This window comes from Nocardioides psychrotolerans (genome assembly GCF_900113685.1).
In the GTDB taxonomy this organism is placed as follows: Bacteria; Actinomycetota; Actinomycetes; order Propionibacteriales; family Nocardioidaceae; genus Nocardioides; species Nocardioides psychrotolerans.
In genome coordinates this window covers 167282-224457 of sequence record NZ_FOQG01000003.1, presented here as the reverse complement: position 1 = coordinate 224457, position 57176 = coordinate 167282, and the positions used below count along the sequence as shown (strand labels likewise).

The following is a 57176-nucleotide window of genomic DNA, read 5'->3' as shown; positions in this document are numbered from 1 at the left end:
CGGCCGTCGCCGGCGACCACGAGCAGGCCCTCGCGGCCCTCGACGGGCACCGCCTGCTCTGTGCCCACCGGGAGGGACCCTTCGGCGTACGACACTGGAACAGTCAGGTCGAGCGTTGGGTCGCAGAGGAGACGGGCGTGCCGATCTACACGACCTGGTACGTCGGGCGTCCGGTCCTGGTGACGACCAACGACTACGCGCTGGGGGTCTACAACGGCGAGTCGGGGGTCGCGGTGCTGCAGCCGGACGGGCGGCTGCGGGTGTGGATCGCGGGCTCGGAGACGTTGCGCGACCTCGCGCCCGGGCGGCTCGAGGCGATCGAGACGATGCACGCGATGACCATCCACAAGAGCCAGGGCAGCCAGGCCGAGCGCGTCACGGTCCTGCTGCCCGAGGCGGGGTCACGGCTGCTGACCCGCGAGCTGTTCTACACCGCGGTCACCCGGGCCCAGTCGCACGTGCGGGTGGTCGGCTCCGAGGAGGCGGTGCGCGCTGCCGTCGCGACCCAGGCCCAGCGGGCCACCGGACTGCGGCTGCGGCTGCACGGGTCCAGCGGATGAGTGGCCGAAACGGCGTGGCAACCTGCGGAGGCTAGGGTCCTCGCGTGCCTTACCTGCTGCGTGTCGAGCTGCCCGACGTCCCCGGGTCCCTGGGGCGTCTGGCCTCCGCCGTCGGTGAGGCGGGCGGCGACATCGAGGCCATCGAGATCGTCGAGAAACGCCACGACGGCACCGCGGTCGACGATGTGCTGCTGGAGATGATCGACGGGATCATGCCCGACTCGATCGTCTCGGCGTGCAACGCGCTCGACGGGGTCAACGTGGTGTGGATCAGCCGCTACGCAGCCGGTGGCAACCTCTTCCTGGACCTCGAGGCCGTCGAGGACCTCACCGCTCACCCGACCGAGGCGATCAACCGCCTCGTGGACCTGCTGCCGATGACGTTCCGCTCCGACTGGGCGCTCCGGCTGCACCGGGCGACCGGGGTCGTCCACGGCACCGGGGCAGCGCCTGACGAGTTCGACTTCGTGGAGCTCGACCGGGCAACCCGCCTGGAGTCCGACGGTGACGACACCCTCTATGTCGCCGCCCGGCTCGACGGCAACGAGATCGTCGTCATCGGCCGCCGCGGCGGCCCGGAGTTCCTCGACTCGGAGGTCGCACGCCTGGGCCACCTCACCGGCCTGGCGCTCTCGATCGCGCGGGTCGGCTGAGCGCGTCGGCTGAGCGCGTCGGGCTAGCAGCCGACCCCCGTCACGTCGCCCGTACGACGAGCCGCGGCCTTGCCGCGAGCGTCCAGGCTGTAGGCCGAGCAGTAGTAAAAGCTCAGCAGCGCGTCGCGGCGCAGCGTGACCGGGCTCCAACGACCGTCACCGACGGGCTCGAGGTAGCGGAACCGGCCTCCGAGCAGGGCCGCTGTGTTGTCGCGGTGCTTGAGGTAGCGGTCCAGCCAGAGCTGGGTGTAGACGCTGGTCAGGTCCTGGCCGTAGCGGCTGGCCGGCAGCACCAGCGGGATGTCGGTGTAGTCGAGGTGGGTCGAGGCGCGTGGGACGACCAGCATCGAGTCGACGCCGGCCGCGCGCCAGGCGTCGAAGCCGGTGGCCCGTTCGCGCATCGGGTCGGGACCGTCGGGCGAGGGCTGCGGGGTGATTGAGCTGCCGCCGCTGGTGAACCACGGGGAGACCGTGAAGCCGTACTCCGACTGCACCGCGAGCGCCGGCACCGCGGGGCGGGTCCCGTCGCCGCCGCGCAGCTTGTCGAGCGCGACGACCGCCGCGACGCGACGGTCGGTGGCCTGCACCTGGGACACGGCCTGGGCGCCGAGGGAGTGGCCGATGATTGCGATCCGGGTGGTCCGCCCCGGGGTCGCCGTACGCCGGTCGGGGGAGCGGTCGAAGAGCCGCCAGTAGGGGTTGAACGGGGTGGCCTCACCGCGCGCGGCCGACGGGTTGGCGTAGGGCCGCGACGGCGTGGAGGTGAAGAAGTCGAGCGCGTTGCGGGTGCCGACCACGAAGTTGGAGAGCTGCTGGAACGGCACGCCGGAGCAGCAGGTCGGGAAGACGTCGCCGGGGTCGTGCGGCAGCGTCTCGCTGGTGCCCTGGCCCTGCACGTCGTAGGTCAGCACCACGTAGCCGCGCTCTGCGAGGTCCTGGGCGAGCCACTCGTACATCCCCTCCGAGCCCTGCACCGAGCCCTCGGTGAGCACCACGCCGGGGAACGGGCCGCGCAGGACACGACCGGTGTAGGGGTCGCGGGCCCCGGGCTCGGGGCGCCACACGGTGCCGCGCAGGAGCGCGCCGTGCTGGTTGGTGAAGGCGACCTTGCGGCTCAGCCCGCGGGTGCCGGACCAGCCGTCGCGCAGCGGGTTGCCGACGTTCCACCCCGGGAAGAAGTTGCCGGCCGTCACCGCCGGACGCGTCGGCGAGGCGACCTGGGTGAGCATCTGTTGCACGCTCCGGGCCGTCGCCGCCTGGACCAGCGCCGGCAGGTAGGCGGTGTTGCGCAGCTGGCCACCCGGACCCTGGATCCGGCCGTAGGCGTCGGCGATGTTCTGCACGTCCCGTGCGGTGTACGCCGGGTCCGACGGTTGGGGGTCGGCCTGCGGGGGGTCGGCCTGCGCCGGGGCGGTGGTCAGGGCGCCGACGACGGCACCGGCCAGGGCGGTGGCGACGAGTCGCCGGAGGCGTGCGGACGGTCTCATGCCCACCTCAACGAGCTAGGGGCGCCGAGGTCTCGCGCAGCCACGGCCGTGCCAGGGTGGCGCCATGAGCGACTACCCGTTGTGGGACCTGCAGCGCAGCCTCGTGCAGGACCGCACCTTCACCGACCTGACCCACGCCTTCCATCCCGGGCAGCCGCACTTCCCGGCGTTCCCCGACGAGGAGCGCGGCCAGATCTTCGACGTGGCGGCCGGCGACGGCTTCCGCGTCCACCGCTACACGATCGTCGGGCAGTGGGGCACCCACGTCGACCCGCCGTCGCACTTCGTCGACGGCGCCCGCACGCTCGACCAGGTGCCGGTCGAGCAGATGGTGCTGCCGCTGGTGGTGCTCGACATCTCCGAGCGGGTGCGGGACGACGCCGACGCGGTCGTGACCCTCGCCGATGTGACGGCCTGGGAGAAGCAGCACGGGCCGCTGCCGGGTGGGTCCTTCGTCGCGCTGCGCACCGACTGGAGCCACCGCTGGCCCGACCCCGACGCCATGTCGAACCACGACGCCGACGGGGTGGCGCACTATCCAGGCTGGAGCCGCGAGGTCCTCGAGCACCTCGTGGCGACGGTGGGGATCACCGCGATCGGCCACGAGACCACCGACACCGATCCCGGCAGCTCGACCTCCCGCGGCGACTACGGCCTGGAGCTCTACCTGCTCGGGCAGGACCGTTGGCAGGTGGAGCTGCTGGCCCACCTCGACCGGGTTCCGGCCGCGGGTGCGCTGGTCGTCGCCACGTGGCCCAAGCCGCTGGGTGGCTCGGGCTTCCCGGCGCGCGTCTTCGCGATCTCCTAGGACTCCGGGACAGCCGACGTGCGCTCGAGCACGAAGACCGGGATCTCCCGGTCGGTCTTCTCCTGGTAGTCGGCATACGGCGGGTAGGCGGCGACCGCGCGGGTCCACCAGGACGCGCGCTCCTCGCCCTCGATGACCCGCGCGGCGTAGGTGTGCGGGTCCGGGCCGTCCTGGAGGTCGACCTCGGGATAGGCGCTGAAGTTGTGGAACCACTCGGGGTGCTCGGGGGCGCCGCCCTTGGAGGCGATGGCGGCGTAGGCGCCCTCGTGCTCGACCCGCATCACGGGGTTCTTGCGGAGCTTGCCGGAGCGCGCGCCACGCGAGGTGATCACCACGATCGGCCGGTCGAGGATCGTGTTGCCCTCGCGGCCGCCGGTGGCTTCGTATTTCTCGACCTGCTCGCGGACCCAGTCGCTCGGGCTGGGCTCGTAGTCGCCTTCAAGTGCCATGCCTGCCACAACACCACACGTCGGGTCGTGATTCCAGCCCCTGAACGGCACCGATAGCCTCGCCCGCATGAGCGCGATCGACGGAGTCTCCCAGACCTTCGACCCCACGGCCTGGGACGAGGTGCCGGGCTTCGAGCACCTCACCGACCTGACCTACCACCGGGCCAAGGCCCACGGGACGGTCCGGGTCGCCTTCGACCGCCCCGACATCCTCAACGCCTTCCGCCCCCACACCGTCGACGAGCTGCTGGCGGTGCTCGAGCACGCCCGCACCTCCAGCGACGTCGGCTGCGTCCTGCTCACCGGCAACGGACCGAGCGACAAGAACGGCAAGTGGGCGTTCTGCACCGGCGGCGACCAGCGGATCCGGGGCCGCGACGGCTACCAGTACGCAGACGGTGACACCCTCGAAGCCGAAAGTGCGAGCGCAGCGAGCACTTCCAATGGAACGACGAAGTCGTTTCACGACAAGGCCAAGTTGGGGCGGCTGCACATCCTCGAGGTGCAGCGGCTGATCCGCTTCATGCCCAAGATCGTGATCTGCGTCGTCCCGGGCTGGGCCGCCGGCGGTGGTCACAGCCTGCACGTCGTGTGCGACCTGACGATCGCGAGCCTGGAGGAGGCGCGGTTCAAGCAGACCGACGCCGATGTCGGGTCGTTCGACGGTGGCTTCGGCTCGGCCTACCTCGCCCGTCAGGTGGGCCAGAAGTTCGCCCGCGAGATCTTCTTCCTGGGGGCCGAGTACTCCGCCGAGGACGGCGTGCGGATGGGAGCGGTCAACAAGGCCGTCCCCCACGCCGAGCTCGAGGCGACCGCGCTGGAGTGGGGCCGTCTGGTCAACGGCAAGTCCCCGACGGCGCAGCGGATGCTGAAGTTCTCCTTCAACGCCATCGACGACGGCCTGATCGGCCAGCAGATCTTCGCCGGTGAGACCACCCGCCTGGCCTACATGACCGACGAGGCCGCCGAGGGGCGCGACCAGTTCCTCGAGAAGCGCGACCCCGACTGGTCGCAGTACCCCTGGTACTACTGATCTGGTGCGTTTGCGCAGGTCAGACGGGGTGTAGGGACGAAAAGTCCGCGTCAGGTCCGCAAAAAGTCCGCAAGAGACCGACGAAAACCGTCGATGCCAGGCGGGTCCACCGGGTCTGCGGGTAGCGCGACGAGATCAGGGGTTGGGAGTTTCGCCGTCTGTGATCCATTCGAAGTAGACGAATCTTGTGCCGATGGGTACTTTGGTACCCGAGGCCCACTCCAACTGGCCTTTCAAGGAGCTTCCCCGTTATGGCCACTGCAACCGCACCCATCAAGGTCGACGTCGAGACCGACGAACTCGTCTCGCATGCAGCTCACTTCATGTCCCGCTCGAAGAAGGACATCGTCGACGCTGCCGTGCGCGAGTACATCGACGCGCACCGCGACGAAATCAATGCAGGCGTCAAGGCCGCTCTCGGCAAGCTCAATGGTTCCGATGCCGCTGCCATCGCGATGATGACCGGCCTCAGCGCTGAAGAGGTCGACGAGCTCGGCGGCCTGCCCCAGTAAGTGGCAACTGCAGGACTCGTCGGAGCCGCCCGCTAGGTTCGCCTCATGGCTTCGAACTCGCCCAGCGTGCGCCCGACACTGCGTTGTCTGGTGGATCTGGGTGTGGCGCTCCCCGACATCGGGAAGCGCTTGGACGAGATCGACGAGCCGGTGATCGCGGTTGCGCAGAGCATCCCGGAGCGCCGTGATGCCGGCGGCGCTGAGCGCGTTCTGGCGTTGACCGACCGTGTGTGGTTCAAGGTCAAGACCAGCGACCGGCGTGGAACCGTGACGGAGTTGCGTGGCGACGACCTCCCCGAATGGGTTCTGCCGCTGCGCGGGTCTTGGTGGATCGGGGCTGCCGGTCGCCGCCAGGGTGACAGCGCCCAACGCGACTTCTACGCGGTGCTTGAGAAGGAGTGCACCACTGGCAAGACCGTGTCATCGCTGCACTTGCTGCCCGGGGATAGGGACTGGAAGCGATTCACTCTCGAGCAGGCGTATGCGTGGCGGATCGACATGAAGCGACTGGTGATCCGCTTAGTGGCGGCGTCCCTGAAGTCTGGGCGTGCGATGACCGCGGAGTTCCGGACGCATCGCATTACCGCGCTGGTCCGTGCTGAGAATGGGCATGAGGGCTACCTGGCCATCGTGGCCGAGGGTGTCCCGGACCCAGAGATGTTCGCTCTGCTCCTGGACTGCGTCCCCGGAGTCGCGAGCGACGACTGGCAACCGGAGCCTTCGAAAGTCGCCGGGATGGAGCCCGGCTCTGGTCAGGTCATCTGGTCGACCTTGTTCGCGCCGGAGGTCGCTCGCCAGGTCCTCGAGTTGGCTGAAGACGACTGAGAACCGAGAGCGTTGTATCTAGCCCAGCACCGGCCTCGGAGGCTCGCGCTGAGGCGGCGACGGTGCGCGTTCGGGTGTGTCTCTTCTTGAGGCCTCGTGGGCTTGCTTCATAAGGCCTGCGGCAGCCTCCCGCGTCCGATCCTCCGCTGTCGGCCACAGATGACTGTACGTGTTCAGCGTGGTGGTCGCCGATGAGTGCCCCAGTGCCCGCTGCACAGTGACGACGTCGCAGCCCGCGGCGATCAGACCGGAGGCATAGAAGTGGCGAAGGTCGTGGAGCCGCACGTGAGGCAGCCCGGCCGAGTTCCGGGTCGCGCGCCAACGCCAGTCGATGTCGTTGTCGTACATCGGGCCGTCACTGACGGTGAACAGCCACCGGTCCGGCGTCTCATCCGGCAGGAACGCGTCGATGTGCGCTCGCAGCATCTCCACCAACTCGTCCGGCAGGTGCACAACCCGCTCCGAGCCGTACTTCGGCAACCGGATCGCGAAGGTGTCGCCGTCTCGCTGCAATTGTCGCGAGACCGCCAGTTGCCGCCGCGAGAAGTCAATGTCTCCGATCTGGATGCCTGCCCCCTCTCCCTTCCGCAGCCCGGCGAACGCGCACAGGGCCACGTAGGCACGGAAGCCGTGTCGGGTTGACACGCGTGTGCTGTCGGCATGCGCCAACAACAGCCCGACCTGCGACACGGTCGGGATCCGCATCGCAGCCTCGGCTTTTCGGCGCCGTGGCAGTGCGACCCCAACGGTCGGATCGGCGGCGATCACGCGGTCCGCGACCGCAGCCCGGAACACTGAGCGCACGATCACGAACCGCGTTTTGATCGTCGTCGGTGCCCACCGCGCCGATATCGACTTCACCCACGTCTCGATGTGGGAGCGTCTGATCGCCTTCAGCGGCAGATCCCCGAACGGCACTGACGCCGTGGCCAGGTCAGCGTTCGCCCGCGTCGACGGCAGCCACAGCTGCCGCGGCGCCCAGTCGTCGTAGAACGCCTGAAACGTCACCCGCCCTGCACGCGGGTTGACGTAGGTCCCCGTGTGAAGCGTCGACGTCACCTCGTCGAGCCATGACGCTGCGTCGACCTTGCGGGCGAAGTGACGCGACCGTTCGCGCCCGGTGTCGTCGCGATAGCGAGCGCGCCACCGACCGTCTGGCCGCTTAGCGATGCTTCCAGCCATTTTGATCCTCGTTCCTGGATCCGGCCATCGTGTGCACGACGACCGGCGGACCGCGTCGCTCAGCGGCGATCCTGTGGACGGGTGGTCTGTTCTGAGAGCCAGAGGATGAGATCGGCACGCCAGTAGCGGACGTGGCGGCCGATCTTGAAGCTGCGGGGTCCGCAGCCGAGGTGGCGCCAGTAGCGCAGCGTTCCTTCGGGGACGCGGAGGAAGCTGCAGGCCTCTTGGAGGGTGAGCATTTCGTCGCCGGGGTTTGTGGCGTGGCGGCGGTGCTCGTTGGGGGTGATCGGTGAAGCGGTCATGCGGTGCTCCTTGATGGATTCGACCCGTGTTGGTCGTGGGCCGGTGTTTCCGGCCTCACCCATGAGGTGTGTATGGCTTCCCAATCGATGATCAGCGATCATTGACGGGTGGAGCCGAAGACGGTGATCGAGGTGGCCCGCCGGGCGGCGGGTCTGTCGCAGCGCCGGTTGGCGGAGATCGCCCGGACCCAGCAGTCGTCAGTCTCGGAGTACGAGTCCCGCCGTAAGTCGCCGACGCTGGAGGTTGTCGAGCGGTTGCTGGATGCCGCTGATGCGGAGCTGGCGGTGATGCCGATGGTCTTCTTCGAGCTGCGGGAGAACCCGGAGTTTGGAACGTTCTCCGTCCCCGATCGGCTGTGGTCGGTGCCGCTGCCGAAATGCTTCGCCCGGGTCCAGGTCCTGAAGTACATCTTCCACACCGAGGACGACGAGATCTGGGACCTGTCGGACGAGGCTCAGCGCATTGCCTATTACGAACTCGCCCTCGTTCATGCGCCCGGTCAGATCCTCGAAGACTCGGTCGACGGTGTCCTGCTGATCCAGGCGTGGCCCAAGCTGAATCTGCCTGACATCGTGCGTGGGGCCTGGCAACCTGTGATCGACGCGGCCACCGCCTCGCAGGACAAACCACCGCGTGACCCCGGTGGCATCAGCGGTCGCATCGCTGACGAGATCGGCCTTCCTTGGCCACCAAGTAAGCCACGCAAGCGCCGACGGAGGTGACCCCTCACAGCCCGGGGCCGTGCCCACAGCTCGACGCGATTGTTGGCGCGGGAGCAGGAGGCGGTTCGGGCCGCCTGCGGTGCTGTGCGCCGTAGCGGTCGATCGCGTCGATTGCTTGGCCGCGTGCGTGTGCCGGACCGAGGTCTGCGCGGTCGCGGCTGAACACATCGGTCCATTGCTTCCGGGCGTCCTCGACGGACTCGGCGACGAGGTGGGCGACGTTGATGTTTCGGCCCCGGGTCATCGCGACGTACGCCGCCGCGGCACCGGTGGTCTCGCCGATGGCGACGTGGGCGTGGTCGACGGTCTCGCCCTGGGCGCCGTGGATGGTCGTGGCGTAGGCGAGCTCGACATGCTCGTTGACGTACGCCGCGGGCAGTTCCCGATCTCGCCCCATGCCGGGGGAGTGGACGATCAGGCTGCCGTCGTCGCCCATCCCTAAAACGGTCCAGGTCTGTCGGTTGGTGACCCCGAGTGTCGGGTCGTTGCGTCGGGTGGCGACGCGGTCACCGAGACCGATCAGGTCGCCGCGGTGCGTGGTGATCGCGGCGGAGTCGTTGCCGCTGTGCTTGTTCCGGATGGCGGCGTTGAGGGTGGCGACTTGCTCGCGGGTGTCCGCAACTACCAGGGCTCCGTCGGCACCGACCGAGGCAAGCGCCGAGGTTCGTTCGGCCTCTGAGGCGTGCAGGACGATCTGCCCGCGTTCGACGAGGCGGTCGAAGACGGCTAGGGAGTGACGGCCCTCGCGCATTTGGAGGGTGATCTTCGCGTACTCCGGGTCGGCGAACCGGTGTATCTGGTTCATTGTGACGACCGCGTTCGGGTGCGCCCACGCGATCGCGTGGTCGAGGACGCCGCCGCGTCCGACGGCGGCGAGTTGGTGGCGGTCGCCCATGAACGCGATCCGTGCGCCGGCTTCGTCCGCGATCCTCAGCAGTGCGAGGGCGGTGTCCTGATCAACCATCCCGGCCTCGTCGATCAGCAACAGGTCGCCGCGTTGGAGTCGAGCCTTTGGCATGGGCTCAGCCGCTTGTCGGGTCCAGTGGCCATCGCAGTCCCAGCGCCAGCCGTGCTGATGAATCAGCCACGCGGCTGAGTGCCCTTCGGCGCCGGTCTCGCGGGTAGCGACCTCGGCCGCTTTCAATGTCGGTGTCACGACCAGCAGTCGGCGCCCGCGCATGGCGAGATGGGTTCGCGCTGTGGCGAGCGTCGTGGTCTTCCCGGCACCGGCCGCGCCCTCGATCACGATCAACGCGCCTCTGCCAGTGAGCACTGCCACGACCCGAGCCTGCTCAGGAGACAGCCTCGCCAGAGTCCCGCGATGAAGTCGAGATGGCTCAACCGGTTGCGAGCGCCGCAGCAGCCGCTCGAGGATCTCGGTCTCCACAGTCAGCACCGCAGGCGACGTCAGCGACCGCACATGCTCGGGCACGTCGGGCCGCAGGAGCAGGGGAGTGCAGCCCTCGACCGCCCGTGAGGCCAGGTCCTCGGCGAGCTCGATGCGGACGCCCGCTTCGGCGATCAGGCCCGTTTGCGCGAGGAGAATCTCGACTTGTCCTCGGATGTCAGCCGCGTTCCACGAGGAGAGCTTCGCTCCGAGCCGTGACAAGACGAGGTCGACGGCCACCTCGCGGTCGAGATAGGCAATCCGAGGCGAAGCCAGTGGCACCGGCACTGTTGGATCGACGTACCCAAGGGCGCGCAGTTCCTCGTTCCATCGCGTGACGACCTCGGACCCGTCCTTGGGGATGACCTTGTCGGGCCGTGCTTCGGCCCACGCCCGCCGGTCCCACGCCTCACGCAGCCGCGGTCCGGGTTCCTCGCCGGGATGCTCGGACCGCCACTGGGCTTCGTAGCGATCGATGTTGGCGCGGATCTGCGCCGTCCGTGCGCTGAACGCTCCGACGAACGGCACCAGCTGATTGATTTCACCGGTCTCTGGATCCACGGTGAACCCGACCTCTGCGAGGGCTGCCCGGAACTCTGGGTCGGTGGCGATGGCGGCGTGCCCGATGCCGTTGACCGCCTCGATCATGTCGCGTACCCCGACGGAGTGCAGACCCCGCCAGGCACCGGCTGTGAACACCCGGGCATTGATCTGGAGATGCAGGTGCCGGTGCGGGTCGCCCGCCCTCGACGTGTAGTGCCGGATCACCGCGGCTTCGATCTGCTCAACCGGGACCTGGACTTGTCGGCCGCGTGGTCCGACGCGGGTGGTGGCGTGCTCGGTGAGGTACTTGATGATCTGCTTGGCTGCCCGCTCCTGGGCGGCGTCGAGAGCCACGGAGACCTCCGGGTTGAGGGCGGCCGCGAGCGACCAGGTCTTCGGCCCGTTGACTGTGACCTCGACGAACCGCAGCGCGTCCGGGTCCTTGCGGAGCCGGCCTTTCGGTAGCCCGGTCTCGACGACCTGCCCGGCGACCCAGCCCTCGTAGGTGTCGCCGTCCATATCCGGCTTCTTCTCGACCGTGCCTTCGGGGGTGGCGACGAACCGCATCGCGATGCCTTGGCCCTCGGCGAGGTAGTAGTCGTCGTAGCGGGCGCAGTCGCGCTCGACGTACTGCCGTGCGGCCTTGGCCGCGCCCTTGTAGAACTTCACCCCGCCGTGCATGCCGATCACCTCGGATCCACCCGATCCAACGCGTCCGTCGATAACCAACGGAGGCCCCAGAAATGCCTCGTGGGCCGCCCAATCTCGGGCGACCCATCTACGTCCTTCGTAGCATGCGTGCCGACTCAAATGAAGGGGTGAAGGAGAGAAGTGAGGGGTGATGGGGGAGAGGATTTGAGGAGGTGATGAAGGTCAGCGATTTCCAATGATGAGGGGGATGAAAGGAGAGGCCGGAGTGGATTGAAGGTGGTCCACAAGAGCCGTAGGACGGTGTGTATCCACAGGCGGCTGCCAACGAGTAGCGAACGATGGGCACGCGTGGTCAGCGTTGCGGCATGCCTTCCGAATCTCAGTCGTACGCCACCGGCTACGCAACCGCACGGACGTGTCTGGCGACCCTCGCTCGGATCTCGCCGGAGTGCACGGCGATCACTTTCCGCGAGCTCCTCCTGACGCTCGACGACCTCCATGATGGGGCAACGCCAGCGACCTACCCGCTGATCGCTGGCCGCGCTGACCTTCTCTTGTGGCTCGAGTCCGCCGTACGCCGGATGATCGCGGCGGGCGGTGATGCCGACGCCCTGGAACTCATCCTCAGGATCTCGCGTGCGGTGTGATTGGAGGACGGCCGCCACCTGGGCGCCGTCCCCCACCGGTCAAGCGGCACCGTTGACCTGGGTCGAGTCGCTCGCCGTCGGGCTGCCTGCGAGGGAGACCAGGGCCTGGTCGAGGAGTCTGCGAATGCTGGTCGTGATCGACGTGCACTCGGTCTCGATCTTGGCGGCGCCCTTCTGGATCGACCCAGCGGTCTTCTTGATGGCGTCGATCTTCTCCAACTGGGCCACCGCCTCGTTGATCTTCTCTTCGGCGGTGTCGATTTCAGCTTCGCCTGTGCGGACGGACGCGGCGATGGCCACGGTGCGCAGGAGCAAGGTGACGGTGCGGAGCACCTCTGGGTCGTCCTCGTCCGGGTTGAAGGCGACGACGACCCGCCGCTGCCCGAGCACGCGGATCGAGTGGCCGCTGTTCTGGTCCGGCGTCCGCACGACACCCAGCGAGGCGCTGGCGCCGCGGTTGCGCTCGGCCTCCTCGAGGTAGTCGCCCCAGTTGGCGCGAGCGGAGTCGGTCATCTCGATGACAACCCGGGCGGCCTGGCCATCCACCGAGAGCAGGCCGTCGCCCTTCTTGCTGCGCGGCACGAGACCAGTCTTTGTGGTGGTGTCCTCGTACTCATCGCCGAGGCCAGCGGCGATGTCGTTCATCAGCGCGTGGAGCTGGCCCTCGTAGGAGCCGCCCTTGATTGGCGTCACCTTCGCGAGGGACGTCTTCGCGTCCTGGACCTTCAGTGCGGTGCTGAGGGCATCGACCTTGGCGCTCAGCTCGGTCTGGCCCTTCTCGATCTGTTGCGTGAACCGCTCCTGCTGCTCGGCGAGCGTGGCTGCGTGCTTGGCCATCGGCGAGGTCGGGTCGCTGGGGTCGAGCTGCTTCGTGGCTTTCGCGAGCAGCTCGCTGGTGCTCGTCTGGACCTGCTTCTCCAGCGCAGCCGAGAACTTGTCCAAGACCGGCTGAAGCCGCTCCAGAAGCTCCGGGTTGTCGCCGCCGAAAAGCCGGCGAGTCTCGGCGAGGAGGTCCCTCTTCGTCGACGCCACCGCCTCGGAGAGGTGCTTGCGGGTGACCTCGTCAGCGTCGGTGATCGCCTTCTTGGCGTCGGCAGCCGCGTTCGCTACGGTCTCCGTGGCGGACTTGGTCGCCAATGCGGTCGCCTCGCCTGCCTGCCGAGTCGCCTCAGCCGTCTTGTCCCCGACATCCTTCAACATGCGCTCCAGCGCCCTCGTCTCCGTCGTCTGCGCGGTCAGAGAGAGCGCCTTCGCCCCGAGTACCAGGGCCTCGGTTGCGAACTTCGTCAGATCGGCACCGGCGAGCTCGGCGGGGTTATCGCAGCGCTGGCCACGCTCGCCAGTGATCCAGTATCGGGCCTCGCCGATGACGTCTGTCTCTGCGATCTCCAGCCCGTCGATGACCACCGTGGTGCCGGCCTGGTCGAACCGCGCTTTGATCAGGTTGTCCTTCATCTCGTACCTCCAGGTGTCCGGGCCGCCGCCGTCGATGGCCTATGCCCTCGATGTTGACCGACTGATGACGAAGACACGCGGTCACAGGCTGTTTAGCCGACTAAACAGGTGACCCGACCCAAACTGGATCGGATGTGGCTAACGTCTGTGTTGTCAGTTGATCGCCGAGACGTGGAAGGAGGCAGAGCATGGAATCGCAGGTCACCATGACCGAGATCGCCCGGATTGCTGACGTAACGCGTCAGGCAGTCACCAACTGGCGTCGGCGTCCGGCTTCCGCTCCCTTCCCGTCCGCGACCGAGGTGACACAAGGGGCTGAACGGTTCGACCTTCGTGAGGTCCTTGACTGGCTCGATGTCACTGGACGTGGTCGTAACGCCGACGCGCGGCTCGACGCTCCCTCGGTCGCTGTCCCCGGCGATCTGGATCTGGAAAATGCGGTCGTCATGCTCGCGCTGCGAGGCGGTGTTTCGCAGGATCTGGCCCCTCTGACCCCCGACCAACGGGTCGCGCTCGCTGAGGAGTTGGACCCCGACGATCAGTACCTGTTGAGCGACATCCGCAGCGTTGCCGGCGATGACGGCCTGGCGGTGTACGTCGATGAGCTGCTTGCGGCTGCGTTCGGACCGGCCGATGCCCTGGATCGCCTGTACGCGAGTCGAGCGGCCCAGGGAAGCCGGGGCCTGACTCCGGAGATGGTTGGCTTGTTGCAAGAGCTCGCCGATGCCTGCCGGACTCATCTCGGGCCCGATAACGTGGCGATCGAGTTGCGGCTCGACCCGCGGGACCGGCGGGTTGGCGCGGGATTCCGTGAAGCGGGAGGAGCGGCCGACCGGTCAACTCTTCGGCACCTAGCTCTCGACGGCATCACTTCGGTGACACTGGCGGGGGCCTTGGTACGAGTCGTTTCCGCAGTCGGACTCAGCGACTCCGAAGCTCTCGATCTTGCCGATGACGTTGCCGTGGACCTCGACGTGAATCAGGTGGCCATCGTGCTCGGTCCGGCGTCGGCGCTCTGCGATGCACTTCCTCCGGCCGGCTCCCTCCACACCAGCCGCAGAAAGACACTCGAAGGTTTGGGAGCCGAGCCGCTGACGCCTGCTCTCAGCGCAGCATTCAAGTTGCCCCGAGGGCTGTGGAGGGAGGCCCACCGGAAGAGCCTCGGAATCTGGGTGCTGCAAGGCGGCACCGCCTCAGCTCGTGTGGTGGTTGCAGATCTCTCTGCCCGGGATGTTGATCCTGCTGAGTTGGCCTCGGATGTGCTGGGCGCGCTCCAGCAGACCCCGGCACGCGCTTACCGCTATGGCCTTTCTGTGGAGTCGACCTTCGTATGGACGAACACGTCATACGCGGTCGTCGTACCTGGCGTCGGTGCCTCAGAGCATCAACCGGCCGAGGCGGGGACGTCTCGCGAACGTCTGATCGCTGCATCTCTCGTCACCCGCGAGAACATCGCGGGCTTCGACGTGCCGATTGCCGACGGAACGGGCTTGCCGGCGACCGCGGCGCGGAGGCTTGGCTCTCTAGTCGAGGGCCGGAGCCCGTTGATGAGAATTCAGAGTGGGTGCCGAATCAAGGGTGAGCATCTCGACCCGACCGGGTCTCTCCGCGTCTTGTCAGGGGACGCCAGCCTTGCCGCAACCTTCATTGATCCTTTCGTAGCTGCGGAACACTACTCCCACGCTGCACATACGGAACCGGGTGACGTGGTGTTCGCCGCGTCACCAACCCCTCGGGCGCTGGTCGATGAGGAGGGCGGATCACTGGTGGCCTATCCGAGCCGCATCCTGCGGCTCGAGCCCCTCCGCGCGGGCATCGGGCCGCGGGCTCTCACTGCGGCGATCAACGAGATGGCCACCAGTTCCGAGTGGAAGACGTGGTCCGTGCCCAACGTACCGAGAGCCCAAGTTCAGCAGCTGGAGCAAGCGCTTGGCGGCGTTCTTGACCACCTCGAAGCGCTGCGTTGTCACGAGGAAGCCGCAACCAACATCATCACGAACTTGATCCAGGGTGTCGCCGAAGGCTCGGTCGCGCTCGGTTCACCAACCACCGAGAGAAAGGCGGGCTGACATGCCACCGCGCAAGAAGACCGAACCCACAACCCCATCGACGATGAAGGAGCTCAAAGACACGCTCTGGAAGGCTGCCGACAAGCTCCGTGGATCGCTGTCGGCGAACCAGTACAAGGACGTCATCCTTGGCCTCGTCTTTCTGAAGTACGTGTCGGACGCTTACGACGAGCGTCGTGAGGCGATCCGCTCCGACCTGCTCGCCGAGGGGTATGACGACGATCAGATTGCCGACTTGATCAACGACCCGGAGGAGTACCAGGGCTACGGCGTTTTCGTCGTCCCGCCGGAGGCACAGTGGCGCCACCTGTCTGAGAACGCCAAGGGCAAGCCTGCCGCCGGTGAAGAGCCTGCGAAGACCATCGGCGCGCTCATTGACGCGGCGATGGACGCGGTCATGCGGGCCAACCCGACCCTGGTCGGCACGCTGCCGCGCATCTACAACCGCGACAACATCGACCAGCGTCGCCTTGGTGAGCTGGTCGACCTCTTCAACAATGCGCGCTTCAGCCGACAGGGTGAGCACCGCGCCCGCGACCTCATGGGCGAGGTCTACGAGTACTTCGTCGGTGCCTTCGCCCGCGCCGAGGGCAAGCGCGGCGGCGAGTTCTTCACACCGCCTTCGGTGGTGAAGGTGATCGTCGAGCTGCTGGAGCCGAATCACGGTCGCGTCTACGATCCCTGCTGCGGATCCGGGGGCATGTTCGTCCAGACCGAGAAGTTCATCCACGAGCACGAAGGCGACCCCAAGGACATCGCCGTGTTCGGTCAGGAGTCCATCGAGGAGACTTGGCGCCTCGCGAAGATGAACCTCGCCATCCACGGCATCGAGAACAAGGGCCTCGGTGCCCGCTGGGGCGACACCTTCGCCCGCGATCAGCACGCTGACGTCCAAATGGACTTCGTGATGGCCAACCCGCCCTTCAATATCAAGGACTGGGCGCGCAACGTCGAGGACCCGCGCTGGAAGTACGGCGTCCCGCCAGCCAACAACGCCAACTACGCGTGGATCCAGCACATCCTGTCCAAGCTCGCGCCGGGCGGGAAGGCGGGCGTGGTCATGGCGAATGGTTCGATGTCGTCGAGATCCAACGGCGAGGGCGACATTCGCGCCCAGATCGTTGAGGCCGACTTGGTCTCGTGCATGGTCGCCCTTCCAACGCAGCTCTTCCGCAGCACCGGGATCCCGGTGTGCGTGTGGTTCTTCGCCAAGGACAAGGCCAAGGGCAAGCAGGGAACGATCGACCGCTCCGGACAGGTGCTCTTCATCGACGCCCGCGATCTTGGCTACATGGTCGACCGTGCCGAGCGCGACCTGTCGCGGGAAGACATCAAACGGATCGGTGACACCTACCACGCATGGCGGGGGACGAAGTCTGCGACGAGGAAGTACGCCGACACTCCCGGCTTCTGCAAGTCGGCCACGCTCGCCGAGATCAAGGCTGCGGACTATGCGCTGACACCGGGCCGGTACGTCGGGGCAGCCGAGTCCGAGGCGGACGGCGAGGAAATCGAGGTCAAAATCGAGCGGCTCACCAAGGAGCTCCTCGCCGCCTTCGATGAGTCCGCGCGGTTCGAGGCTGTCGTTCGAAAGCAACTGGAGCGACTGTCATGACCGAGACGATTCGACTCGGCGACGTAGTGACGGTCGAACGTGGCACAACGTACAAGAGCGCGCTGCTGGGTCAGCCAGGCCCCGTGCTTCTGGGCCTAGGAACCATTCAGCGGCACGGTGGCTTCAGGTCCGACTCGCTTCGAACTTACGGGGGGGAATCTCCAGAGAAGCTCTTGGTTCGCCCCGGCCAGTTGTACGCATCCCTGAAGGATGTCACTCAGACGGCGGATCTCCTTGGAGCGGTGGCGATGGTTCCTGCGGGCGGCCCCACAGGCCGGCTGACACAAGACACCGTTCGGCTTGACCTCAAGTCGTCCGCGGTCGATGTCGAGTACCTGTACTGGATCCTCCGAACGCAGCAGTACCGGGAGTACTGCCGATCGCATGCCACGGGAACGACCACCATGGGTCTTCCTCGAGACGACTTCTTCGCGTTTGAGTTCCCGGCCCCGACCACGCCTCGTCGGGTGCTCGTTGACTTGCTGGGAGCGCTCGACGACAAGATCGCCGCGAATGCGAAGGCGGTCCGACTCCTTCTGGACCTCGCCGACGCCCACTTCGCGAGTGCTGTTCGGAAGGCCAACTTTGAACACCTGACATTCAAAGATGTCGCCGACGTAGGCGGCGGAGGAACTCCCCGGACCAACATCGAGGAGTACTGGGGTGGTGACATTGCTTGGGCGACTCCCACGGATGTGACTGCTCTCGCGGCCCCCTATCTGAAGCGGACCTCCCGGATGATCACGGGCGAAGGCTTTAGCGCCTGTGCGTCTGCCCTGTACCCGGCCGGGTCAATCCTTATGACCTCACGGGCGACCATTGGCGCTTTCGCCATCGCCCAGGTGCCAACCGCAGTCAACCAAGGCTTCATCGTTGTGAACGCAAAGGAGGCTCGTCATCAGTGGTGGCTCTTTCATGAGATGAAGAGCCGCGTGCAGGAATTCTTAAGTTTCGCAAATGGCGCAACGTTCCCGGAGCTTCCGCGCGGCCGCTTCAAGGATTTGAAGGTCCGCCTCACGAGTCAGGAACGGATGGACTCGTTCGGCGACCTTGTCGGGACAACGCATGCGGCAGCCGCAACGATCACGGCGGAGTCCGAGAGGCTCGCGGCAACCCGGGACGAGGTCCTGCCGTTGCTGATGTCGTCGAACGTCCGCGTCAGAGATGCTGTGAACTCTCTTGAAGGAGCGCTCTAGTGGTCAGCGAAGCCGAGTGGGAAGAGCAGATGCTCGACGCACTCTCATTTCACGGATGGATTCCGACGCCCGGCAAGGACGTTGCCCCCGGTGTTGAGGGCGGCCGTGAGTCGTGGAACGACATCGTCTTGCCGAGTCGAACCCTGATCGCCCTGCGCAAGCTCAACCCGACCGTGCCAGGTGAGTACCTCGTCCAGGCCCTGGCCGAGATACGGGCACCCAAGTCTCAAGATCCCCTGGCCGAGAACTTCCGTCTCCACCAGATCCTCGTCGACGGCTACCGGGGCATCACCTACGTCGACTCCGATGGCGTCGAGCAGAGCCCGACCATCCGGTTCGTCAGCCACAACGTCGATGACAACGAGTTCCTCGCCGTCAACCAGGTCACTATCCGGTCCGCTGAAGTCGAGCGCCGCTTCGACATCGTGCTCTACCTCAACGGCCTCCCGGTCGTGATAGCCGAGCTGAAGCGCGCAGGGTCGGAGTCGGCCGACATCGCCTCTGCGCACGCGCAACTTGCGACATACCTCCGCGAGTTCCCGATGGCCTTCCGCTTCGCCGTGCTTTCGATCATCTCCGACGGGATCACCGCTCGGTACGGCACACCATTCACGCCGCTCAACCACTACTCGCCGTGGAATGTCGACGACGAGGGCAGGCCGTTCCGTGCCGACCCGGATCAGTGGGAACCGGTGCGTCTAGAGATCGAGGACCTCGTCAACGGCGTCTGCAACCAGGAGCGGTTCCTCCAGATCCAGCGGGACTTCGTAGCCTTCGATCAGGGCGCCGACGGCTACGCCAAGCGGGTTGCCAAGCCACACCAGTACTTCGCGGTGACTAAGGCCGTCGGCCACACGGTTGACGCCGTTGAGTCCAACGGCAAAGCGGGCGTCGTGTGGCACACCCAGGGTTCCGGCAAGTCGATGGCAATGGAGCTGTACGCCCACGCCGTCGCCCAGCAGTCGAAGTTGAAGAACCCGACCCTCGTCGTGGTCACGGACCGTAGCGAACTCGACAGCCAGCTCTTCGAAGCGTTCAACCGCTCGCAGTTGCTGGCGGAGGGTCCGATAAATGTCACCACGCGCAGGCAGCTGCGCGAGGAGTTGTCCAACCGAGTGACGGGCGGCATCTACTTCACGACGTTGCAGAAGTTCGGCTTGACCGAGCGGGAGCGCGAGGGCGGCCTCGATCATCCCTTGCTGACAGTTCGCCGCAACATGATTGTGATCGTCGACGAGGCGCACCGAAGCCACTACGACGATCTCGACGGCTTCGCTCGCCACATCCGTGACGCACTGCCGAACGCCGCGTTCATCGCGTTCACCGGCACGCCGATTTCTACGGCGGAGCGTGACACGCAGGAAGTCTTCGGTGCCGTCATCGACACATACGACCTCACGCGCGCTGTGGCGGACGGCGCCACGGTGCCGGTGTACTTCGAGCCTCGGCTCATCGCTGTGAAGTTCGCAGGTGATGTCACCGAGGACGACCTCGATGCTGCCGCCGACGAAGCGGTCACCGGCCTCGACGAAGTCGAGCGCGAGCGCGTCGAGAAGTCTGTCGCGGTTATCAACGCGATGTACGGGGCGCCCGCGCGGTTGGAAGCGCTGGCCAAGGACATCCTCGACCACTGGGACAAGCGGTCGGTCGCGATGACACCGTTCATTGAGTCGCCTGGCAAGGCGTTCATCGTCGGTGCCACTCGGGAAATTTGCGCCAACCTCTACGAGGAGATCATCAAACTGCGTCCGGCCTGGCACGACGACGCCGTCGACAAGGGTGTCATCAAGGTCGTCTACTCCGGGTCGGCGTCCGATGCGGGTGTCGTGGCGAAGCACGTCCGCAGGGAGGCGCTCAACAAGGTCATCCAGAAGCGGCTCAAGGACGCCGAGGACCCGCTCCAGATCGTCATCGTCAAGGACATGATGCTCACCGGCTTCGATGCGCCACCTCTGCACACTCTGTATCTCGATCGCCCGCTCAAGGGCGCCCTGCTCATGCAGACGCTCGCCCGGGTGAACCGGACCTTCCGCGGCAAGGCCGATGGTTTGCTCGTCGCGTACGCGCCGCTCGTCGAGAATCTGAGCAAGGCCCTTGCCGAGTACACAGAGACCGACCAGGCCAAGAAGCCGGTGGGGCGCAACATCGACGAGGCCGCCGTTCTCACTCGCCAGCTCATCACTTCACTGGATGAGCTGTGCGCCGGATTCCCCTGGCGCCAGCAGCTTCTCGGAGACGCGCGGAGTTGGATCAAGGCTGCTGTCGGTCTCACCAACTACCTACGCTCGCCTGCAACGCCCGGCAACCAGCCGGCGGAGGGTGAGACCGCACTCGTCGACCGGTTCCGCAAACTCGCCAACCAGTTGGCGCGCGCATGGGCCCTGGCGGCGGGGTCGCAGACACTCGACGACCTTCGCCCCGCCGCGAAGTTCTACGAAGAGGTCCGGGTCTGGATGGGCAAGTTCGATGCCCAGGAGCGCCAGGCCCAAGGTCGACCGGTTCCCGAGGAGATCCAGCGGCTACTTTCGGGCCTCGTCGCGAGCTCCACCGAGACGGGGGAGGTGGTCGACATCTACGAGGCGGCTGGCATGCCCAAGCCGTCACTCTCCGACTTGGGGCCAGAGTTCGCCACCAAGACGTTGCAGGCCGAGAACCCGCACCTCGCGATCGAGGCGTTGCGTGCCCTCCTGACCGAGGAGACGGCCAAGGCGGCGCGACACAATCTGGTGCGGAACCGAGCCTTCTCGGAGAAACTGCGCGAGCTGATGAACAAATACATCAACCAGCAGATCACCTCCGCCGAGGTCATCGCCGAGCTGATCGAGTTCGCCAGGGAGGTCGCGGCCGAGGGAAACCGCGGTGCGCACTTCACGCCGCCACTCAATTCCGACGAGCTCGCGTTCTATGACGCCGTCGCTTCCAACGCGTCCGCCGTGGAAATTCAAGGTGAGGACGTACTTGCCCAGATCGCCCGCGAGCTTCTCGGCGTGATGCGCCGCGACATCAAGACAGACTGGACCGTCCGTGATGACGTTCGCGCAAAGCTGCGCTCGTCGATCAAGCGGCTCTTGGTGAAGTACAAGTACCCGCCGGACAAGCAGCCGGAGGCGATCCGAATCGTCATCGAGCAGATGGAGAGCATGGCGCCAACCTTCCTGGCGCCAACCCCCGTCGAGCAGAACGGAGCTCACTAATGGCTGTCGGATATCGATCGATTCTCCGCCTCGACGAGCGCGAGGACGCCGTCCGAATCGCCAAGGAACAGTTCCGCAGTTGGCTCGTCGAGATGGTCCGCGACCCACGCAAGACCATCGAGTTGTCCGACTGGAACGGCCCAGGAACGGTCCGGCTTGGGCCGAACTCGGTCCTGACCGTCGTTGAGCAGGTGGGCGAAGATCAGCTGACTCGACTCCTATTGGACTACGTCGAGACCAACGACGACGGCACGTGGACGACCCGCCTCTACGCCACCTCTGCTCCGGGGTCGCGTCGGCTGAAACAGGTCTTGTGGTTCGAGGGGGAGGGTGAGCGCAGAGACGGATCACCCGTGCAGCCGGGGACCCCGCGGGTAGTTCGCAACACGCTCCAAGCGGTCGATGCCTACGACGGATCGGTGCCCGTCCTGAGCGAGCCCCGCACGGTCGGAGTTGATGATGTTGATGATCTCGTCGGTTTCATCGAGGACACGCATCGCGATCTGTCGATTGTCGTGGCTGCGCCGGTACCCGGGGTTCCGGTTGCCACGTGGGCGAAGGCGGTCGCCACGCTGACCCGGGACGCCATCGGGTGCGCCTCTTTCTTCATCCTGGAACCGGATGCGGCTGACGCGCTCAATGCCCAACTCGGTGCCACGCACTCGATCCCGATGGGGGCGGTTCGTACCTTCGTGCCACGAGTCGTGCTTGGCGACTGGGCGGATGCTCGTCGCCACCGAATCCTTACCGCTAGGACGATGAGCCAAGGCCTTGACACGGACTTCCGTGGCGAGCCCCGGTTCTCCGAGCGACTGATCCGAACTATTGCAATAACCCCGCGTCTCCACCTCCTCGAAGCGGAGATGGCGGCAGAGTTGACTCGTACAGTGCGCGTGCTTCAGCGGGAGCAGATCAAGCCTGAGGCGACGCCGGTCCCTGAACCTGTTGTCGCCAGTCAGGACGACGTCGCCGTCGACGTTGCGGTCGCCGAGTTCGGGCCCTCATGGCTGGGCAAGCTCAAGGGGCTGGTGTACCGGATCGCCGGGCGAGAGGCAGTGGATGAAGCGGCACTTCAGGCCATCGCAGACAGGTTCGAGCAGCAGGAGGCGATTGTCCTGGTTGCCGCCAACAACGCTGAGAAGCTCCAGGTCGAGCGTGAACGGCTTGAAGACCAGGTCGCCGACTTGCGCCGTCAGTTGGAAGCCGAGCAACTCGAGAGGGCGCTCGCGGAGGTGGAACGCCGCGACGCCGAGAAGAAGGCGAGGTCGCTGGAGCGTTGGCGTGCCGAACGCGCCGACAAGTACACCTACGTCGAGGAGCAAATCTCGGCATCGGAGTCGGACCCGGTGAGCGTCTCGGAGATCGTCGAGCGCCTCACCGACCCAGAGAACTTCGGCGACATCCTCAAGTACGTCGAACTGACCGATGTCGACAAGGCCATCGACGGGGCGGATGAGATTGACGCTGCCGACCCGAACGGAACCTACGCCTCGTCCTTCTGGGAGTACGTTTTGGTCCTGCGGGACTACGTGGCGGAATGCGTCGAGCACGGCTTCAGTGGCAACCTCCATATGTACCTCAACTCTGCCGATGTCCACGGGCGGAAGTGCCCGGCCCACCGGCACAAGGCCAACGAGAGCGACACCGTGCAGAACAACGCTCGGATGCGGCGCGAGCGCACCTTCCCTGTCCCGACCGAGGTCAATCCCGCGGGGGCGGTCTTCATGGCGACGCACTTCGCGCCGACTCACCGCGACCAGAACGCACCCCGGATGTACTACGCCGCCGACGTTGCCAAGACCAAGAAGGCGTACATCGGCTACATCGGTGTGCACCTGTCGAACACCAGGACCAACTGATGGGCGGGTTCAGTCCGCAAAAAGTCCGCAAGACGGCCCATTCTGCCCGATCGCAACCAACGCAGCCCGTCGGCGCTAGGCACAGTGCTGGCGCAGGTCAGCGCCACTCTTCGACGATCTTCAATGACGGTCGTGGACAGCCGAAACCCGGCCGAATGCTACCCCTGGTACTACTAACGCGGCGCGGTGATGCAGGTCAGAGAGGTGTAGGCCTCGTCAGTCCGCACAGAGTCCGCAACAATTTCAACGAGTCTGGCTCCTGGACCAGTGGGCGAACCCTGAGAGCGGTGAACAGATGAAACACTTCAACTGATCATCGAGTTCGTCGGATTGCCTAGTTCGTTGGCGCCGAAACGCCTGGTTCCTAGGCGTCGAAACGCTTAGTTCACCAGCGTCGATCTGCTATTCGGGTCGTGGAGTATCGACGACGTGTCATCGACGAGTTGCTCGACGACCTCTTCCCCCATCTCGCAGCAATCGCGTTGGAGGGTGCAAAGGGCGTCGGCAAAACGGCGACGGCCAAGCAGCGCGCACGCACGGTCGTTTCGCTGGACCTTCGCGCGCAGCGGGAAATTGTTGCGGCCGACGTCGACTACGTCACTCGTCTGCCGCCGCCGGTACTGATCGATGAGTGGCAGCTTCAGCCTTCCGTCTGGGACCGCGTCCGCAACGCGGTCGACGACGACTCGAGGGGCAGCCAGTTCTTGCTCGCCGGCTCCGCGGGCGTCGACCCGGGCGTACGTATTCACTCCGGCGCCGGCCGTATCGTGAGCCTGCCGATGCGCCCCCTCTCGATGGCCGAGCGCGGAGTGCAGGATCCGACGGTGTCTATCAGCGAGCTGCTCAGCGGGAGTCGGCCGGTCATCACAGGTAGGTCAGGCGTAGGTCTGTCCTTGTATGTCGACGAGATCCTGAGGTCAGGTTTCCCTGGGATCAGGGATCTGCCCGAACGGGCGCGGACAGTCCAGCTCGACAGCTATGTGTCGCGCATCGTTGAGAAGGAGCTGCCCGAGAATGGCCTGAACGTGCGGCGCCCCGAAGCGGTGCGCGCTTGGTTGATCGCGTATGCGGCAGCAACCGCGACGGACGCGGCGTACACCAAGATCTTGGACGCCGCCACGGCTGGGATTGTCGACAAGCCATCGCGCGCCACCGTCGACAACTACCGCGAGCACCTGAGCCGGATCTTCGTCCTCGACCCAGTTCCGGCGTGGGTTCCGATGTTCAACCCACTCAAACGGCTGACGCTCTCACCGAAACATCACCTCGTGGACCCTGCGCTGGCAGCGCGCCTGGTGGGTGTCGGAAGGGCCGGATTGCTGCAGGGTGCTGGTGACAGAGTGTCCGCGGCAACGGGAACCTGGCTGGGTGCCCTGTATGAGTCGCTCGTGGTTCAGAGCGTCCGGGTCTACGCCGCATCCGCATCGGCACAAGTGGGGCACCTGCGCACCAAAAGACCGAGCGTGAGGTCGACCTGATCGTAGAAGGCGCCGACCGGCAGGTTGTCGCGATCGAGATCAAGCTGAGCGAGACGGTCAGCGACAAGGACGTGCGTCACCTCAATTGGCTCCAGGCTAGATCGGCGATCGGTTGGCCGACCGCGTCGTGATCACCACCGGCGAACATGCCTACCGTTGTCGAGACGGTGTCGCCGTCGTCCCGCTCGCCTTGCTGGGGCCGTGAAATAGTGTCGTTGTGCGTGGCGAATGCGTGGTATGACGACCGCCGGCGACAGACTGCGGCCAACGACCACCAGCGCGTTTGTGCTGGTCAGCAGCACATTCCGCAGACAACGCGATCTCCGACTTCGACGCGTCGTGCCGCTACGAAGGATCCATGCCCTGTTGGTGGTCGTCGGCGGGGCGTAGGCGGACGCGGAAACACGAGCCTGTGGGGGAATTGGGTTCATAGCTGGTCTGCCCGCCGTTCGCCTCGGCCAGTCCATACGCGATCGACAGACCGAGACCCGTGCCGGTCTGTGCGTTCGTCGCCGGGGTGTCGGCGCGGGCGAACTTGTCGAACAGCCTTGGCACGAACTCTGGTGGGACCCCCGGCCCATGATCGATGACATGGACCTCGACGGCGCCGCGCCCCCGCGTCGCCTCGATCCGCACCGGCGGCTCGCCATACTTGACGGCGTTGGTCAGGTAGTTCTCCAGGATGCGGGCCAGGTGAAGGGGGTCGACCAGGACGACCAGATCCGGTGGACAGGACACCGACACGTTCGCGCCGTCCTGGCCGACGGCTTCCAGGCACCGCCCGATGGCCTCCCGCAATCCGATCGGTTCGGGCCGCGTGTCCAGCTCACCACTCTCGATTCTGGACACCTCGAGCAGGTCAGACGTGAGCGCGACCAGGTGTCGGGATTGGCGGTCGATGACGGCGAGGAATTCCCGCTTGTCCTGCTCGCGCAGTGTCGCCCATTCCTTGGTCAGGAGCTCGGCATAGCCCGCGATCACCGCGATCGGGGTCCGCAGGTCGTGGGAGGCGACGGCGATGAAATCACGCATGGTCTCGTTCGCCGCGAGGAGGCCGTCGTTGGCTGCGGTCTTCTCGGCGAGGAGGCGGCTCCGCTCGGTGAGGTCGGTGGCCACCAGGCAGATTTCGTCTCCCTCGGGAGCCAGTGGGGCTGCCGAGACGGACACGGGCACGAGGTGTCCGTCGGCGCGGAGCAGCTCGAGGGTGTGACGCGTCGGGCCGTGCTCCGCCTCCGCGAGCAGCGCCCGTGCCCCCTCCTGCGCGGGCTTGGCCGTCAGCTCCGTCAAGGTGCGCCCCAGCACCTCGGTGGACGTCAGGCCCACGAGCTCGGCGAAACGCGGGTTGGCGTAGAGCACGGTGCCGGTGGGGTCCAGGCTCGCGGTGGCCTCCTGCATCTGGGTCACGAGTGTCCGGAAGAACCTGTCGACGTCGTGCACCCCGATCATCTCCGTGCCTGCGGCGCGTTCGGAGGCCAGCGCGTCCACCGCACCGGCCGCCACGGCATCGAGCGCCCCCTCGGCGACGGCCAGCCGTGCGGCCAGATCCGCGTAGCTGCCCCCCCGAGGGGAGGTCGTCGGGGTGGTGAGGCCGAGCGCCGCGAGTACCTCGTGACGGTTGGACAGGTCACCGATCAGGCGGACCTCGGGCGGCGGGTGCTTCTTGATGAGGGTGGGAGCGGCGAGGAGGTGGAGTTCGCGGGCGAGCTCCGGGTGCTCGCGCAGGTCGATCACCTCGAGGGTGTAGCGCTCCGGGAGCAGCTCGTCGCAGATCGCGCGCACGTTGGCCACCGCGCGCCGCGACGCCTGGCTGCCGGGGACGAGGTAGAGGGCCAGGAGGTATTTTTCCGGCGGCTGCTCAGCCCCAGGCGCGGCACCGGGATCGATCTCCGGGGTGAAGTTCACGGCGGTCCGGCGCTTGGGCCGCCGCTCGAGGAGCGCACCTCCAGCCGGGCGCGTTCCTCCGCGGCGAGTACCGCCCCGCGGTCCAGTCGGTCTTCCATCTCGGCGTCGGTCGCCGCTCGGTCCGTCTCCAGCTGCGCCTCCAGCGCGGCTATCTGCGCGAGCACGACGGCTTGCGCCGCCCCGCTCCGGCGCGCGGCGGCCTCGAGCATCCGATCGCGTTCCAAACGGTCCGCCAGATCGCGTTGCTGCGCCTCGACCCGCGCGCTTCCCATCAACAACCCCCCCGCGCCGGCGTAGGCGTCCACGATCTCGATGCCCGAGTTGCCCAGCAGGAACTCGCGGCGCTGGTGGGAATGCGTCGACCCGCGCGACTTCTGCACGAGGATCCCGCGGTTGCGCTCGCCCAGGAACTCGTGGTGGGACAGCAACAGCCAGGTGTCCACCAGGCTCGAGATCCCGATCGGATCGCGGTCATCCTCCTTGATCAGCGTCGTGAGGAGCACCGTGATGCCGCGCATTTTGAGGAAGTCGATCAGGCGCGCGAGCATCGACTTGACCCCGCGATGCTGGCCGGCGAACGCACTCAGCGGATCGATGATGACCGTCGTGGGTCCGTAGGTGGACACCGCCTTGTGGATCACCGCCAGGTGGGTCTCGAGCCCGGACTCCGACGGCTTGCGTGGAACGATCTCGAGCGTGCCGTCGCGCAGGAACGGGTCGAACTCGACCCCGATCGAGGTCAGGTTGCGGGTCAGCTGGCTGGCCGACTCCTCCAGTGCCAGGTAGAGGCAGCGCTCCCCGCGTCGGCACGCCGCGGACACGAACACCCCCGCCAGGCTCGTCTTGCCGGATCCCGGCCCACCACTGACCAGCACGGTGGAGCCACTGAAGTAGCCGCCGCCGAGCATCTCGTCCAGGCGCGGCACCCCGGTGTTCACGCGGGTGGTCGGCGCCTCGCTCTTGAGTTCCACGGAGGTCAGCGGGAAGACGCTGAAGCCGTCGGCGTCGATGGTGAAGGGGTACTCGTTGGACCCGTGGGAGGAGCCGCGGTACTTCACGATCCGCAACCGCCGTGTGGAGACCTCTGCCTCGACGCGGTGGTCGAGCAGGATCACGCAGTCCGAGAGGTACTCCTCGAGCCCATGACGAGTCAGCGTGTTCGCGCCGCGCTCGGCGGTCACCACCGCCGTCACCCCGCGGTCCTTCAGCCAGGCGAACAGGCGTTGCAACTCCCCGCGCAGCAGGGACTCGTCGCCCAACCCCCCGAACAACTTCTCGACCGAGTCCAACGCCACGCGCTTGGCGCCGACCGCAGCGATCGCGTGGTCCAGGCGGATGAACAAGGCCTCCAGGTCGTACTCGCCGACCCTGTTCAGCTCGCCCGGGTCGACGCGCACGTGCTCGATCTCCAACAGGCCCCGCTCGACCAGGCTCGCCAGCCCCCAATTCAGCGAGGCGGCGTTCGCGACCAGCTCAGATGCGGTCTCCTCGAAGCTGACGAACACCCCCGGCTCCCCCGACTCGGAGGCCCCGGACACGAGGAACTGCATGGCCAGCAGGCTCTTGCCGTCACCGGGTCCCCCGCACACCAGCGCGACCCGCCCCTGCGGGAGCCCTCCGAGCGTGATTTCGTCGAGGCCGGCTATTCCGGTCGACGCCTTCGCCGGCGTCGCCGACGAGAACATGTCATCGTTCATGGATCCTTGCCCCCACCCCGCAACAAGCTCCTGGACCCTCCATGAGCATCCAGTCGCGAGCGTAGCGCGTTCAACCGGTGTCGCTCCATGCTTGAAGGATCTGCAACGGGGAGCTGGTGAGCCTGTCCCGGCCGCAGGCAGCGGTGGAGCACCTGGTCCGGCGACCCAAGGTCAGCCAGCCATGCGTCTGTCGTCGAGCGGCTCCGAACGTGCCGACTTCCCCTGGTCCCACTGATCCGACCCGGTCAGGTCAGCCGTGCCCGCACCACCGGCTCGAAGGCGGTGGCGATCGCGGCGTATCCGGCATCGTTGGGGTGGAAGAAGTCGCTCGCGAGCCGCCCCTTCCACGACGCGGGACCGGTGACTCGGAGGTCGACCATGACGATCCGGCCTGACGCCGCGGCCCGCTCGACGTGCACGTTGGCCCGCGTGGCCGCGCCGCTCGGCTGCGGGAGCGTGGCGACCGCCGTGCCGGGGGGCACCCGGTCGACCATCGCGGCGAAGCCGTCCGGGAGCCGGTCGCGCTTGGCGCGGCGGCCGAAGAGATCGTTGGACCCGACCAGCACGGTCACCAGGTCGTTCTCGCACACGCCGATCCGATCCAGGGCCGGGAGCTGCTGGTCGAGCACGTCGGGCACTCCGGCGCCGGTCGCGGACAGGTTGATCACACGGAGGTCGTCGCCGCTCGTCGCCAGCCGCTGCGCGAGCTGGCCCACCCAGCCGGCGTCGTACGACGTCGCGCCGATGCCCTGGGACATCGAGTCGCCCAGGACGATCCAGCGCCGGCCGGGCAGGTCGAGCGTCTGGAGGTTGTGGGCTCGCCAGGCCTCCGCGTAGGGCTCGACCTGGTTCCACACCCGAGCGACCCCCGGCAGCACCGCGCTCATCGTCCGCACTGCGCGTCCCGGGCCCCGGCCGGTGCGGTTGTCGTAGGTGAAGCTCGCGTGACTCACGTCAGCAACCTTGCCTGATCGGGGAAGGACGGCACCGCGGAGGCAAGTCCCGGCGCCGACTCGTCACGTCCCGTCGGGTCGTCCACCGAGGCTGGAGCAGGCCTTGGTCAGGAGGTCGCCGAGGTCGGTGTCCTCGGCGTCGAGCCAGCGCCCGATGGCGGCCTGCCAGACCCCGGTCGCGGCTGCGGCGACGCTGAGCGCGGCGAGGTCGTCGTGAGGGACGCCTCGTCGGTCTGCGAGTGCCGCTGTCAGCGTGTGCTGCCACGACAGCAACACGTCGTAGGTGCGCCCCCGCAGCAGGGCGGAGGTCACGACGGCCTGTCGCTGGAGCAGGAGCATCTCCCGGTCGGCGGCCAGGTCGTCGGCGACGGCGGCCAGTGCGACGAAGGCCGTGGCGAGGTCGTCGAGCCCGGCCGGGGCTGCGGCGACTGCCTCGCGCAGGAGTGCTTGGCGCGCGCGACGATCGGGGTTGAGCACCTCGTCCTTGGCGGCGAAGTAGCGGAAGAACGTGCGCGGGGAGACGTCGGCCTCGGCCGCGATGGCCTCGACCGTGGTGGCGTCGAACCCGTCGCGTGCGAAGAGGCGGAGCGCGGCGTCCTCCAGGGAGCGTCGGGTGGTGTTCCGGCGCCGCTCACGCAGTCCGAGGCGCGGCTCGGGAGTCGGCTCGGAGGAAGGTTCCGCTCGTGCGCTCATGCAGCCGCTCTCTAGTCCGAGGCCAGGGCGCTGCGCAGGAGCGTGCCGTCGTCCGGCCGCGCTCCCGGGCGGCCACTGCGCAGGTCGACGCGTTGCAGGTCGCCGGTGAAGACGAACGGTGGGCTGTAGTCGGCGCACACCGCCAGCCCGCGGTCGCGTCCGATCAGCAGACCGGTCCCGGAGGTCGAGAGGTTGGGCAGGAACATCAGTCCGGCGAAGGGCGCCCGTGCGCACTCGCTGTCGTCGACGTGCAGGGACACCGAAGCGTCGCGACCTGGCGTGTAGCGCAGGCTCACCACGTGCCGCCCCGGCGCCAGCGCGTCCTGACCGAAGAGTCGCGTGGTGGTGTCGAGCATGGCGAACGTCGCCACCGGGTGTCCGTCGAGCAGGTAGCAGGCCCAGCCGCCGTGACGGTCGCCGATCGCGACGAGGATCCCCTCGTCTCCGGCCGCGACGACGACCTCGGCGCTGAGCTCGAAGCCGCCCACGAGCGAGGGCATCTGGGTGGTCGGGACGGGCCCGCCGCCCGGTGTGTACGTCGTGTGGTGCGGTTGCGCGAACTCGCCCGGATGCATGTGGGCCATCGACTCGGGGAACTCGAAGAGCGGCAGGACCTGGTTGCGACCGGCCTCGGCCCACCACAGCTGCTCGAGCCGCTTGACGACCTCGGGGTGCGCTCCGGCAAGATCCTGGGACTCGGAGAAGTCGTCGGTCAGCCGGAACAGCGACCAGCGGTCGGTGTCGAAGTCGAAGCTGCCGGGGATCACGTCGCGTTCCCCGAACTGCTGGGCGACGTGGTCGGTCACGGCTTTCCAGCCGTCGAGGTACATCGCCCGCGAGCCCATCATCTCGAAGTACTGCAGCGGCCGGTGCTCGGCTGCCGCGGCGTTGTCGAAGGAGGGCAGCAGCGAGGCACCGTCGACCGGCTGCTGGGTGACGCCGTCGACGGCCACCGGCACGGGGACCCCTGCTGCGTCCAGGACGGTGCTGAAGATGTCGACCGCGTGGCAGAACTGCTCGCGCACCCCGCCCGGGTCGGTGATCCGCGCTCCCCACCGGACGACGAGCGGGGTGCGAACTCCGCCCAGCCAGGCGTGCCGCTTCCAGAGCCGCAGCGGGGTGTTGCCGGCCCACGCCCAGCCGAAGGGGTAGTGGTTGTAGGCATCGTGGCCACCGATCTCGTCGGTGCGCGCGATGGCGTCCTCGACGGGCTCGGTCTGGCCGAGCCAGCCCGCGGCCTCGTTCATGGTCCCGGTGACGCCGCCCTCGGCGCTGGCGCCGTTGTCGGAGAGGACCGTCACGATGGTGTCCTCGGCGATGCCGCGTTCCTCGAGGTAGGTGAAGAGGAGGCCGAGGTGGTGGTCGGTGTGGGTCATGAAGCCGGCGAACACCTCCATGTAGCGGGCGAAGAGCCGACGCTGGTCCTCCGGGAGTCCCTCCCACTCGGGCACCCACGAGGGGCGTGGGGTCAGGACGGTCCCGTCGGGGACGACACCGGCGGCCAGCTGGCGGGCGAAGACCCGCTCGCGCCAGGCCTCCCATCCGTCGTCGAACTCGCCAGCATAGGGCGTCACCCACTCCTCGCTCACCTGGTGAGGTGCGTGGGCGGCGCCGGTCGCGAGGTGCAGGAAGAAGGGCTTGCGCGCCTCGGCCTGCTGCTGGTCCTGGACCATCCGGATCGCCTCGTCGACGAGGTCCTCGGTCAGGTGGTAGCCCTCCTCGGGGGTCCGTGGCGGCTCGACCGGGGTGTTGTCACGGACCAGCTCGGGCGCCCACTGGCTGGTCTCCGCGCCGAGGAACCCGTAGAAGCGCTCGAAGCCCATCCCGAGGGGCCACCGGTGGAACGGCCCAGCGGCGGAGTACTCCGGCTGCGGGGTCAGGTGCCACTTGCCGACCGACATCGTGTTGTAGCCGGCGTCGCGCAGCACGCGCGCCAGCATCGCGGCCGACGGGGGGATGCGCCCGGTGTAGCCCGGGAAGCCGAGCGAGGCCTCCTCGGTGAGTCCCATGCCGACCGCGTGGTGATTGCGCCCGGTGTGCAGCGCGGCGCGGGTCGAGGAGCACACCGAGGTGACGTGGAAGCGGTTGTAGCGCAGACCCTGGCTCGCCAGCCGATCGATGTTCGGGGTGCGGATCGTGGCCCCGAAGCAGCCGAGCTGGGCGAACCCGACGTCGTCGAGGACCACCATCACGACGTTCGGCGCCCCGGCGGGTGCCTGGGGGTAGCCGACGAACCGCGGCTGGGAGCTGTCGACACGGGAGGTGACGATCTGGGCGGTTCGAGGGTCGGTCACGCCGGGACTCTAGCGCTGGAAGGCCTCATCTGTCAGTCTTGTGTCACATGACACTCCACTGCCAGTTGGTGCAGCTGGTCGACATCGACCAGTTGAGCCTCGAGCTGCCCCAGAGCTTCCAGCTCGCCGTGAAGATCGTGGTCGGGCTCTTCCTGTTCGGGGTCGCCCTCGACACCCGGGCAGAGGATCTTCGTGACGTGGTCCGCCGTCCCTGGGTGATGGCCATCGGCCTCGCGGCGCAGTACGCCGTCGCGCCCGGGTTGGCCCTGCTTCTCACCCTCGCCCTCGGCGTCCGCGGCTCGATCGCGATCGGCATGCTGCTCGTGGCCTGCTGCCCGGCCGGCAACCTGTCCAACCTGCTCACCCACCGCGCCCGCGGCGACGTGGCCCTCTCCATCTCGCTGACCGGGCTGTCCAACCTCCTCGCCGTCGTGCTGACGCCCCTGTCCTTCGCCTTCTGGTCCGGTCTCAACCCCGCCGCCGCCGATCTCCTGCGCGACGTCTCGATCGACCCCTGGACGCTGATGGTCGAGGTCGCGCTGCTCATCGGGCTGCCCTTCGCGCTCGGCATGTTCGCGGCCTGGCGGTGGCCGGCGATGGCGGCCCGCGCTCGGAAGGTCGTCGAGCCCGGCACCCTGGTGCTGCTGCTCTTCGTCGTGGTCGGCGGCGCCGCCGCCCAGATGGACGTGCTCGTCAACTACCTCGGTCTGGTCGCCGTGCCGATCGTCGCCCACAACGCCCTGGCCCTCGGCGTCGGCTACGTGACCGGCCGCGCGTGTCGTCTCCCGTCCGCGGGCGTCAGGGCGATGACCTTCGAGCTGGGCGTGCGCAACACCGCCCTCGGTGTGGTGCTCGCCCTCGCCTTCTTCTCCGACCTCGGCGGGGTCGTGTTCGTCGCCGCCCTGTGGGGCCTGTGGGACGTCGCCACCGGGCTGGCCCTTGCGAGCTGGTGGCGGCGGCGGACGGTGCGCCCGGCCGAGCCGGCCGCCGTCGGCTGAGCCGCAACGACGGGGTCCTGCTCCCCGCGCGGGCGCAGGGTGTCATCGTGTGACCGTGAGCGCATTCTCGTGGCGTGCCGCCGCCCGCCGCCCCGTGTCGACGGCTGCGGCCACCGCACTGCTGGCGACCCTCTCGGCGTGTGGAGAGCCGCCGGAGGACGCCGCAGCCCCGAGCATCAGCCAGAGCGAGCTGGAGTCACAGGTCGCCGGCATGTATCCCGCGAAGGACGACACGACGACCGTGCGGGTGACGTGCGAGGGCGAGCTCCCCGCGACGAGAGGTGCCGCCGAGGAGTGTCGTGTCCAGGTCGACCGGCAGCGGGCCACGGTCCGCGTGAGCGTCACCGAGGTCGTCGCCGAGGAGGTCCGCATCGACAGCGTGCTCGTGGTCTCCGCCGACCGGGTCGCCCAGGAGCTGCTCGAGGCGCTGACCGGGGAGGAGTTCGTCGTCGACGAGGTGGTCTGCCCCGACGAGCTCCTCGGCAGGGTCGGCGAGCAGCTGACCTGCACGGTCACGCCCAACACCGGCTCGGGCAAGGTCATCGCGACGGTGACGAAGATCCGTGGCCTGCGCGTCGACTTCGACTACGCGGTGGCCCCATGAGTCTCTGGGAACGCATCGCGACCGAGACCAACGGCGAGGCCTACGCCACGGCGTACGCCGAGCGGTTCCGCGCCCTCGCGGCCGACGGCTCCGACATCCACGGCGAGGCGGGGCTGGTGACCGCTCTGGCGGGACCGCCCCCGGCGCGGGTGCTGGATGCCGGTTGCGGCACGGGTCGGATCGCGGTGCACCTCGCGAGCCTGGGTTTCGAGGTGGTGGGGGCCGACGTCGACGCGTCCATGCTGCGCGTCGCGGAGCAGGAGGCGCCGACGCTGGACTGGCGTGTGGTCGACCTGGCCACGATGGACCTCGGGCAGCTCTTCGACCTGTTGCTGGTCGCCGGCAACGTGATCCCACTGCTCGAGCCCGGGACCCTCGATGCGGTCGCTGCCCGCCTCGCTGCGCACACGGACGGCGGCGGACTGGTCGTCTGCGGCTTCGGGCTCGACGAGGACCACCTCCCGGGCGACTGCCCGGTGACGCCGCTCGCCGACGTCGACGCGGCGTTCTCGCGCGCCGGCCTGCAGCCGGTCGAGCGCTGGGCGACGTGGGATCGTGGTCCATGGGTCGACGGTGGTGGCTACGTCGTGACGTCGCACCGCCGAGCGCCGCCGGGGGACCAGCCGTGAGGATCGTGGTGCTCACCGGCGCCGGCATCTCCGCCGAGAGCGGGGTGCCGACCTTCCGTGACGCCGACGGTCTCTGGGAGGGCCACCGGGTCGAGGACGTCGCGACCCCGGAGGCCTACGACCTCAAGCCGACGACCGTGCATCGCTTCTACGACGCCCGCCGCGCCGCGCTGCTCCTGGTCGAGCCCAACCAGGCCCACCACGCGCTGGCCCGCCTCGAGGAGTCCTTCGGCGAGCAGCTGCTCGTCGTCACGCAGAACATCGACGACCTCCACGAGCGCGCCGGGTCGAGCCGGGTCCTGCACATGCACGGCGAGCTGAACTCGGCGCTGTGTCGTGGGTGTCGCCAGCGCAGCCCGTGGACCAGCGACCTCGTCGACCACCCGCCCTGCCCGCGCTGCGGCGTGAGCGAGCTGCGCCCCGACGTCGTGTGGTTCGGCGAGATCCCCTACGAGATGGAACGCATCCACCACGCGCTGCTCCGTGCCGACCTGTTCGTGTCGATCGGGACCTCGGGTGCCGTCTACCCGGCGGCCGGCTTCGTGCAGGCCGCGGCGTCCTACGGCGCACGCACCCTGGAGCTCAACCTGCAGCCCAGCGAGGGCACCGACTTCTTCGCCGAGGCGCGCCACGGGCCCGCCGGCGAGCTGGTGCCGGCATGGGTGGAGAGCCTGCTCAGTCGATGAGAGGCCCGAGCCGTGCGGTCCCGGGCGCGTCCCTGCTCATGCTCCCGCTGGTCTTGTCACTGGGCCTGTCACTGGTCGGTTGCGCCGGCTTCGAGGAGGAGACGCCGCTGTCGGTGCTCGCCGCCGCGGAGTCCGACATGGCCGACTTGTCGTCGATGCGGCTGCGCACGACCGAGTACGCCGGCGGCGTGAAGGAGACGAGGGACCTGGTCGTCACCCGGGCCGGTGACTGCGCGGGCACCGTCACGACGGCGGGCGCCAGCGTCCAGGTGCTCCGTGTGTCCGGCGAGGTGTGGATCCGTCCCGACGAGGGCTACTGGCCACTGGTCTTCGAGGGCCCGCTGGTCGCCAACCTCGGCGACACCTGGATCCGCCTCACCTCCTCAGCCGAGCTCGACCGGTTCTGCGACATCGACGCCCCCTACCGAGCCTTCGTCGGCAGTCCTCGGGACCTGACGTGGCTCAACACCGGACCCGGCGAGCTCGCCGGCGTCGCCGTCGTACGGCTCGAGGGGGCGCGTGACGACGGCACCCGCGTGGGCGTGGCGGTGACCGTCGACGAGCCGCATCGGATCGTCGCGATGGAGCTGGGTGGCGCCGGTCGCGGCAGCGCCGAGCTCTACGGCTTCGACGACGGCACCCTGGTCGAGCCTCCGGACCCCGGGGACGTCGTGCAGGTGGACGACCTGCGCTGAAACCCTAGGACCCGCCCTGGGCCCTCGCGATCGCCAGCAGTTCCGCGCTGGCGCCGCTGGGGCGGCGGCTCGGCAGCCACACGGCACGCAGCGCGCGGGTCAGGTCCAGGTCTCGCACCGCTACGACGACCAGCTGGCCGGTCATCACCTCCGCGACCACGGACAGCTCACTGAGGACGGCCGGGGTCTCGCCCTCGCTCGCCGCAGCCTTCAGGGCCGCTGTGCTGGCCAGCTCGAGCTGGGCCGCACCGAGCGCCAGCCCGGCCTTGGCCAGGGCGCGCTCGAGCGTCTCGCGCGTGCCGGAGCCGGCCTCGCGCAGCGCCAGGTCGGCGGCGACGAGGTCGGCGGGGCGCAGGGGGGTGCGCCGACGGGCCCAGGGGTGGGACGGGGCGACGACCACCACGAGGGTGTCGCGGGCCACGACGGTCGAGGTGACCGTGCGCGGCACGGACGGCGACTCGACGAACCCCAGCGAGGCGCGGCCGGCGAGGACCTGGTCGAGCACCCGCCCGGAGTTCCCGACGTCGAGGCTGACGTGCTGGTCCGGGTGGGCGCGACGGAAGGCCGCGAGCCAGCGGGGCGCGAGGTACTCCGCCACCGTCAGGCTCGCCGACACCGTCAGCTGGGCTGCCTGCTCGGCGACCAGCGACCGGGCACCGAGGGCGACGCGATCGAGGGCCGTCAGCGCGTCCCGGGCCCAGGCCGCGACGACCTGGCCTTCGGTGGTGAGCCGGGAGCCGCTGGTGCTGCGCACGAGGAGCCGGAGGTCGAGACGGCGCTCGAGGCGTGTGAGGGATCTGCTGGCGTTGGGCTGCGCCATCGACATCGCCCGTGCGGCGGCGCCGAGCGATCCGGTCTCCGCGACGCGCACGAGCAGCTCGAGCGCCGTCACGTCCGGCCGCGTGGTCATGCCTGGACGATATGCCCTGACCCAGGCTCATATCAATAGGGCATGAGCATGGTCCCGGTTGAGGGCTACTGCAGCCGGAGCGGCACGACGAGACTCGACGCCATGGCCACCCTTCCCCGCTCGCTGCCCGGCCTGGGCCTCGCGGCAGCGGGCGCCGCCGTTTCTCTCGGGGTGCACGCGGTCGTGCCGGTGCTGAGCCCCACCCTCGTGGCGATCGTGCTGGGCCTGGTCGCGGCGACGGCCGGGGCGACCGCGGCGCCGGTGCTCGGACCCGGTCTCCAGGTCGCCTCACGGCGGCTGCTGCGGGTCGGGGTCGCACTGCTGGGGCTCCAGCTGGTCCTCTCCGACGTCGTCGGCCTCGGCTGGCCGGTGCTGCTCGTGGTCGTGGGCGTCGTGGGCGTCGGCATCCTGGGCAGCCTGGCGTTCGCGCGGGTGCTGGGGGTGCCGGCCGAGACAGCCCTGCTGGTCGCCGCCGGGTTCTCGATCTGTGGAGCAGCCGCGGTCGGGGCGCTCCAGGGTGTGCGTCGCTCCCGTGACGAGACGGTCGCCGTGGTCGTCTCCCTGGTCGTGGTCTTCGGCAGCCTGGCAATGTTCCTGGTGCCCCTGCTCGGCTCCTGGCTGGGCATCGGCGCCGAGGCGACCGGAGCCTGGGCCGGCGCGTCGGTCCACGAGGTGGGCCAGGTCGTCGTCGCCGGTGGCCTGGTCGGCGGAGGTGCGCTCCAGGTCGCCGTGGTCGTCAAGCTCGGACGGGTGCTCCTGCTGGCCCCCGTGCTGGCCGTGGTCTCGTGGCACGAGCGCCGCTCGGCCTCCTCCGTGGCCGGCATGCGGCCGCCGCTGGTGCCGCTCTTCGTGCTGGCCTTCGTGGGTCTGGTGGTGCTGCGCTCCACCCTCCCCGTGCCTGAGCTCGTCCTCGCGTCGGCCGGGGCCGTGCAGTCGGCCGCGCTCGCGGCGGCGATGTTCGCCCTCGGGTGCTCGCTGCGGCCGGCGACCCTTCGTCGTACGGCGGCTCCGGTGGTGGTGCTCGCCGCCGGCGCGACCGTCCTGGTCCTCGCGCTGGGCCTTCCTGCGGCTTACGTTACCCATCGGTAGGATGGGGTCATGAAGCGCGAGATCTACGACGAGGACCACGAGTCATTCCGAGCGTCCGTCAAGGAGTTCCTGGACCGGTCGGTGGTGCCCCACGTCGAGCAGCACGCCATCGACAAGGCGCTGCCGCGCGAGTTCTGGCTCGAGGCCGGCAAGCAGGGCTTCCTCGGCCTGGAGATCCCTGAGCAGTACGGCGGCGCGGAGGCGGGCGACTACCGGTTCAACGCGGTCATGGCCGAGGAGCTCTCCAAGGTCAACGCCGCGCTCGGCTCGTGCTGGGGCATCCACGCCGACATCACCGCGCCCTACATCGTCGGGCTCTGCAACGACGAGCAGAAGCAGCGTTGGCTGCCCGGCGTCGCCGCGGGCGAGATGCTGCTCGCCATCGGCATGACCGAGCCGTCCGGGGGCTCCGACCTGGCCGCTCTCAAGTCCACCGCCGTCCGCGACGGTGACGACTGGGTGGTCAACGGCTCCAAGACCTTCATCACCAACGGCTACTCCGCCGACCTGGTCGTCACCGCGGTCCGCACGAGCCCGGAGAAGAAGGCCAAGGGCATCACGCTCTTCGCGCTGCCCACCGCGGCCGAGGGCTTCGGTCGGGGCCGCAAGCTCGACAAGGTCGGTCAGGACGAGTCCGACACCGCCGAGCTCAACTTCTCGAACCTCCGCGTCACCGACGACGACATCGTCGGCGAGCTCGACAACGGCTTCATCCACATGATGCAGAACCTCCCGCAGGAGCGGCTCGGCTGCGCGATCTCCAACCTCGCCCACGTCAAGCAGATCCTCGGCGAGACCATCGCCTACTCGATCGATCGCAAGGCCTTCGGGGCCAGCATCGGCTCGTTCCAGCACAACAAGTTCCTCATCGCCGAGCTGGTCACCCAGATCGAGGTCACCCAGGCCTACGTCGACCAGTGCGTGCTCGCGCACACCAAGAAGGAGCTCACGCCGGTCGACGCGGCCAAGGCCAAGTGGTGGACCTCCCAGGTGCAGAACGACGTCCTCGACCACTGCGTCCAGCTGCACGGCGGCTACGGCTTCATGAACGAGTATCGCGTCGCGCGCGCCTGGCGCGACGCCCGCGTCTCCAAGATCTGGGCCGGCTCCAACGAGATCATGAAGGAGCTCATCGGGCGGGACCTGGGGCTCTGAGTCCAGCGCCAGCCCGCCGTCGTACGCCGCCGTGCGTCCCGCCGTCGTACGTCGCGTGCGGAACGTCGGCAGTTCGGCGCGCTTGCGCTCGAGGTCACGCACAGACCGGCCGGGCCGGTCGCGAACTGCCCGGGGAAGTTGGCGGACAGGTGTGAGGAGTCCCCGGATGTCCGGGTACTCATGCATCCCGCCGACACCCCCAGCCCAGCCTCGCCTTCCTTGCGAGCCCCCGAGCGACCTAGGAAGATCGACCCATGAGTGCTGAGACAGTCGACGTCGAGGTCGGGCCCCACGACGACGAGCCGCACGGCGAGGGGATGCGCAGCCGGCTCAACTGGCTGCGCGCGGGAGTCCTCGGCGCCAACGACGGCATCGTGTCGACGGCCGGGCTCGTGGTCGGCGTCGCCGGTGCCACGACCGACCGCACGGCCATCGTCGTGGCCGGCGTCGCGGGACTGGTGGCGGGCGCGATGAGCATGGCGGCTGGTGAATACGTCTCGGTCAGCACCCAGCGCGACTCCGAGAAGGCGCTGCTGGAGAAGGAGCGCCGCGAGCTGCACGAGGAGCCCGACGAGGAGCTGGCCGAGCTGGCCGGGCTCTATCGGGACAAGGGCCTCGACGACACGACGGCGCTCGAGGTGGCCCGGCAGCTCACCGCCCACGACGCGCTCAGGGCCCATGCCGACATCGAGCTCGGCATCGACCCCGACGACCTCACCTCTGCCTGGAACGCCGCGTTCGCCTCGATGATCGCCTTCACGCTCGGGGCGCTGCTGCCGCTGCTGACGATCGCGTTCTTCCCGGAGTCCACCCGCGTCCTCGTCACGGTCGCCTCGGTGGCGCTCGCGCTCGCCCTCACCGGCTTCGCCAGCGCCCGCTTCGGCTACGGACCCGCCGGCCGCGCCGTCGCCCGCAACGTGGGCGGTGGGATCTTCGCCATGGTCATCACCTACGCGATCGGGACGCTGCTCGGCACCAACCTCTGACATGGGCCAGCGGATGTTCGTGGCCCTGGTGCCACCCGAGGACGTGCTGGGGCACCTCGAGGAGTTCCTCGCGGTCCGACGCGAGGCCGCGACCTTCCGGTGGTCGCTCCCGGAGCACCTGCACGTCACGCTGGCCTTCATGGCCTCGGTCCCGGAGCGCCGGCTCGACGACCTCGTCGAGCGGCTCGGCCTCGCGGCCGCCCGTCGTACGCCGTTCGCGACGCGGGTCGCCGGTGGTGGCGCGTTCCCCGACGTCGCCCGCGCCCGGGTGCTCTACGCCGGGCTGTCGCTGACCGAGGGCGTGCGCAAGGAGTTCGAGCGCCTGGCCGCGGGCACCCGCATCGCGGCGTCGACCGCCGGCACGCAGACCGACGGCCAGCGCTTCCACCCCCACGTGACGGTGGCCCGGTTGGGGCGGCCCACCGAGGTGACGCGCTGGGTGCAGCTGCTCGACGGCTACGAGGGACTGCCCTGGCAGGTCGACGAGGTCAGCCTGGTCGCCTCACACCTGGGTGAGGGGCCGCGCAAGCGGCCCCGCTACGAGGTCGTCGGGACCTTCCCCCTGGGTGGCGACGGCAGCTAGATGCTCGGCAACGCTCGCACGATGTCCTCGACCCGCTCCTTGGCATCGCCGAAGAGCATCCGTGAGTTGTCCTTGAAGAACAACGGGTTCTGGACGCCGGCATAGCCGGTGGCCATGGAGCGCTTGAAGACGATGACCTCGCGGGCGTTCCAGACCTCGAGGACGGGCATGCCGGCGATGGGTGAGCCGGGTTCGTCGAGGGCGGCGGGGTTGACGGTGTCGTTGGCGCCGATGACGAGGACCACGTCGGTGGTGGGGAAGTCGGCGTTGATCTCGTCCATCTCGAGGACGATGTCGTAGGGCACGCGGGCCTCGGCGAGCAGGACGTTCATGTGCCCGGGCAGGCGTCCGGCGACCGGGTGGATCCCGAACCGTACGTCGATCCCGCGGGCGCGCAGCTTGGCCGTCAGCTCGGCGACGGGGTACTGCGCCTGGGCGACCGCCATCCCGTAGCCCGGTGTGATGACGACCGACGAAGCACCGGCGAGCAGCTCGGCAGCCTCAGCCGCAAGGATCTCGCGGTGCTCGCCGTAGTCGCGGGCCTCCCCGGAGATGGCGCCGTCGGAGCCGAAGCCACCGGCGATGACGGAGATGAACGAGCGGTTCATCGCCTTGCACATGATGTAGGACAGGATCGCGCCGGAGGAGCCGACGAGGGAGCCGGTGATGATCAACAGGTCGTTGTCGAGCAGGAAGCCGGCGGCAGCGGCGGCCCAGCCGGAGTAGCTGTTGAGCATCGAGACGACGACCGGCATGTCGCCGCCGCCGATGGCGGCGACCAGGTGGAAGCCGAGCAGCAGCGCGAGCGCGGTCATGAGCAGCAGCGGCCAGATCCCAGGGGAGGTGCCGTTGTCGGTGTGGGGAGTGTTCATGAACCACACCAGCAGCGCGACCGAGAGCACGATGATCGCGAGGTTGAGCAGGTGGCGACCGGGCAGCGCGAGCGGCGTCGACTTCATCCGCGCGCTGAGCTTGAGGTTCGCGACGATCGAGCCGGTGAGGGTGACGGCGCCGATGAAGACGCCGATGAAGACCTCGACCTCGTGGATCGCACCCAGCGACCCGGTGGTCGGGGCCTCGGGGTCGAGGAAGGAGTTGATGCCGACCAGCACGGCGGCGAGGCCGACGAAGCTGTGCAGGATCGCGACCAGCTCGGGCATCTGGGTCATCTCGACGGTGCGGGCACGCCAGGCGCCGATCGCGGCGCCGATGGCCATCGCGACGACGATCACCGCGAGCGTCGAGCCCAGGCCGCGCCAGTGGTCGAGCGGGTCGGGCAGCTCGGCCTGGCGCGCCGCGAGGAGCACGGTGGCGACCAGCGCGATGCCCATGCCGGCCATGCCGGCGAGGTTGCCGCGCTTGGCCGTCTCGTGCTTGGACAGCCCGGCGAGGGCGCCGACGAAGAGCACCGCGGCGATGATGTAGCCGCCCTGCACCAGCCCTGGCAGCCGGTCGGAGGTGAGGAGGTCGCTCATGTCAGTCCTTCCGGAACATCTCGAGCATCCGGAGGGTCACGAGGAACCCGCCGAAGATGTTGATGCTGGCGACGAGCACGGCCACGGTGGCGAGGATCGCGATCGCCGGGTTGGTGCTGCCCACCTGGAGGACGCCGCCGACCAGGATGATCCCGGAGATGGCGTTGGTCTCGCTCATGAGTGGGGTGTGCAGGGCGTGCGCCACGTTGGAGATCACGTAGTAGCCGACGAAGACCGCCAGGGCGAAGACCGTGAAGTGGTTCAGGAACACCGCCGGCGCGTAGGCCGCGAGCGCCAGGAACGTGACGGCGCCCAGCGCCGCGGCGTACGTCTTGCGACGGGGGTCGGGCGGTGGTTTCGGCGCGACCGGCTCCGCGGGCGGTGCGGCGGCGACCGGTGCCGCCGAGACCTGCACGGGCGGGGGCGGCCACATCAGGGTGCCGTCGTGGACGACGGTGATGCCGCGCTGGACGACGTCGTCGAAGTCGAGGGTGAGCTGACCGTCCTTGCCCGGGGTCAGCAGCTTGAAGAGGTTGACGACGTTGGTGCCGTAGAGCTGCGAGGTCTGCGCGGCCAGCCGGGAGGCGAGGTCGGTGAAGCCCAGGACGGTGACGAGGTTGTCGGTGACGACGCGCTCGTCGGTCACGGTCAGCTCGCAGTTGCCTCCGTTGGCCGCGGCCATGTCGACGATGACGGAGCCGTTGCGCATCGCAGCGACGGTCTCGGCCCGCACGAGCACCGGCGCGGGTCGTCCGGGGATCAACGCAGTGGTGATGACGATGTCGGCGGCGCGCACCTCCTCGTCGTACATCGCTGCCGTGGCGGCCTCCTGCTCAGCAGTCATCTCCTGGGCATAGCCGTCGGAGCTGACCTCCTGGGTCATGTCGACGGTGACGAACTGGGCGCCCATCGACTCGACCTGCTCGGCGACCTCGGGGCGTACGTCGAACGCGCGGACGATCGCGCCCATCGACCCGGCCGCGCCGATCGCGGCGAGCCCGGCCACCCCGGCGCCGACGACGAAGACCTTCGCGGGCGGGACCTTCCCGGCCGCGGTCACCTGACCGGTGAACTGGCGTCCGAAGGCATGGGCGGCCTCGATGACCGCGCGGTAGCCCGCGACGTTGGCCATGGAGGAGAGCACGTCCAACGACTGCGCGCGCGAGATCCGGGGCACGGCATCCATCGCCAGGGCGGTCACGCCGGCTGCGGTCAGCTGCTCCACGAGCTCGGGGCTGCGCGCGGGTGCCATCAGCGACACGATCGTGGCGGAGGGACGCAGCAGCCCGATCTCGGCCGGCGTCGGGGCGTTGACCTTGACGATGACGTCGCACGACCAGGCGTCGTCGGCGGAGCCCACCGTGATGTCCGCGGCCTCGAAGGCGCTGTCCGGCTGGTCGGCGAGGAATCCCGCGCCGGACTCGACGACGACCTCGTAGCCGAGTGTCGTCAGCTGAGCAGCGGTGATCGCGGTGGCAGCGACGAGGGTCTCGCCGGCCTTGGACTCGCGCGGGATGCCGATGCGCACGGATACCTCCTGGGGGTTGACCGTGGGTCAACCTACACAGGGGGTCAGGTGACCGGGGTCGCGTCCGCTGCCTGGGCGGACCGCGAGGTCACATGTCCGCCGACGCTCAGTGCGCCAGCCCGTAGAGCCGGTCGCCGGCGTCGCCGAGGCCGGGCACGATGTAGCCCTTCTCGTTGAGCCTCTCGTCCATGGCCGCCGTGACGATGGTGACCGGGACGTCGAGGCCGGACAAGTCGTCCTCGAGGCGCTGGCAGCCCTCGGGAGCGGCGAGCAGGCAGATCGCGGTGATGTCGTCGGCGCCACGGTCGGTGAGGAACCTGATGGCGGCCGCGAGCGTGCCACCGGTCGCGAGCATCGGGTCCAGGACATAGCACTGGCGGCCCGAGAGGTCTTCCGGAAGGCGCTCGGCGTACGTCGACGCCTCGAGCGTCTCCTCGTTGCGCATCATCCCCAGGAAGCCGACCTCGGCCGTCGGCAGCAGCCGCATCATCCCGTCGAGCATGCCCAGCCCGGCCCGGAGGATCGGCACGACCAGCGGCTTGGGCGAGGCCAGCTTGACCCCGGTGGTCGGGGAGACGGGCGTCTGGATGTCGTGCGGGTCGACGCGGACGTCGCGGGTGGCCTCGTAGGCCAGCAGCGTGACGAGCTCGTCGGTCAGCGCCCGGAAGGTCGGCGAGTCCGTGTGGATGTCGCGCAGCGTGGTCAGCTTGTGGGCGACGAGCGGGTGGTCGACGACGTGGGTGCGCATGGCGAAACCCTAATGGGCGGGCTGGCCCCGGTGCCTCTGGCGTGCCACTCTGGTCGGGCGACATCCACCGGCAGGACGGAGGGCAGTGATGACCGAGCAGCACGACGGCATCGACTACGCCCTGGCCGCCTACCGTGAGGAAGGCGTCTGGCAGGTCCAGGAGATGGTGACCGACCACCTCGTGGACGTCGACGCCCTCGCCCAGGCCCTGCGTCGCTTCCCCGGGGACGGGGGAGCCGTCGGCATGGTGTCCATCGACGAGGATTTCTTCCTCATCGTCCGGGTGGCCGGTGCGAGCACCCGCGTGCTGCTCTCCGACATCACCGCCGCCGACGAGTGGGAGATGGCCGGATCGGCCGTCGACTTCCTCCACCTGCCGATGCCCGAGGACGACGACGAGCCCGCCCCGGCCGGTGACCTCGACCTGCTCGGCGACCTCGGCCTGCAGGCGATGGACCTGGCGATCCTGCTCGACGACCTCGACCTCTTCCCCGACGACGCGCTCTCCGACATCGCCCGCGCCCTCGGGTTCGGTGAGCAGTTCGACGACGCAGTCGGCCTCACCAGCGCGTGAGCCCGACCGCCCCGTGGCGCGAGCCGATGCTCGCGGCCCTCGACGAGGCGCGCGCCGCGCTGGCCACGGGCGACGTGCCCATCGGTGCGGTCGTCCTCGATGCCTCAGGGGCCGAGGTCGCGACCGGGCGCAACGTCCGCGAGGCCGAGGGTGACCCGACCGGACACGCGGAGGTGGTCGCGCTCCGGGCCGCCGCCCGGACCCTGGGCGAGTGGCGCCTCGACGGCTGCACGCTCGTCGTGACCCTCGAACCCTGCACGATGTGTGCCGGGGCGGCCGTGCTGAGCCGGGTGTCCCGGATCGTCTTCGGCGCCTACGACGAGAAGGCCGGCGCCGTGGGCAGCCTGTGGGACGTCGTGCGCGACCGGCGGCTCAACCACCGGCCCGAGGTCGTCGCCGGGGTGCTCGCGACCGAGTCGACTGCGCTGCTCGACGACTTCTTCCGTGCTCGGCGGTGACGCCGTCGATGAATGGGCCGTGAACCCTCGTCATTGGGGCGCGCGATCATGCCCCGTGGGGTAACAATGGTGCTGTGCCCGGTCGGAGTCTTCTCGCAGTCCTCGCCGCGGTGGCCGCTGCCACCGTCGTGACGGCCGCGCCTGCCCAGGCCGAGGTCCGGGCCGACTCGACGGTCACCGTGCGCGGCACGTCCTTCCCCGAGGCCGGTGTCGGCTTCGCCTACGTCGGCTGCGACTCGCTCCACGAGCGTGGCGCCGAGACCCTCGCGCCGACCATCGGCTTCGGCCCCGCTCTGCCGCCGACCGGGATGCGTAGCCTCGGCTACGACCTCGAGGGCGGCTCGGCGATGGGCGCGCTCTTCTCGGTCGACTCGCTGCTCGACACGACCACCGCGAGCCTGGCGGCCTACGCCGAAGATGGCGGGAGCGGGGTGGCCTACGTCGGCTACCAGGCGCCGGCCGACGGGGGCACCAGTTCCGCGTGGTTCGGTCGGGCCGACCTGGTCCTCGCCCCGGGCGGCTGGCAGGAGGTCGACGCGACCGACCTGTTCTACCTCTGGTCCAAGCACGACATGACCACCGGCGCCCTGCTGGAGCAGGGACCAGAGCTCCCCTCCGACGTCGCCACCTTCACCGCTGCGCACGGCGGGGACGCGCCGGGGCTGTTCACCCTCGGCTACGGCTGCGACGGCGCGCCCTTCAACATGGACACGCTGCGCCTGGGCAGCCCGGGCGACGTGACGACGTACGACCTCGAGGGCATGACCACGGCGACCGACATGACTGGCGAGCGCGCCGCGATCACCGCGGGGGAGCAGCTCGCGCTGCGCGGCGCCCTCCGGGTGACCGAGGGCGGCACCCGGGTGCCCGGATCCAGCCTGATCCTCGAGCAGCAGGCGTTCGGCACGACGTTCTGGGAGACCGTCGACGTCGTCGACGGCGCCGAGCCCACGGTGACGGTGGAGCCGCTGCGGCGCACGCTCTACCGCTGGCGCTTCGTCGACCGGCCACTGGCGCAGGGCAGCGTCTCGTTGCCGTTCGTCGTCGAGGTCGCACCGGACGTCGATGCACGCATCGATGGTGACCGGGTCGTCGGCTCGGCGATCCCGGCCGAGCCCGGCACCCCCGTGACGCTGTGGCGATCGGTGGAGGGTCCGCTCGGCGGCGAGGCCACCGAGGCGGTCGCCCGCGGTCTCGTCGGTGAGGCCGGTGCGTTCGAGCTGGCGCTGCCCGAGGGTCGCGGTCGCTTCTTCGTCACGCTGCCGGCCGCGCCCGGGAGTCTCGCGGGCACCTCGGCGATCGTCCTGCCCCAGGGCTGAGGCAGGACTAGGGCTGGGGCTGCTCGGCCGGGGTGTACTCCAGGTGCAGCACGCCGTGCTCGATCGTCGTCGAGGACAGCAGCCGCAGCGGGATCTTGGGGCTGTCCTGGAACAGCCGGTCCCCGCTGCCGACGGCCACCGGGTGCACCAGCAGGGCGAGCGTGTCGAGCAGACCCATGGCCAGCAGGGAGCGGACCAGGGTGGCACTGCCGGAGACGCCGATGTCGCCGTCCGCGGAGGCCCTGATCTCGCTCAGCTGGGTCTGGATCTCCTCGGGCGTGCCCGTCACGAGCGTGGTGTTGTGCCAGGTCGCCTCGGTGAGCGTCGTGGAAACGACGTACTTGGGGATGGCGTTGATGAACGGCCCGAAGCCGTCGTCGTCGGTGTTGGTGGTCCAGTAGGCCGACCACTCCTCGTAGAGCTTGCGGCCCATCAGGAAGCCCGCGCAGGTCGCCATGCCCGAGCCGATGACGGCACCCATCTCGTCGCTGAAGTAGTCGAAGTGCCACTGGTCGGGCGACTCGACGACGCCGTCCAAGGAGATGAAGAAGTTGCTCACGATTCTTCCCATGCCCGTCAGACTGTCACCGCGAGGGAAAGTCATCGCTCGCCCCGCCGCATGTCTCAGCGCAGGGCGGCAGCCGCCCTGGCCAGCGCCTCCACTCGCGCCCAGTCGCCGTCGCGCAGGAGGTCGGCCGGGGTGAGCCACGACCCGCCGACGCAGCCGACGTTGGCCAGCGCGAGGTAGTCGCCCGCGGTCGCCGCGGTGATGCCGCCCGTGGGGCAGAAGCGGGCGGCCGGGACGGGCGACGAGATCGCCTTGAGGAACGCAGCACCGCCCGAGGCCTCGGCAGGGAAGAACTTCATCTCGGTGAGGCCCGCCTCGAGCACGGCGAGGACCTCGGAGACGGTGGCCGTGCCGGGGAGGAACGGCAGCCCCGTGTCGACCATCGCTGAGAGCAGCGACGGGGTCGCGCCGGGGGAGACAAGGAATCGGGCTCCGGCGTCGAGCGCCTCGCGGGCCTGCGCGGGCGCGACGACCGTGCCGGCGCCGACCAGGATCTCGGGAACCTGGGTCGCGATCGCGCGGATGGCCTCGAGCGCCACCGGGGTGCGCAGGGTCAGCTCGATCGCGGGCAGGCCCCCGTCGACGAGCGCCCGGGCGACGGGGACGGCGTCCTCGAGCCGGTCGATCACCACGACCGGCATGACCGGTACGGCGTCGAGCAGGCTGGCGGGGGGACGGGACTCAGACCTGGACAAGAGGAACCTCCGTGAGCGGGACACCGTGGGAGCCGAAGACGCTGGCGCCGGTGTCGGCCGCGCCGACCGTGGCGCGGAAGGCCGCGAAGAGCTCGCGGCCGGTGCCGGTCCACTCGGCGCCGTCGAGCGCGCGGCCGGTGCCGGCGCGCCCGTGCAGGTCGGGGGCGTCGATGGTGAGCACGCCGCGCTCGGCGTCAACGGTGATCACATCACCGTCGCGCACCTTGGCGAGGGGGCCGCCGAGCGCGGCCTCGGGCGTGACGTGGATGGCGGCCGGCACCTTGCCGGAGGCCCCCGACATGCGGCCGTCGGTGACGATCGCGACCCGCTGGCCGCGATCCTGGAGCACGCCGAGCGACGGGGTGAGCTTGTGCAGCTCGGGCATGCCGTTGGCAGCGGGGCCCTGGTAGCGGATCACCGCCACCAGGTCACGCCCGTCGAGGCGACCCTCGCTGAAGGCGACGAGGAAGTCGTCCTGGTCGTCGAAGACCAGCGCCGGGGCGCTCACGACCCGGTGCTCGGGCTTGACGGCCGAGACCTTGATGACGCCCGTGCCGAGCGGCCCGGTGAGGACCTTGAGCCCGCCGTCGGCGGAGAACGGGTCGTCGGCCGGGCGCAGCACGTCGAGGTCGAGGCTGACCTCCGTGCCGTCCTGCCAGGTCAGCTCGCCGTCCCTCAGGACGGGTTCGCGGGTGTAGTGGCTCAGACCCGGACCCATGATCGTGCGCACGTCCTCGTGCATCAGCCCGTGCTGGAGCAGGGTGCGCACGAGGAAGCCGATGCCGCCCGCGGCGTGAAAGTGGTTCACGTCGGCGGAACCGTTGGGATAGATCCGGCACAGCGACGGCACGACGGCCGAGAGGTCCGAGAGGTCCTGCCAGGTCAGCGCGACGCCGGCGGCCCGGGCGATCGCGACCAGGTGCATCGTGTGGTTGGTCGAGCCACCGCTGGCGAGGAGCGCGACGCAGGCGTTGACGATCGCCTTCTCGTCGACGAGCTCGCCGATCGGCGTGGGTTGCCCGCCCTGGCGGGTGATCCCCACCGCGCGCGCCGCCGCTGCTCGCGTCAGGGCCTCGCGCAGCGGTGTGCCGGGGTTGACGAAGGACGAGCCCGGCAGGTGCAGGCCGAGCACCTCCATCAGCAGCTGGTTGGAGTTGGCGGTGCCGTAGAACGTGCAGGTGCCGCGCGAGTGGTAGGACGCCGCCTCGGCCTCGAGGAGCTCGTCGCGGCCGACCTTGCCCTCGGCGTGCAGCTGGCGCACGCGTGCCTTCTCCGAGTTGGGCAGGCCCGAGGCCATCGGCCCGGCCGGCACGAAGACGGTGGGCAGGTGGCCGAAGGACAGCGCTCCGATGAGCATGCCGGGCACGATCTTGTCGCAGACGCCGAGCATCAGCGCGCCGTCGAACATGTCGTGGCTCAGCGCGATCGCGGTCGACATCGCGATCACGTCGCGGCTGTAGAGCGAGAGCTGCATGCCGTCGCGGCCCTGGGTGATGCCGTCACACATCGCCGGCACCCCGCCCGCCACCTGGGCGATCCCGCCCGCGCGGGCGGTGGCCTGCTTGAGCACCGGCGGGTAGTCGCCGTAGGGCTGGTGGGCGGAGAGCATGTCGTTGAAGCTCGTGACGATCGCCAGGTTGGGCTTCGTCCGCCCTCGCAGCGCGACCTTCTCGTCGGGCTCGGCAGCGGCGAAGCCGTGCGCGATGTTGGCGCAGCCCAGCTGGCCGCGGGCGGGTCCCTGGTCGGAGGCCGCGCGCACGCGCGAGAGGTACGCCGTACGGCTGGGGCTGCTGCGCTCGAGCAGGCGGTCGGTCACCTCCGCCACGACGGGGTGGATGGGGCTCATGCCTCGGACTCCTGCCAGTGTCGGCCGTCGCGCTCGAGGAGCGTGGCGGCTGCGGTGGGCCCGCTGGTGCCGGCGGGGTAGCGCTTGGGGCGGTCGGGGGCGGCCTGCCACCGCCGGAGGATCGGCTCCACCCAGGTCCACGCGGCCTCGACCTCGTCGCGGCGCATGAAGAGGGTCGGGTTGCCGCGGATGACGTCCATGAGCAGCCGCTCGTAGGCGTCGGGTGAGCGCTGGGTGAACGTCGTGGCATAGCTCAGGTCCAGCGACACCGGCCGCAGCCGGATGCCGCCCGGGCCGGGCTCCTTGGCGGTCATGTGCAGCCGCATGCCCTCGTCGGGCTGGACCTGGATGTGCAGCCGGTTGGGCGACGTGACGCCCTCGCTGTGGGGGAACATCGCGTGCGGCGGCTCCTTGAAGACCACCACGATCTCCGACATCCGGCGGTCCATCCGCTTGCCGGTGCGCAGGTAGAACGGCACGCCGGCCCACCGCCAGTTCTGCACCTCGGCGCGCACGGCCACGAAGGTCTCGGTGCTGCTGCCCGGGTGCCCGATGTCGTCGGTGTAGGACGGCACGGCGGCGCCGTCGACGAGCCCGGCGGTGTAGCGGCCGCGGACCGTGCTCCGGTCGACGTCCTCGGGGCTCATCGGCTTGAGTGCCTGGAGCACCTTGAGTTTCTCGTCGCGGACGGTCTCGCGGCCGACGTAGGTCGGCGGCTCCATCGCGACCAGGCAGAGCAGCTGGAGCAGGTGGTTCTGCACCATGTCGCGCAGCGCACCGGAGGTGTCGTAGTAGCCACCACGGTCCCCGACCCCGAGGGTCTCGGACACCGTGATCTGCACGTGGTCGACCCAACGGGAGTTCCACAGCGGCTCGAGGAAGGTGTTGGCGAAGCGGGTGACCAGCAGGTTCTGCACGCTCTCCTTGCCGAGGTAGTGGTCAATGCGGAAGATCTGCTGCTCGCAGAAGACCCGGCCGACCGCGTCGTTGACCGCGCGGGCCGACTCCAGGTCGGTGCCGATCGGCTTCTCCATCACCACTCGGGAGGAGTCCTCGACGACACCGGCGGCGCCGAGCCGCTCGCAGGTCGGGCCGAAGAGGGCCGGTGCGATCGCGAGGTAGAACACCCGCACGACCTCCTCGCCGCCCTCGACCTGCGGTCGGTCCTTGAGCAGGTCGTGGAGCAGGTGCCAGCCCTCGGGGTCGCGGGAGTCGAGGGTGAGGTGCCGGACGCGGTCGACCAGTCGTCGTACGGCGTCCTCGTCGAGCTCGTCGGCGGTGACGTGGGTGTGGAGGGCCTCGCGGACGGCGTGGCGGTAGCCGTCGTCGTCGAGCTCGGTGCGCGAGACGCCGATGATCCGGGTGCCCGCGGGCAGCTGGCCCTCGAGCTCGCGCTGGTAGAGGGCGGGCAGGAGCTTGCGCAGCGCCAGGTCCCCGGTGCCACCGAAGACCGTGAAGTCGCACGGGGGCAGGCCGGCGGAGAGCTCGGTGGCAGGGAGGGTCACCACTCAACGGTAGGACCGAAGAGTGCTCTCGACAAGCATAACTTGGGCATTGTTTAGACAAAAGTAAGCCAACCCAGAGATCGGGACGAGCGGAAGCGCCTAGGATTGCGATCATGACCACCGCCGGCGACGTCCTCGAGCTCGTGCGCTCGGGGCGGGCCACCACCCGCTCGCAGCTGCGGGTCCAGACCGGCCTGTCGCGCACGGCGGTCGTGGCGCGCGTCGCCGCGCTCGCGGAGGCGGGGCTGCTGCTCGTCGGCGAGGAGCTCGCCTCCACCGGCGGCCGGCCGCCCGGGAGCCTGCTCTTCAACAAGGACGCCGGTGTCGTCCTCGCCGCAGCGATCGGTCGGTCCCGCTCGCAGCTGGCGCTCTTCGACCTGCTCGGCGACCAGCTCGCGACCTCCGCCGTGGACCACGACGTGGGCGCGGGTCCCGAGGTCGTCATGCCCGCGGTCGCCACCCACCTTGGTCGTCTCCTGGACGAGGTCGCAGCCGGTCGGCCGGTGCTGTCGATCGGGATCAGCCTGCCCGGCACCGTCGACCCCGTGCGCGGGGTCAGCGTCGACTCGCCGGTCATGGGTGGCTGGGACGGCGCCGACCTGACCCGCTACCTCGCCGATGTCGCGCAGGCACCGACCTTCGTCGGCAACGACGCCGACGTGCTGGCCCGCTCCGAGCGGCTCGGCCACGCGGCCGGGATCTCCGACCTCATCGTCGTGAAGGCCTCGACGGGCCTCGGGCTCGGGATCATCGCCGAGGGCCGGGTGGTCTCGGGCCACCTCGGCGGTGCCGGCGAGATCGGCCACACCAAGGTCGACGCCGCCGCCGGACGCCCCTGCCGCTGCGGCGACACCGGCTGCCTGGAGACCCTGGCCGGGGGATGGGCCCTGGTCGCCCGGCTGACCGAGTCCGGTCGCCGGGTCGACCACGTGCGCGACCTGGTGGCGCTGGCCGCGGCCGGCGACGCGGATGCCAAGCAGCTGCTGCGCGAGAGTGGCCGTCAGCTCGGGGAGGTCCTCGCCGTCGCGATCAACCTGCTCAACCCCCAGGCCGTCGTCATCGGCGGCGACATGGCCGCGGTCTTCGACGTCTACGCCGCGGGCGTGCGCGAGAGCGTCTACGCCCGCGCCTCTGCGCTCGCCACCCGCGACCTGCAGTTCCTGCCGTCGACCTTCGGCGACCGCGCCGGGCTCGTCGGCTGTGCCTCCATGGCGCTGGAGCAGGTGCTCAGCCCGGCCGCGGTCGACGCGCGCCTGCTCGAACGCGCGCCGTCTCCTGCCCGCTAGCGTTCGCGCCGTGCCTACCCCCCTGACCAGCATCGTCATCGGCCGGGAGCCGGGCCCGGTGCTCCACGTGCTCCCGCTCGGCGCCACCGTGCAGCGACTCGACGTCGGCCGGCGCGCCCGTCGCAACGTGGTGCTCGGCCACGCGACGACCGCGGAGTACCTCGCGTCGGTCGACTTCGTCGGCGGCACCATCGGCCGCTACGCCAACCGGATCGCCCGGGGCCGCTTCGAGGTCGACGGGGTCGAGCACGCGGTGGTCACCAACGACCGGGGAAACGCGCTGCACGGCGGCCCCGACGGCTTCCACCGCCGGGTGTGGGACGTCGTGTCGCAGGCCGACGACGAGGTCGTGCTCGCGCTGGAGAGCCCCGACGGCGACCAGGGCTTCCCGGGGCAGGTGTCCGCGCAGGTGCGCTACGCCGTGGTCGGCGACACCGTGGTCGTGGAGCTGACGGCCACCACGGACGCGCCGACGCTGGTCAACCTGACCCAGCACACCTACTTCGCGCTCGGGGGTGTCGCCGGGGTGCCCGAGCACGAGCTGCGTGTCGCTGCCGACCGCTACACCCCGACCGACGCCACCGGCATCCCGCTCGGCGAGCACGCACCAGTCGGCGGCACCCCCTTCGACCTGCGCTCGGCGCGGCGCCTCGGCGAGGTCGGCATCGACCACCACTACGTCCTCGAGGGGCACGGCCTGAGGCCGGTGGCGGAGCTCGCGTGCCGTCGTACGGGGATGGCGGTGGTGGTCTCCACCGACCAGCCGGGACTGCAGGTCTACACCGGGCGCGGCTTCGACGGCTCGCGGCGGTCGCTGTCGGATGAGCCCCTCGGGCCGTACGCCGGGATCGCGCTCGAGCCGCAGCTCGCGCCCGACTCCCCGCACCACGAGGGACCCGACTGGCCCTCGGCGGTCCTGCGGCCGGGCGAGACCTACCGCTCGGTGCTGGAGTGGCGCTTCGTCGAAGCATGAGGAGTGGGGGCGTGATGAGTACGGATCCCCATCGCGGCCGACCGCCCCGGGCCGTTACGTTCCGGCCCATGATGCTCCCCACGCTTCGTCAGGTGCTCCGACCCACGGCCGCGGCCGCCCTCTGCCTCACCCTCTCCCTGGGCCTCGGCGCCTGCGGCGGTGACGACGAGCCCGACGGCAGCGGTGGCGGCGAGACCGCCGCACCTGCCGGGGACGTCGCCGACGCCGGCGAGGTGGCGCCGGTCGACTCTCCCGCCGGTGGGGTGACCTACGTCGACTCGACCGAGCCGGCTGCGGACACGATCGTCGTCGACGAGGGCGGCTTCACCGCCGACACCTCGACGATCGAGGTCGGTGACGTCGTGCTCTTCATCACCGGCGACGAGGGGATCTACGGGGTGGTCGTGGGCGACCTCGACGGCTACACCGTCACCACGGGCCTCAACGGCGCGTTCCGCTTCGACGCCCCCGGAACCTACGCCGTCCGCGAGGAGATCAGCGACAACACCGCGACGATCACCGTCGAGGAGTAGCCAGACCCAGATTTCACCGACCCCGGACGGCTCCGGTAACCTTCCCCGCGGTGGCGTGTCCGAGAGGCCGAAGGTGCATCACTCGAAATGATGTGTGGGGTCAAACCCACCGTGGGTTCAAATCCCACCGCCACCGCCAATGCCAAACAGCCTCTGAACTGCGAAGATGCAGTGTCAGGGGCTGTTTTGGTTCCAGGTCGTGGACGAACGCCTGATGCAGACTCCTCGTCGCCTCGACCGCGATCACCGGCGCCACCACCGAGGGATGTGCATCGAGCAGCCGTTGTACCTGCTCCAGACCGGCACGCGAGACCGGTACAGAGACCGGCTTCTCCACCCAGCCCGTGCCATCACTGACCCAGACCCGGTTCATCACCTTCCCGGATCCACCGCGACGACCACCGTCGCTGGATCCAACGGGATCTTCAACATAGCCATGAGCTCCTCCTTCTGATCGGACTCAACACAGTCCTCCCAGGCAGGGCTCGAGATCTATCAGCTGAGCCACTTCTCCGTCTCGAACGCCTGGATGAACGAAAGCAGTCACGCCGGTCCTCGAACAGCGTCTCGGAAAGGGTGCCGCCACTGATGGAATCGGCACACAACTCCCGGCCAAAGCACCGCGCACTGCCGGGCGCCGTACTGGTGAGAATCTCCCTCCGCCTGCTTGCCTTGGCGGGCGTGAGTGTCCAGCAGAGATCGGGTGACCGGTACTGAAGCAACGGGCCTGGTGGGTGGCGACTTCACCAGGCCCATCGTGCTGGCCAATTCCTGTGGGTGTGCAACCCTCGAGCATGACTGACATCAAGGTCCGCCTCCTGGTCAAGGACGAATGGCAGCTCTACCGCGACGTCCGGTTGGCGGCGCTGCGCGATGCTCCGGAGGCGTTCATCGCCCGTTTCGAGGACGAGGCGTCCTATGACGACGACTTCTGGCGCGACCGGATGAGCCACGCAACCCGCATCGTGGCTGAGTACGGGAACGAGCCAGTCGGTCTGGTCTGTCTTGGACTGCACAACGAGGATCCCCAGACCAGTGAGGTGTTCGGGCTGTGGACCGCTCCGAGCGTGCGTGGTCAAAACGTGGCGCGCGATCTTGTCGCAGTCGCACGCCAGAAGGCGGCCGAGGATGACCACAGGCTGCTTTACTTCTGGGTGGTCTCTGACAACGCCTCCGCGGTCGGCTTCGCGAGCAGCTTCGGCTTCCGCCCGACGTCGGAGCGTCGGCCCGTGCGAGTTGCTGACGGTGAGGCCGAGAAGGACGCGGACGAGGTCGCCATGGTGCTGCCCCTCGCGGCGGACCCGACCCGCACGCCGAACCCATACCCGGAGTGATCGTCCCGCCTAGCGTGGCTGTGGCTCTCGGCATGAAGACAGCGACCACGAATGGGCAGTGAAGGGACTGCCCATGCTCAGGTTGGCACCGAGCCACCCGGCTGGGGCCCACCAACGGGAGATCTAGTCGGAGCTGACGATCTGTCCTCAACGGACCGACATCTGAAGGCCTGAAGCGGCGCGTCATTCACCTTCCTCCACGCAGGCCACGATCGCGACCGAAGGGGCTAGTTTGGAGGGAGCCGTGGGACTCTTCGCCGGGTGGCCGCGGCCCGCGAATTTCCCGGCGACATTCGAGCAAGGAAACTCACCGTGGCACACAACGTAGCTCAGAAGCTCATCGCTTCTCACCTGCTGAGCGGAGAGATGAAACCTGGGTCAGAAATCGGTCTGCGCATCGATCAGACTCTCACCCAGGACGCGACGGGAACGCTCGTCATGCTCGAGTTGGAGGCGCTGGGGCTTGATCGTGCTCGCACCGAAGTCTCCGTGCAATATGTCGACCACAACCTCTTGCAGTCCGACAGCAAGAATGCCGAGGACCACGACTTCCTCCGATCGGCGTGTCAACGCTTCGGCCTGTGGTTTTCCAAGGCCGGAAATGGTGTTTCGCACCCGACGCACATGCAGCGGTTCGGCATCCCGGGCAAGACGATGGTCGGCTCGGACAGCCATACGCCTGCGGCGGGTTCGCTCGGCATGCTGGCCATCGGTGTGGGGGGTATCGAGGTCGCACTCGCGATCGCCGGCGAGCCGCTCTACATCAAAATGCCCAAAATCTGGGGCGTGAAGCTCACCGGCCAGTTGCCTGCGTGGACGAGCGCGAAAGACGTCATCCTCGAGATGCTGCGTCGACATGGCGTCAAGGGCGGGGTCAATCGAATCGTCGAATATTACGGACCGGGACTGGCGACGCTCACCGCGATGGACCGGCATGTGATCGCCAATATGGGCGCCGAACTGGGGGCTACAACCACGGTGTTCCCCGCAGACGATCAGGTGCGCTTGTTTCTGCGTGCAGAGCAGCGTGAGGACGATTACACCGAGTTGCTCGCCGACGAGGATGCCGGGTACGACGTTGACGAGGAGATTGACCTCTCCACCATCGTGCCTCTCATCGCGCTGCCCAGCTCGCCGGGAAGCGTCGTGCCCGTGCGGGAGGTCGCCGGCCGACCGGTCGAGCAGGTCGTGATCGGGTCATCGGCGAATCCGGGGTTGCGGGACTTCGCGATCGTCGCCGCCATCGTCAAGGGGCGCCAGACGCACGCGGGCGTGTCCTTCGACGTCAACCCGAGCTCCCGGCAGATTCTGCAGGACATGACCCGGATGGGTGCGACTCTCGACTTGATCGGGGCCGGTGCCCGGCTGCACCAATCGGGCTGTATGGGCTGCATCGGCATGGGCCAGGCCCCGGCAAACGGGAGCATCAGCCTGCGTACGATGCCGCGCAACTTCCCTGGCCGTTCGGGCACCGACGAGGACTCGGTCTACTTGTGCTCGCCGGAGACAGCGGCGGCCGCGGCGCTGACTGGCACGATCACCGACCCGCGAGACCTGCAGGAGCTATTCGACCTGGAATACCCCTCGCTCGAATTGCCCGCGACGTCGAGCGTGAACCTCGCCATGCTCGAAGGACCGTTGCCGCCCGAAGAGTCAGCCCAGGTCGAACTGGTCAAGGGCGAGAACATTTCCTCGTTGCCGGTCTTCGGACCCCTTGCCGATCACATCGAGGCGCCAGTCGCCCTGAAAGTGGGCGACGACATTTCGACCGATGGGATTCTGCCGGCCGGTGCGAAGGTCTTGCCATACCGCAGCAACATCCCCAAGCTCGC

Annotated in this window: 52 protein-coding genes and 1 tRNA gene (2 of these 53 running past the window's edge); 33 read left to right on the top strand and 20 right to left on the bottom strand. The window is 68.8% G+C overall.

Features of this window, described 5'->3' with window-relative positions:
* Together recD and BM204_RS05460 are read left to right on the top strand one after the other, a co-directional pair.
* Nucleotides 1-560 carry the final stretch of an exodeoxyribonuclease V subunit alpha gene (recD, locus tag BM204_RS05465; protein WP_091111058.1) on the top strand. It extends 1198 nt beyond the left edge of the window, so 560 of the gene's 1758 nt are visible here — the last part of the coding sequence; its start codon lies beyond the left edge, outside the window; it ends in the stop codon at nt 558-560.
* Between the two features lie 44 nt (nt 561-604).
* Nucleotides 605-1213, top strand: a complete 609-nt coding sequence (locus BM204_RS05460) for an ACT domain-containing protein (protein ID WP_091111057.1) — start codon at nt 605-607, stop codon at nt 1211-1213.
* A gap of 23 nt (nt 1214-1236) precedes the next feature.
* Here the strand turns inward: BM204_RS05460 and BM204_RS05455 are convergent, their stop codons facing one another.
* Nucleotides 1237-2700 carry an alpha/beta hydrolase family protein gene (locus BM204_RS05455; RefSeq protein ID WP_174812992.1) on the bottom strand — a complete coding sequence of 488 codons (1464 nt, stop codon included), beginning with the start codon at nt 2698-2700 and terminating at the stop codon, nt 1237-1239.
* A gap of 64 nt (nt 2701-2764) precedes the next feature.
* Between BM204_RS05455 and BM204_RS05450 the strand changes: the two genes are divergently transcribed.
* Nucleotides 2765-3508 carry a cyclase family protein gene (locus tag BM204_RS05450; protein ID WP_091111056.1) on the top strand — a complete coding sequence of 248 codons (744 nt, stop codon included), beginning with the start codon at nt 2765-2767 and terminating at the stop codon, nt 3506-3508.
* Here BM204_RS05450 and BM204_RS05445 read toward each other — a convergent pair.
* Complete coding sequence (locus BM204_RS05445; protein WP_091111055.1) at nt 3505-3957, bottom strand: nitroreductase family deazaflavin-dependent oxidoreductase; 453 nt, start codon at nt 3955-3957, stop codon at nt 3505-3507. The genes BM204_RS05450 and BM204_RS05445 overlap by 4 nt on opposite strands.
* A gap of 67 nt (nt 3958-4024) precedes the next feature.
* On the opposite strand from BM204_RS05445, the gene BM204_RS05440 reads away from it, so the two are divergent.
* The 3 genes from BM204_RS05440 (at nt 4025) to BM204_RS05430 (ending at nt 6327) form a co-directional block, all read left to right on the top strand.
* A complete protein-coding gene (locus BM204_RS05440; protein WP_091111053.1) occupies nt 4025-4990 on the top strand; it encodes a 1,4-dihydroxy-2-naphthoyl-CoA synthase in 966 nt (321 codons plus the stop codon).
* Nucleotides 4991-5241: 251 nt separating this feature from the next.
* Nucleotides 5242-5502, top strand: coding sequence for a hypothetical protein (locus tag BM204_RS05435; protein WP_091111051.1), 261 nt, complete (start codon nt 5242-5244; stop codon nt 5500-5502).
* A 45-nt stretch (nt 5503-5547) separates the two neighbouring features.
* Nucleotides 5548-6327, top strand: coding sequence for a hypothetical protein (locus tag BM204_RS05430; RefSeq protein ID WP_091111049.1), 780 nt, complete (start codon nt 5548-5550; stop codon nt 6325-6327).
* A gap of 18 nt (nt 6328-6345) precedes the next feature.
* Here the strand turns inward: BM204_RS05430 and BM204_RS05425 are convergent, their stop codons facing one another.
* On the bottom strand, nt 6346-7509 hold the full coding sequence (locus BM204_RS05425; protein ID WP_091111047.1) for a tyrosine-type recombinase/integrase: 1164 nt from the start codon (nt 7507-7509) through the stop codon (nt 6346-6348).
* Nucleotides 7510-7568: 59 nt separating this feature from the next.
* Nucleotides 7569-7811 carry a helix-turn-helix transcriptional regulator gene (locus BM204_RS05420; protein ID WP_091111046.1) on the bottom strand — a complete coding sequence of 81 codons (243 nt, stop codon included), beginning with the start codon at nt 7809-7811 and terminating at the stop codon, nt 7569-7571.
* A 108-nt stretch (nt 7812-7919) separates the two neighbouring features.
* On the opposite strand from BM204_RS05420, the gene BM204_RS05415 reads away from it, so the two are divergent.
* Nucleotides 7920-8534, top strand: coding sequence for a helix-turn-helix domain-containing protein (locus BM204_RS05415; protein ID WP_091111044.1), 615 nt, complete (start codon nt 7920-7922; stop codon nt 8532-8534).
* 4 nt (nt 8535-8538) lie between these two features.
* On the opposite strand, the gene mobF is transcribed toward BM204_RS05415, so the two are convergent.
* On the bottom strand, nt 8539-11145 hold the full coding sequence (mobF, locus tag BM204_RS05410) for a MobF family relaxase (RefSeq protein WP_091111246.1): 2607 nt from the start codon (nt 11143-11145) through the stop codon (nt 8539-8541).
* A gap of 335 nt (nt 11146-11480) precedes the next feature.
* On the opposite strand from mobF, the gene BM204_RS05405 reads away from it, so the two are divergent.
* Nucleotides 11481-11762: a hypothetical protein gene (locus BM204_RS05405; RefSeq protein ID WP_091111042.1), complete on the top strand. Its 282-nt coding sequence runs from the start codon at nt 11481-11483 to the stop codon at nt 11760-11762.
* A 39-nt stretch (nt 11763-11801) separates the two neighbouring features.
* Here the strand turns inward: BM204_RS05405 and BM204_RS05400 are convergent, their stop codons facing one another.
* Complete coding sequence (locus BM204_RS05400) at nt 11802-13217, bottom strand: Fis family transcriptional regulator (protein WP_091111041.1); 1416 nt, start codon at nt 13215-13217, stop codon at nt 11802-11804.
* A 188-nt stretch (nt 13218-13405) separates the two neighbouring features.
* Between BM204_RS05400 and BM204_RS05395 the strand changes: the two genes are divergently transcribed.
* The 7 genes from BM204_RS05395 (at nt 13406) to BM204_RS23690 (ending at nt 24759) form a co-directional block, all read left to right on the top strand.
* Nucleotides 13406-15286: a hypothetical protein gene (locus tag BM204_RS05395; RefSeq protein ID WP_091111039.1), complete on the top strand. Its 1881-nt coding sequence runs from the start codon at nt 13406-13408 to the stop codon at nt 15284-15286.
* A gap of 1 nt (nt 15287) precedes the next feature.
* On the top strand, nt 15288-16901 hold the full coding sequence (locus BM204_RS05390; RefSeq protein ID WP_091111038.1) for a class I SAM-dependent DNA methyltransferase: 1614 nt from the start codon (nt 15288-15290) through the stop codon (nt 16899-16901).
* Nucleotides 16898-18097 (top strand): restriction endonuclease subunit S, encoded by a 1200-nt coding sequence (locus BM204_RS05385; protein ID WP_091111036.1) that lies wholly within the window; start codon nt 16898-16900, stop codon nt 18095-18097. Before BM204_RS05390 ends, BM204_RS05385 begins: the two co-directional genes overlap by 4 nt.
* A complete protein-coding gene (locus tag BM204_RS05380) occupies nt 18097-21291 on the top strand; it encodes a type I restriction endonuclease subunit R (RefSeq protein WP_218031158.1) in 3195 nt (1064 codons plus the stop codon). The genes BM204_RS05385 and BM204_RS05380 overlap by 1 nt, the downstream gene beginning before the upstream one ends.
* The gene (locus BM204_RS05375) at nt 21291-23150 is read left to right on the top strand and encodes a coiled-coil domain-containing protein (RefSeq protein WP_091111034.1); all 1860 of its coding nucleotides are present in this window, start codon (nt 21291-21293) and stop codon (nt 23148-23150) included. The genes BM204_RS05380 and BM204_RS05375 overlap by 1 nt, the downstream gene beginning before the upstream one ends.
* A gap of 413 nt (nt 23151-23563) precedes the next feature.
* Nucleotides 23564-24628 (top strand): ATP-binding protein, encoded by a 1065-nt coding sequence (locus tag BM204_RS05370; RefSeq protein WP_307725894.1) that lies wholly within the window; start codon nt 23564-23566, stop codon nt 24626-24628.
* A complete protein-coding gene (locus tag BM204_RS23690) occupies nt 24568-24759 on the top strand; it encodes a DUF4143 domain-containing protein (RefSeq protein WP_501037381.1) in 192 nt (63 codons plus the stop codon). Before BM204_RS05370 ends, BM204_RS23690 begins: the two co-directional genes overlap by 61 nt.
* A 214-nt stretch (nt 24760-24973) precedes the next feature.
* On the opposite strand, the gene BM204_RS05365 is transcribed toward BM204_RS23690, so the two are convergent.
* From BM204_RS05365 to BM204_RS05345, 5 genes are all read right to left on the bottom strand, one after another.
* A complete protein-coding gene (locus tag BM204_RS05365) occupies nt 24974-26530 on the bottom strand; it encodes a sensor histidine kinase (protein WP_091111033.1) in 1557 nt (518 codons plus the stop codon).
* Nucleotides 26527-28215: a circadian clock protein KaiC gene (kaiC, locus tag BM204_RS05360; RefSeq protein WP_246166107.1), complete on the bottom strand. Its 1689-nt coding sequence runs from the start codon at nt 28213-28215 to the stop codon at nt 26527-26529. The genes BM204_RS05365 and kaiC overlap by 4 nt, the downstream gene beginning before the upstream one ends.
* Nucleotides 28216-28472: 257 nt before the next feature.
* Entirely contained in the window at nt 28473-29180 is a 708-nt protein-coding gene (locus BM204_RS05355; RefSeq protein ID WP_091111030.1) for an SGNH/GDSL hydrolase family protein, read from the bottom strand.
* 63 nt (nt 29181-29243) lie between these two features.
* Nucleotides 29244-29873 carry a TetR family transcriptional regulator gene (locus BM204_RS05350; protein WP_091111029.1) on the bottom strand — a complete coding sequence of 210 codons (630 nt, stop codon included), beginning with the start codon at nt 29871-29873 and terminating at the stop codon, nt 29244-29246.
* 11 nt (nt 29874-29884) lie between these two features.
* Nucleotides 29885-32167, bottom strand: a complete 2283-nt coding sequence (locus BM204_RS05345) for an arylsulfatase (protein ID WP_218031159.1) — start codon at nt 32165-32167, stop codon at nt 29885-29887.
* A gap of 47 nt (nt 32168-32214) precedes the next feature.
* On the opposite strand from BM204_RS05345, the gene BM204_RS05340 reads away from it, so the two are divergent.
* Genes BM204_RS05340 through BM204_RS05320 form a run of 5 tightly spaced genes read left to right on the top strand, consistent with a single transcriptional unit; the run spans nt 32215 to nt 35779 of the window.
* Entirely contained in the window at nt 32215-33165 is a 951-nt protein-coding gene (locus BM204_RS05340; RefSeq protein ID WP_091111027.1) for a bile acid:sodium symporter family protein, read from the top strand.
* A 55-nt stretch (nt 33166-33220) separates the two neighbouring features.
* Complete coding sequence (locus tag BM204_RS05335) at nt 33221-33769, top strand: DUF4333 domain-containing protein (protein WP_170259097.1); 549 nt, start codon at nt 33221-33223, stop codon at nt 33767-33769.
* The gene (locus BM204_RS05330) at nt 33766-34398 is read left to right on the top strand and encodes a class I SAM-dependent methyltransferase (RefSeq protein ID WP_091111024.1); all 633 of its coding nucleotides are present in this window, start codon (nt 33766-33768) and stop codon (nt 34396-34398) included. The genes BM204_RS05335 and BM204_RS05330 overlap by 4 nt, the downstream gene beginning before the upstream one ends.
* Nucleotides 34395-35084, top strand: a complete 690-nt coding sequence (locus BM204_RS05325) for an NAD-dependent deacylase (RefSeq protein WP_246166072.1) — start codon at nt 34395-34397, stop codon at nt 35082-35084. Before BM204_RS05330 ends, BM204_RS05325 begins: the two co-directional genes overlap by 4 nt.
* Nucleotides 35081-35779, top strand: coding sequence for a hypothetical protein (locus tag BM204_RS05320; protein ID WP_091111021.1), 699 nt, complete (start codon nt 35081-35083; stop codon nt 35777-35779). The genes BM204_RS05325 and BM204_RS05320 overlap by 4 nt, the downstream gene beginning before the upstream one ends.
* 4 nt (nt 35780-35783) lie before the next feature.
* Here the strand turns inward: BM204_RS05320 and BM204_RS05315 are convergent, their stop codons facing one another.
* The gene (locus BM204_RS05315; RefSeq protein WP_091111020.1) at nt 35784-36689 is read right to left on the bottom strand and encodes a LysR substrate-binding domain-containing protein; all 906 of its coding nucleotides are present in this window, start codon (nt 36687-36689) and stop codon (nt 35784-35786) included.
* A gap of 102 nt (nt 36690-36791) precedes the next feature.
* Between BM204_RS05315 and BM204_RS05310 the strand changes: the two genes are divergently transcribed.
* From BM204_RS05310 to thpR, 4 genes are all read left to right on the top strand, one after another.
* Entirely contained in the window at nt 36792-37778 is a 987-nt protein-coding gene (locus BM204_RS05310; protein WP_246166075.1) for a YeiH family protein, read from the top strand.
* 9 nt (nt 37779-37787) lie between these two features.
* Complete coding sequence (locus BM204_RS05305) at nt 37788-38933, top strand: acyl-CoA dehydrogenase family protein (RefSeq protein WP_091111018.1); 1146 nt, start codon at nt 37788-37790, stop codon at nt 38931-38933.
* A gap of 254 nt (nt 38934-39187) precedes the next feature.
* Nucleotides 39188-39919, top strand: coding sequence for a VIT1/CCC1 transporter family protein (locus BM204_RS05300; protein ID WP_091111017.1), 732 nt, complete (start codon nt 39188-39190; stop codon nt 39917-39919).
* A 1-nt stretch (nt 39920) separates the two neighbouring features.
* On the top strand, nt 39921-40502 hold the full coding sequence (gene thpR, locus BM204_RS05295) for an RNA 2',3'-cyclic phosphodiesterase (RefSeq protein WP_091111015.1): 582 nt from the start codon (nt 39921-39923) through the stop codon (nt 40500-40502).
* Here the strand turns inward: thpR and pntB are convergent.
* The 3 genes from pntB to upp all read right to left on the bottom strand — a co-directional run bounded on the left by pntB (nt 40499) and on the right by upp (nt 44253).
* A complete protein-coding gene (gene pntB / locus BM204_RS05290; RefSeq protein ID WP_091111013.1) occupies nt 40499-41977 on the bottom strand; it encodes a Re/Si-specific NAD(P)(+) transhydrogenase subunit beta in 1479 nt (492 codons plus the stop codon). The two genes, thpR and pntB, sit on opposite strands and share 4 nt — an antisense overlap.
* A gap of 1 nt (nt 41978) precedes the next feature.
* A complete protein-coding gene (locus BM204_RS05285) occupies nt 41979-43505 on the bottom strand; it encodes a Re/Si-specific NAD(P)(+) transhydrogenase subunit alpha (RefSeq protein ID WP_091111012.1) in 1527 nt (508 codons plus the stop codon).
* Nucleotides 43506-43611: 106 nt separating this feature from the next.
* Complete coding sequence (gene upp, locus BM204_RS05280) at nt 43612-44253, bottom strand: uracil phosphoribosyltransferase (protein WP_091111010.1); 642 nt, start codon at nt 44251-44253, stop codon at nt 43612-43614.
* Between the two features lie 88 nt (nt 44254-44341).
* Between upp and BM204_RS05275 the strand changes: the two genes are divergently transcribed.
* From BM204_RS05275 to BM204_RS05265, 3 genes are all read left to right on the top strand, one after another.
* A complete protein-coding gene (locus BM204_RS05275; protein WP_091111008.1) occupies nt 44342-44827 on the top strand; it encodes a tRNA adenosine deaminase-associated protein in 486 nt (161 codons plus the stop codon).
* A gap of 26 nt (nt 44828-44853) precedes the next feature.
* Nucleotides 44854-45285, top strand: coding sequence for a nucleoside deaminase (locus tag BM204_RS05270; protein WP_091111240.1), 432 nt, complete (start codon nt 44854-44856; stop codon nt 45283-45285).
* A gap of 74 nt (nt 45286-45359) precedes the next feature.
* The gene (locus BM204_RS05265) at nt 45360-46604 is read left to right on the top strand and encodes a hypothetical protein (RefSeq protein ID WP_143099659.1); all 1245 of its coding nucleotides are present in this window, start codon (nt 45360-45362) and stop codon (nt 46602-46604) included.
* Nucleotides 46605-46611: 7 nt separating this feature from the next.
* Here the strand turns inward: BM204_RS05265 and BM204_RS05260 are convergent, their stop codons facing one another.
* From BM204_RS05260 to zwf, 4 genes are read right to left on the bottom strand one after another with little or no spacing between them, the layout of a single operon-like run.
* Nucleotides 46612-47175, bottom strand: coding sequence for a dihydrofolate reductase family protein (locus BM204_RS05260; protein WP_091111004.1), 564 nt, complete (start codon nt 47173-47175; stop codon nt 46612-46614).
* Nucleotides 47176-47228: 53 nt separating this feature from the next.
* A complete protein-coding gene (gene eda / locus BM204_RS05255; protein ID WP_246166078.1) occupies nt 47229-47867 on the bottom strand; it encodes a bifunctional 4-hydroxy-2-oxoglutarate aldolase/2-dehydro-3-deoxy-phosphogluconate aldolase in 639 nt (212 codons plus the stop codon).
* Nucleotides 47854-49713: a phosphogluconate dehydratase gene (gene edd / locus BM204_RS05250; RefSeq protein ID WP_091111000.1), complete on the bottom strand. Its 1860-nt coding sequence runs from the start codon at nt 49711-49713 to the stop codon at nt 47854-47856. Before edd ends, eda begins: the two co-directional genes overlap by 14 nt.
* A complete protein-coding gene (gene zwf / locus BM204_RS05245; protein WP_091110998.1) occupies nt 49710-51218 on the bottom strand; it encodes a glucose-6-phosphate dehydrogenase in 1509 nt (502 codons plus the stop codon). The genes edd and zwf overlap by 4 nt, the downstream gene beginning before the upstream one ends.
* 113 nt (nt 51219-51331) lie before the next feature.
* Between zwf and BM204_RS05240 the strand changes: the two genes are divergently transcribed.
* The 4 genes from BM204_RS05240 (at nt 51332) to BM204_RS05225 (ending at nt 54149) form a co-directional block, all read left to right on the top strand.
* Nucleotides 51332-52504, top strand: coding sequence for an ROK family protein (locus BM204_RS05240; RefSeq protein WP_091110997.1), 1173 nt, complete (start codon nt 51332-51334; stop codon nt 52502-52504).
* A gap of 10 nt (nt 52505-52514) precedes the next feature.
* Nucleotides 52515-53477, top strand: coding sequence for an aldose epimerase family protein (locus BM204_RS05235; protein WP_170259099.1), 963 nt, complete (start codon nt 52515-52517; stop codon nt 53475-53477).
* A gap of 68 nt (nt 53478-53545) precedes the next feature.
* Nucleotides 53546-54010 (top strand): CHAP domain-containing protein, encoded by a 465-nt coding sequence (locus BM204_RS05230; protein ID WP_091110994.1) that lies wholly within the window; start codon nt 53546-53548, stop codon nt 54008-54010.
* A gap of 49 nt (nt 54011-54059) precedes the next feature.
* A tRNA-Ser gene (locus BM204_RS05225) sits at nt 54060-54149 on the top strand.
* Here BM204_RS05225 and BM204_RS22150 read toward each other — a convergent pair.
* Nucleotides 54111-54386 carry a hypothetical protein gene (locus BM204_RS22150; protein WP_143099658.1) on the bottom strand — a complete coding sequence of 92 codons (276 nt, stop codon included), beginning with the start codon at nt 54384-54386 and terminating at the stop codon, nt 54111-54113. The genes BM204_RS05225 and BM204_RS22150 overlap by 39 nt on opposite strands.
* Nucleotides 54387-54804: 418 nt before the next feature.
* Here BM204_RS22150 and BM204_RS05215 point away from each other — a divergent pair, with 418 nt between their 5' ends.
* Both BM204_RS05215 and BM204_RS05210 read left to right on the top strand, forming a co-directional pair.
* Nucleotides 54805-55344 carry a GNAT family N-acetyltransferase gene (locus BM204_RS05215; protein WP_091110990.1) on the top strand — a complete coding sequence of 180 codons (540 nt, stop codon included), beginning with the start codon at nt 54805-54807 and terminating at the stop codon, nt 55342-55344.
* Between the two features lie 261 nt (nt 55345-55605).
* Nucleotides 55606-57176, top strand: partial view of an aconitate hydratase gene (locus BM204_RS05210; protein ID WP_218031160.1) — the 5' portion only. The gene runs 460 nt beyond the window's last position; 1571 of the gene's 2031 nt are visible here — the first part of the coding sequence; its start codon is at nt 55606-55608; the stop codon falls past the right edge of the window.

Excerpts from the sequence above, each read along its gene's own strand:
- BM204_RS05385 (WP_091111036.1), top strand. The coding sequence starts at position 16,898 with ATGACCGAGACGATTCGACTCGGCGACGTAGTGACGGTCGAACGTGGC.
- upp (WP_091111010.1), bottom strand. The coding sequence starts at position 44,253 with ATGCGCACCCACGTCGTCGACCACCCGCTCGTCGCCCACAAGCTGACC.
- BM204_RS05350 (WP_091111029.1), bottom strand. The coding sequence starts at position 29,873 with ATGAGCGCACGAGCGGAACCTTCCTCCGAGCCGACTCCCGAGCCGCGC.
- BM204_RS05445 (WP_091111055.1), bottom strand. The coding sequence starts at position 3,957 with ATGGCACTTGAAGGCGACTACGAGCCCAGCCCGAGCGACTGGGTCCGC.
- BM204_RS05395 (WP_091111039.1), top strand. The coding sequence starts at position 13,406 with ATGGAATCGCAGGTCACCATGACCGAGATCGCCCGGATTGCTGACGTA.
- BM204_RS05330 (WP_091111024.1), top strand. The coding sequence starts at position 33,766 with ATGAGTCTCTGGGAACGCATCGCGACCGAGACCAACGGCGAGGCCTAC.
- BM204_RS05390 (WP_091111038.1), top strand. The coding sequence starts at position 15,288 with ATGCCACCGCGCAAGAAGACCGAACCCACAACCCCATCGACGATGAAG.
- BM204_RS05240 (WP_091110997.1), top strand. The coding sequence starts at position 51,332 with ATGACCACCGCCGGCGACGTCCTCGAGCTCGTGCGCTCGGGGCGGGCC.
- BM204_RS05420 (WP_091111046.1), bottom strand. The coding sequence starts at position 7,811 with ATGACCGCTTCACCGATCACCCCCAACGAGCACCGCCGCCACGCCACA.
- mobF (WP_091111246.1), bottom strand. The coding sequence starts at position 11,145 with ATGCACGGCGGGGTGAAGTTCTACAAGGGCGCGGCCAAGGCCGCACGG.
- BM204_RS05275 (WP_091111008.1), top strand. The coding sequence starts at position 44,342 with ATGACCGAGCAGCACGACGGCATCGACTACGCCCTGGCCGCCTACCGT.
- BM204_RS05430 (WP_091111049.1), top strand. The coding sequence starts at position 5,548 with ATGGCTTCGAACTCGCCCAGCGTGCGCCCGACACTGCGTTGTCTGGTG.
- BM204_RS05425 (WP_091111047.1), bottom strand. The coding sequence starts at position 7,509 with ATGGCTGGAAGCATCGCTAAGCGGCCAGACGGTCGGTGGCGCGCTCGC.
- BM204_RS05215 (WP_091110990.1), top strand. The coding sequence starts at position 54,805 with ATGACTGACATCAAGGTCCGCCTCCTGGTCAAGGACGAATGGCAGCTC.
- BM204_RS05405 (WP_091111042.1), top strand. The coding sequence starts at position 11,481 with ATGCCTTCCGAATCTCAGTCGTACGCCACCGGCTACGCAACCGCACGG.
- BM204_RS05340 (WP_091111027.1), top strand. The coding sequence starts at position 32,215 with ATGACACTCCACTGCCAGTTGGTGCAGCTGGTCGACATCGACCAGTTG.
- BM204_RS05270 (WP_091111240.1), top strand. The coding sequence starts at position 44,854 with ATGCTCGCGGCCCTCGACGAGGCGCGCGCCGCGCTGGCCACGGGCGAC.
- kaiC (WP_246166107.1), bottom strand. The coding sequence starts at position 28,215 with ATGTTCTCGTCGGCGACGCCGGCGAAGGCGTCGACCGGAATAGCCGGC.
- BM204_RS05315 (WP_091111020.1), bottom strand. The coding sequence starts at position 36,689 with ATGACCACGCGGCCGGACGTGACGGCGCTCGAGCTGCTCGTGCGCGTC.
- BM204_RS05375 (WP_091111034.1), top strand. The coding sequence starts at position 21,291 with ATGGCTGTCGGATATCGATCGATTCTCCGCCTCGACGAGCGCGAGGAC.
- BM204_RS05400 (WP_091111041.1), bottom strand. The coding sequence starts at position 13,217 with ATGAAGGACAACCTGATCAAAGCGCGGTTCGACCAGGCCGGCACCACG.
- BM204_RS05320 (WP_091111021.1), top strand. The coding sequence starts at position 35,081 with ATGAGAGGCCCGAGCCGTGCGGTCCCGGGCGCGTCCCTGCTCATGCTC.
- BM204_RS05450 (WP_091111056.1), top strand. The coding sequence starts at position 2,765 with ATGAGCGACTACCCGTTGTGGGACCTGCAGCGCAGCCTCGTGCAGGAC.
- BM204_RS05300 (WP_091111017.1), top strand. The coding sequence starts at position 39,188 with ATGAGTGCTGAGACAGTCGACGTCGAGGTCGGGCCCCACGACGACGAG.
- BM204_RS05305 (WP_091111018.1), top strand. The coding sequence starts at position 37,788 with ATGAAGCGCGAGATCTACGACGAGGACCACGAGTCATTCCGAGCGTCC.
- BM204_RS05440 (WP_091111053.1), top strand. The coding sequence starts at position 4,025 with ATGAGCGCGATCGACGGAGTCTCCCAGACCTTCGACCCCACGGCCTGG.
- thpR (WP_091111015.1), top strand. The coding sequence starts at position 39,921 with ATGGGCCAGCGGATGTTCGTGGCCCTGGTGCCACCCGAGGACGTGCTG.
- BM204_RS05310 (WP_246166075.1), top strand. The coding sequence starts at position 36,792 with ATGGCCACCCTTCCCCGCTCGCTGCCCGGCCTGGGCCTCGCGGCAGCG.
- edd (WP_091111000.1), bottom strand. The coding sequence starts at position 49,713 with ATGAGCCCCATCCACCCCGTCGTGGCGGAGGTGACCGACCGCCTGCTC.
- pntB (WP_091111013.1), bottom strand. The coding sequence starts at position 41,977 with ATGAGCGACCTCCTCACCTCCGACCGGCTGCCAGGGCTGGTGCAGGGC.
- BM204_RS05435 (WP_091111051.1), top strand. The coding sequence starts at position 5,242 with ATGGCCACTGCAACCGCACCCATCAAGGTCGACGTCGAGACCGACGAA.
- BM204_RS05455 (WP_174812992.1), bottom strand. The coding sequence starts at position 2,700 with ATGAGACCGTCCGCACGCCTCCGGCGACTCGTCGCCACCGCCCTGGCC.
- BM204_RS05260 (WP_091111004.1), bottom strand. The coding sequence starts at position 47,175 with ATGGGAAGAATCGTGAGCAACTTCTTCATCTCCTTGGACGGCGTCGTC.
- BM204_RS05230 (WP_091110994.1), top strand. The coding sequence starts at position 53,546 with ATGATGCTCCCCACGCTTCGTCAGGTGCTCCGACCCACGGCCGCGGCC.